Here is a 57671-nt window from a genome sequence, read left to right as displayed (position 1 = left end):
GCCGTTATTTTATCCGCACTCATTGCAAGTGTTCGATTCGATAAGACTGAGCAAAAGATTGATGGTCGGCGTTTTTTAACGGCTTATGTGATTGGTATTGAAGTGATGGCTTTATTGGGGCAAAGCGTCAATCCACAGCATTATGAAAAAGGTTGGCATACAACCATGACTTTAGGCGGGATTGCTGCGACTGCGGCTATTTGTTATCTCTATGATGAACCTTTTTTATCACAAGCATTAACGTTAGCTGCGACTCAAGCATCGGGAATGCGTTTGTTAATGGGTACGCCGATTAAGTTTCTGCATGCTGGGCTCGCAGCCGAGCATGCCATACAATCGGTTGAATGGTTAAGAGCGGGTATACATGCCGATCAGGATTTTTTAGATGATAAATTAGGTTTTTTGGCTATTTATGGGCAAGGTAATACGCATTTTGATTTAAGTCGTTGGGGCAAAACTTGGAAGATTGTTGATCCCGGATTATGGTTTAAAAATTATTCTTATTGTTCGGCTGCAGCTTATATTGCTGATGCGGGGCAATTGCTTTATCGAAATGCTAACTTTAGTGTTGATAAGATTGAGCGTATTACTATCTTTTTTTCTCCACCACAAAGTGATGCCGCGTTAATTTATCAAACGCCTTTGTTTGCTGAACAAGGGTGTTTTTCGGCTGAGTATGTTTTAGCATTAACCCTTTTAGGATTGCCACTTAGTTTTGAACAGTTTTCTGTAAAACCAATTTCAAATGGCATAAAACAATTGATGCAGAAGATGAAACGTAGCTATCAAATACAACTTATGCCCCATCCACAGGCGTATAATAAACGTTATGTTGTTGTTGAAATTCTTAATCGCACCGGCGAAAAGTTGATCCAACGAATTGATATTCCAAAAGGTTCGCCAAAAAATCCATACAGTCAGCGCGAATTATCATTGAAGCTGGTCAAAGCCGTAGGAGACCAAAAGACAGCGGATAATTTATTGAAAGATATTCGTGCGCTTGCGATCGGTTTAGATTTGCATACATTTTTATTGTCACATCTTTTGACGCTTTAACAATTAAAAATTAATTTTATGGTTAAGTCAGTTTTTAATCGTTAAATTTCAAAATCAATTTCATCAGTCAATTGGCGTAAAAAACGTTGTGTTATTTCATTTTGTGGATTATCAATTATTGATTTTGCAGGCCCTTCTTCAACAATTACGCCATCTGCCATAAAGATAACTCGGTCTGCAACATACTTAGCAAACTCCATTTCGTGGGTCACGATAATCATTGTGATATGTTCTTTGGCTAGCTGTAGCATGACTTGTAGTACTTCGTGTACACGTTCGGGATCGAGTGCGGATGTTGGTTCATCAAATAATAATACTTTGGGTCTGACCGCAAGTGCTCTTGCGATAGCAACACGCTGTTGCTGACCACCAGATAAGGTGATGGGATATTGTGTGGAGTAGGATAACATACCAACGCGTTCTAATAATGCTAGGCCAAGTTGTTCGGCCTCTTTTTTATCTTTCTTTTGTCCAACAATTAATGGATAGGTGATATTTTCTAATGCGGTTTTATTTTTAAATAAGTTGTAGTGTTGAAAGACCATTGCAGATTGCTTGCGTAAATGGGTTTCTTCTTTATTACTATAATGTTTAGCATCTAGTATTGCTGTGCCAATTTGAATGGTACCGTTGTTCGGTTTTTCTAATAAATTTAAGCAACGTAATAAGGTCGATTTACCTGATCCCGAAGGTCCAATAATTGCAACCACCTCACCTTGTTTGATGTTTAGGTTGATCTCTTTTAAGACTTCATTATTAGCAAAGCGTTTAGATAAATGTGATACCGTAATCATAACACTTCTCCTTAACGATGATAGGGTACAGTGAGTTTCTGTTCTAGCTGTTTTTGTATCCAAGAATAGATAACTACAGTCAACCAGTAAACAATGCCTACAGCTAAATAGGTTTCAAAGTAAAGGAATGAGTTAGCGGTTAACATTTTTCCGGCTGCTAATAGTTCTTGCACGCCAACAAAAAAGGCGACAGACGAATCTTTAAGTAATGAGATGAACATATTACCGGTGTTGGGTAAGGCATTAACCATGGCTTGAGGCAGTATAATACCGCGATAAACTTGTATTTTACTTAACCCCACTGTTAGCCCCGCTTCTTTCTGCCCGTGATCAACGGACTCTAGACTTGCTCGGAAAATTTCGGCTAAATAGGATGAATATTTTAAACTAAAGCAGATAATGGCTGCCGTTGTTGCCCCCATTTGTTTTAAAACAGGAAAAATCTGCGGTAATCCGTAATAAATAATAAACAGTAAAACAACGGATGGTATTCCTCGAAACAGAGATATAAATAGTGCAAAAAGAGTATCGATAATGATTATTTTATTGCTACGCAATAATGCAATCGCTAGCCCTAATATAATGGCAAACATAATCGATACGATGGTAATAAAAAGGGTAACCGGCAGATAAGGCAATATCTGCGGAAACACACTTAAAAAATAGTTTACATTAAAATTCATAAGGTAATATCTTCGCCAAAATATTTAATTGCCAGATTTTTCAATATGCCATTAGTGCGTAACTTTTCGATGGCTTGATTGAATTTTTTACGCAGTGCTTGACCTTTTTCATCTTTACTAAATGGAAATGCGACTTGCTCAATAGTAATGGGTTCACCGACTAATTTGAACGGTAGATTTTTACGCTTAATTTCAGCCAGTAATATCGGTTTTGAATTGACATAACCATCAACTCGTTGATACTCCGTGTCATACATTGCGCCATCTCGCGTTTCATAGGTCTTGATGGCAATTTCATTGTTAGGAAAGGCTTTTTTTAGATTGTTTATATGATTTGAGCCTAGCACACCCGCAATAGTTTTGCCTTTAAAATCAGTTAATTGATTGATATCATTGTTATCTTTGTGAGTCACAATTTGGCTACCATAAAAGCTATAGGTGTTCGAAAAATCATATTTGTCTTGACGAGCAGGTGTAATTGCAACCGCATTGGCAATGGTATCTAATCGCCCGGTATCAAATTGTCCCATCAATCCACCAAATTCCGCAATGACCCATTCGACTTTATAGCCTAATTCTTTGGCAATCGCTTCGGTAACCTCAACATCAAATCCGACTAAATTGCCATCTTGTTTATAACCGTTTGGGTAGCTCTGTCCTGTAGAACCCACTTTAATAATATTTTGCTCTATGGCTTGATGGTTGGATTGATTATCGCAACCCATTAAGGTTAGGCTAGTTAATAAAAGTGCGGATAGTAACGAGGTTATTTTTTTCATTGTTTATTACTCCTTTTTTTCCATTCGGTATAGCTTTTATGATTTAAGATTTTTTCAAAATAGAGCGTGGTATGATCGGGTGTTAAATCCGCTTGCCCTATTTTTTTATAACCTTTATTCATATACGTTTGGGCAAGCCATGGATGATTTGCGGCAGTGCCTAACGTGACAGCGGGTAACTTTAGTTGGTTAATTAAAATTTGCTGTTCAACAAAATCCCATAATGCATTACCATAGCCTTGACCTTTATAACGTGGATCGGTTGCAAACCAACCTAAATGGGGTAACCCATAAGGTCCTGGGTTATTGCCCCACGGAAAGCGAATGCTTAAGGTTGATAGTAGCTCATCATCTTTTTCAAATAGATACACGGCATTCGATGCAATATGCTCAGCAATCTGCGGTTGCATGACTGTCGCTGCGGCAAAATGAATGCCTAATTCAGTTGTGGCTTGATAAGCACTATGCAGTAGTGCCTGATAAGCTGGAATATCTTTATCAGTCATTAAGCGAAAGCTCATGCTAATACTCCACACTGTTGAGCATATTGAATGACTTGTGCTACTTTTTCAGGAGCAGAGCCAAGATAGTTAATTGGATCTAACCAAGTATCAAGTTCCGATTCGGTCAATATTTGGTTCAAGCTTGGATCTTCTAATAATATCTCTTTAAATGGTCGATTTTGTTCAAACGCTTTCATGGCGCTTTGGTAAACTAGCTGATGAGCGGTTTGTTTGCCTAATCGCTTACCGATTTCGAACATCACTTTTTCTGATAACAGCAAGCCATTTTGCAGTGATAAATTGGCCAACATCCGATCAGCATTGACTTTAAGACCTTTAAGCACGGCAAGGGCTGTTTGCAATTGCGCTGAAATGTAAAGGTTAATTTCGGGTAGTGCGATCCATTCGGCACGCCAACTCATGGCATCGCGTTCATGTTCAACTTTCATTGATTCGTGAATTAACGCGACGCTTTTTAAAAGTGGAGCCGTCAAACTGGCTAAACCTTCTAATGCTGCTGGGTTGCGTTTATGTGGCATGGTGGTTGAGCCAATTTTTCCTGCCGAGAAAGGTTCTTCGACTTCGTTAATCTCAGTACGCATCAAGTTATAAAATTCATTACCTATTTTGCCTAATGTGCCACTGATTAGTGCGATGACTGATGCATATTCAGAAAAACGATCACGAGCTGCTTGCCAACCAATATTAGGGGTATTTAGTCCGAGTAACATTAACGCTCGCGATTCTACTTGTGGTCCTAGCTTGCCCATTGATGCATAAGTACAAATTGCGCCACTAATATTCCCAACTAATACCCGTTGTTTGATTTCGCTTAAACGTTGTAAGTGCCGAATAAATTCATCTAACCATACCGCAAGTTTAAAACCAAAGGTTGTGGGAAGTGCTTGCATGCCATGTGTACGCCCAACCATGGGTAAATATTGATACTGTTTGGCTAAACGTTTTAGTTCGAGTGCCACTTGTTTACTATCGCGTTCAATGACTGCAAATGATTGTTTTAATTGTAAAACAGTTGCGGTATCGACAATATCTTGTGTGGTTGCTCCGTAATGAATATATTGACCGGCATCACCGACTTGTTTTTGTAGTGCGTTAATGGTCGACATTAACGAGTGTTTGGCTTTTGCCGCTTCTTCGGCAATGTGTTCAATTGATAGTTTAGATGCATCGGCTTTGGCTATGATTGCATTGGCTGCTTCGGTTGGAATAACGCCTAGCTCGCCTTCTGCTTTAGCTAAAGCGACTTCGACCTCTACTTGTTTTTGCAAGCGATTTTGCTCTGACCAGATCGATCTCATTTCGCTTGTACCAAAGTTATTGCCTAAAATTAAAAAATCTAAAATATGTGACGCCACCAAACTATCCTCAATCATGGTTATTATCCTGTTAAATAATTATTCGTAATTATTGAGGGATCGTCTAATAATCTGTTTGTCTATGGATATAACTAATTGGAATAAAAGATTAATGGAAATGGGCAATTTTGGTGATTTGAGTCATAATCAGGATACTTTTTGAGTCGTGAGGATGGGGTGCGCTAAACAAATTTATCTTTTTGTAAAACACTATAAAACAATTGATTTTGTTTTGTTCGCTTCATATTGTTAACTATCGTTTTAATAATAGTTAAAAATAAAAGTAAAAAATTAGGATAAGCTAAGAAAAAATAACCAAAATAAAAACTTTTATTTTTTGTTTTTTGAATCGCTAATTATTTGCCAATTATGCTACATCGCCATTAAGGTACGTATCACGCTCGCGACTTACCCATTTATTTTAGGGCTGGCAACTTTGGTAAATTGTTAATTGAGGCGATAACGATCACCCGTTTTTATAAATGAGATGCTGAAAATTTTCAATTCATCACGAAACGGTATAGAATCCTGAATATTTTTTACAAAAAATATAACCTAAAATGTGAACAATTTTATAAATACCGCATAGTAAGCACACAACTCACCTAGAAAATAATGCTAACTATTTTCGTGTTTTATATTTAATGATCGTCATGTTATTTAATGTTTAATCAGGTTTTTCGGTGCGATAAATGGTTGGACGACTAGACTGACCTTAAAGCGGTTAGTCAAATCGGTAACGGTGATTTTTGTTTATGATGTAGGCGCCATACTGTTTATCTGGGATATGGCGTTATTTCTATGTATTACAGTTTTTTCAAATTACGGTAAAAAATGAGAGTAATTCTTATAGTTTATCATTTATATAAACAAGCGATTTGAAAAAATATTAATAGTAAAAAATTAAATAGAATCAATGTTTTTTTTGAATGTGTTTTAATGATCAAAATTATCTCAAATTTATAAGAGCAAAGAGAAACACTCAGGTTATTTGAGGGTTTCTCTTGTGACTTAAACAATAGCTTTAACCATGTTTTAATATTGGATTATCAAAATTTTTATAGCACTTCAACAATCGATTCGCAAAGTCTGGACATGTTATCTAATGTCATACCTGCCACATTGATACGCCCTGAATTAACAATATAGATACCATAATCATGGCGTAATTTGAGCACCTGTTCTTCGTTCAAACCACTGAACGAGAACATACCGTTTTGTTTGGCGATGAAGCTAAAATCTTGATTAGCTCCTTTATCTTGTAATGTTTTTACAAATAGTTGTCGCATGCGGTGAATGCGTTGCCGCATACCAGTTAATTCATCGATCCACTCTTCTTTTAATTCTTCATTATTTAAAATATAAGAGACAATTTTAGCACCATGGGCAGGTGGATTAGAGTAATTAGCTCGAATAATTGTTTTGACTTGACTAAAGGCGCGATCGGCAATTTCAGCATTTGCAGCAATTAACGTGAATGCGCCTACGCGTTCGTTATAGAGGCCAAAATTTTTTGAATATGAGCTCGCAATCAGTAATTCAGGGTGGTTTTGCGCAAATAATCTTAATCCGTAAACGTCTTCTTCGACACCTGTCCCAAAGCCTTGATAAGCTAAATCAAATAGTGGTAACCAGCCATTTTTTAAGGCTAAATCCGAAATTGCTTGCCATTGTTCTGGGGTTGGATCGATACCTGATGGGTTATGACAGCAGCCATGGAACAATACCGCTTCGCCAGCGACAACTTGGTTTAAGCTACTGATCATGGCATCAAAATCAAGAGAGTGGGTTTGTGCACTATAATAATGGTATTCACGGACTTCAAGGCCAGCAGTTTGAAATACACTACGGTGATTTGGCCAAGTTGGATTACTTACCCAAACACGTTTTACTTTGGTCCGGCGAGCTAAAAAATCCGCCATGATGCGTAAAGCCCCTGTCCCGCCAGGTGCTTGTGCGGTTCTTGCTCGTTCATTTTCTCGACCAAAAAGCAGAATTTGTGTTGCAAGATTGAAAGCGTTGACGCCATCAATAGCTAAGTAACTTTTGGTTGTTTCGTCATTTAATAAAAAATGTTCTGCTTTTTTCACACTTTCTAAAATAGGTGTTTTGGTGGTTTCATCTTTGTAAATACCAACACTTAAATTAATTTTATTGGTGCGTTCATCCTTATTATAAAGATCGGCTAACCCTAAAATGGGATCGGCTGGAGCTGCTGTTAAATATTCAAACATAATTCACCTATCTGATCTAATGACGTTCAACGCATTATATACACATTATTTTGTAAGATACAATTTTGATAATCGTTACTTTTGCAAAAGGTGTATACAAGTATTGTATTATTGCTAAACGGCTATTGTTTAACATGTAACAATTAGCTTATTTAAAAAAGTGGTTAAATCGTGCGCTAGGATGGTTAATTCACCCGTAATCAAATCCTCTTTTACAATTTCGCCTGTTAAGTTATTGATGGCAATTATTTCGGTACTTTCATTCGTCGATGCGATAAAAATGGTTGGTATGCGTTTTAATTTTTTTTGTTGAGATAAATGAGCAATTATATTTTGTTCTAACGTTGCAAAATCATCATCATTCCATGCTTGAATTAAGGTTAAATGGGTATTGGCAAATTGAGCTGTCATATTGCCAGCATATTGTGTGCCATAAAAAAAATGAGCGCAGGCGTGTAATGTGATGCCAATGACTTGTTCAGCAATTGTGAGATCTCTTGGTGGCTCCAATAAAAATGGTTGCCAATATACCGTAAGTTGCTGAGTTTTTAAAATGCAAGGCGAGGGGATAGCATGTAATTCTTCGCTTGATGGTGCGAAGTTGAATTGGTTAATCCAACGAGTAGTAAAATTAAGTAAAGCGATTTTGTCTGTAGAGCTCATAAACAAATATATCTCATATTCAAATTATCATGTTATTTAATCGTCATTATACTGATTAAATTTTGCTATGCATAATCGCATCAACGTTTTATTTTTGTGAATTGGATAATTTGTAAGAAAGCTTGTAAAGCTGTTTTAGGTAAATAGACGTTTTAGTATAAAAATTTAAGCAAATCAATTAAGTTGTTTATTATGTGGTCGCAACAGTTGAAAATGAGAAAAATGACCGCTTAACTGTTTGTAAAATAGCCAGTTTAATTTGCTTGCTATCCTTGGCTGAAACGTTAATAATAGAGAGGGATAATTTTATCCTTGTAATGCAGCAATGGCGTTAGACATTACAGTTTGTCAAAATAAAATAGCGTAAGTAGAATCATTATAATTAGATAATATGTTTATTTTAAACAATTACATAAAGATTTAGTTTGTTTGCCAAAATCGGTAAAATACTGTGGGTTGCAAATTAACCATGTTCATAGCGTCAATAAATTATACAATTAGTTTTTTTGTAAAGTATTTAGTGCTTTTTAATTTAATATTTTGCTTAATGTATTATATTGATGTGGTGTAAGCGGTATCGGATTCACATAAAATAATAACAAAAATAACATAAATAAAATAATGAATGCTGTATACAAATATTTAGTTAAGTACCATTATTCATCATTGTTAAAATAATCACTTATCAATAATAAGATTCTACCTACAGTTAATTAAGATTAATCAAGAGTGTAGAATAATGAAAAGAATGTTAATCAACGCAACCCAGCAAGAAGAGCTGCGCGTTGCGCTTGTTGATGGTCAGCGCTTATATGATTTAGATATCGAAAGCCTTGGTCATGAACAAAAGAAAGCCAATATTTATAAAGGTAAAATTACTAAAATCAATCCAAGCTTAGAAGCAGCGTTTGTTTCTTATGGTGGTGAACGTGATGGATTTTTACCTTTAAAAGAGATTGCTGAAAGCTATTTCCCATCTAATATTTCAGGTCGCCGTAGTATTAAACATCTACAGGAAGGTCAAGAAGTTCTTATCCAAATTGAAAAAGAGATTCGCGGCAAAAAAGGTGCAGCTTTAACGACCTATATCAGCTTAGCTGGTAGTTATTTAGTTTTGATGCCTAATGATCCTCGTGCTGGCGGTGTTTCGCGCCGTATAGAAGGTGAGGAAAGAGCCGATCTTAAACGTATTATTGATGCTATCGAAAAACCTAAAGGTATGGGCGTGATAGCTCGAACCGCAGGGGTGGGTAAAAGCCAAGAAGAGTTGCAACAAGATTTAGACGCATTAGTTAACTATTGGACTGCCATTCAAAATGAGGCAAAAAAGCATCCTGCGCCAAGTTTAATTCATAAAGAAAGCGATATTATTACGCGAGCATTTCGTGATTATTTGCGTGATGATGTCGGCGATATTTTAATTGATAATCCTAAAGTCCTTGAAATGGCTAAAAAACGATTAGCTGACTTAGGGCGTGTTGAGTACGTTAGTCGCTTAAAACTTTATGAAGGGGATGTTCCATTATTTAATCATTTCCAAATTGAAGGTCAAATTGAGTCGGCATTCCAGCGTGAAGTTCGCTTACCCTCTGGTGGTTCAATTGTGATTGATGCGACAGAAGCGCTCACCGCTATTGATATTAACTCAGCTAAATCAATTCGTGGTAGCGATATTGAAGAAACCGCATTTAATACTAACCTTGAAGCAGCCGAAGAAATCGCGCGTCAACTGCGCTTACGCGACTTAGGGGGGTTGATTGTTATCGATTTTATTGATATGACACCAATTCGCAATCAGCGTGAAGTAGAAAATCGCCTTAAAGAAGCGATGAAGACTGATCGTGCGCGTATCCAAACGACTCGTATTTCTCGTTTTGGTTTGCTTGAAATGTCTCGTCAACGTTTAAGCCCGTCATTACGCGAAGCAACTCATCATATTTGCCCGCGTTGTCAAGGAACGGGTACGGTTCGTGATAATAACTCATTGTCTTTATCGATTCTTCGATTAATTCAAGAAGAAGCGATGAAAGATAATACTGTACAAATCGATGTCATCGTTCCAGTACCAATAGCAAGCTATTTACTCAACGAAAAACGTCGCGCTATCACTAATATTGAAAGCATGCATCCTGATGTCAAAATTGTGATTGCTGGTGATGAAGAGATGGAAACACCACTTTATAAAGTGATTCGTAAGCGTAGAGGCGAAGAAACGGATGTACTGAGTTATAATCTTCCAAAACTGATTCGTGAATTTGAAGAAGAGGAAGATGAACAGCAAGCTGTGGAAGTTATTGTTGAACAAGCCGTATTATCAGGCCCTAAAGTTGAAGCATGTGTAGCGCCAAAAGAAAAAGTCGAGCCAAAAACGAAAAAATCAGGCAGTTTGTTTAGCGGATTCTTTGGTAAGCTACGTAAACTGTTTGTGACAGAAAAACCAGAACCTCAACCAGAGGTTAAACCCAAAATGGTAAAAAGACGAGATAATCAACGTTCCAACAATCGACGTCAACGCAATAACAGAAACAATAATGTAGCAGGCAATACTGTAGGCTCTACAGAGGAGATCAAAGAGTCGAGTCGAAATAATCATCGTCGAGCTAGACAAAATAATAATGCAAATACTCATTTGTCAAACTCAGAAAATAATATTAAGGCAGATAGAGTTGCGAGTGAAGTGGTACAACCGAAACAACGTGAAGCGAAAACAAGACGCCAACAACGCGCTTTAACTAAAAGTGTTCGTATCAAAAATGCTGATACTACGATGCAAGTTGAACAAGAAAGAGTCATTATTCCTTCTTTGTTATTACCAATTATTGTCTCTGAACACTCTAAAGACACTATTATTTCGGAATATCAACCGAAGCGTCAGCGGCGTACGTCAAGACATTTACGAATGAATGGTCAACGTAATAATAAACGCCGTGTTCGTAATGTCGACCTAAAACAGTCGCCAATGCCGTTACCATTTGCTGCAGCGTCATTAGAATTAGCTTTAGGTCGAGTTGCTGTTGATTACAGTCAAATAACGAATGACGAACCAAATATTGTGGTACCTGTCATCCCTTCACTTTTACTTCCTGTCATTGTTAAAAATGAAGCGAACCTAAATGACGCTGTTACTGTGGATGATGCATCAAAAAGTTCGTCATTTATTGATGCTAAAGAAGATTTTAAAGATAGTCAGCAAAATAGTCATAATATTGATTTGGTCATTACTAATTCACAATCAATAGGTTATTCTTCTTCAGCAATGACTAAAGCTCCCGCGCCAGAATATGTGACTTCTGCTATTGGCATAAAATCACGCGAAGAGTTAAATTATCGTTTTGAAGGTAAAGGTAATGCCGGTGGCCTAAGTGCTCAAGATCATGCTTATGCCGCAGCAAGTAAACCGGTGATTCCGGATAACCAATAAATAGATTAAAACACGGTGATGTGATTATGTCGCCGTGTTTTATTTACTTATAATATCTATAAAGATAAACAATGATTATCTATATTTTCAAAAAAATAGTCGCGTTTTTGTTTATTATCTGCGTGTTGGCTCAGATTAGCTTTTGTTTAGTCTATTTTACCCCTCATTCAACGTTTAACTTTAACAACCTCAGTTTTATTGATGCCTACAGTGTTTTTTTTAAGCAGTTACTACAAGGCCAATTCAGATTATTAACTGGTGAAACGATCCCGTTTTTTCATACATTATTGGCTACATTTGAACTTTGTATTCTTGCGTTATTTGTTGCTTTACTGATTGGATTACCTTTGGGTATTTTTCTTGGTCTTAGTAATTTTACTTGGTTAAATAGTACGATTCGCTTAGGATCTTTATTATTATATTCTTGTCCTATTGTTATGTTTGTAATTATCGTCATGTATTGGTTATCACCAACTTGGTCGGTATCGATGAATTTCGATATGTCACCAGCAGTTGCGGGTACTTCGTTATTGGATATTTTTGTTTCATCACAGACATTTCAATGGCAGGTATTATTTGAGCAGCTTCACTATTTGCTTTTGCCGATCATGATTTTAGCCATTCAACCAAGCATTATGACTATTCAATTAGTCAGTCAAAATGTAAAAAGTACAGCTAGGCAGAATTTTATCAAAATGGCAATTATTCGGGAAAGATCACCATTTAAAATTTTATGTCGGCACTTATTACCTAATGCTATTCCTGCGACCATTCCACAATTGACGTATAATACGACAACACTGTTGTTTTCAACTATGGTTATTGAAATTTTATTTAATCGAGTAGGACTAGGGCAATGGGTGATGATTGCTTATCACCATCATAATTATTTTATTATTTCTATTGCTATTCTAGCTTGTGGCACTGTTATCAGTTTATTGGCGCTATTAGGTGAAATTTCGGCAGTTGTTATTTATCCTTTGCGTCATAAGGAACATTATGTCTAGGCTAGCTAGGTTAATAAAAGGTCTAAAGTTAAGCTTTAGTCGGTTGCACAGCAATCTTTACTTAATTGTTGGCTTTTATGGCATATTGGCGATTACATTTGTAGCATTATCAACTCAATGGTTTTTTCATGCTCATTTAAACCCTAGTTACCCTGCTTTATTGCCACCTGCTTGGTGGTCTAGTGGTGATATCAATCATATACTCGGTACCAACGCGAAAGGGCAAGATATTTTTAATTATTTGTTAATTGGTTATCGTTCAACTATGACAATGACGTTAAAAGCAGTATTTTATGTGGTTGCCATTGGCGGGATAATTAATTATTTGATGTTTTTTATATCATTTATACGCCCTTTTGTATTGTTCGTTTTTAAATTCTGTATGGTGGTACCGCCGTTACTTGGTGTGATTGTGATTAGCTTATTATTAAAAGATAATATTACTAATATGTTATTGGTGATTGGATTATCTTATTCCCCACGCTTTATTTACAATATCCATCAACGTGTTATCAACGAATGGAATAAAACGTATATTACGGCCTATAGACTTGATGGACTATCTTCGTTTTCAATTTTAAATCATTATATTCTACCTAACATTTTACCTCTTTATCTGACCGAAATTGTTTCATTGTTTGGATCGGTTATTTTGTCAGTTACCACAATAACTTTTTTAGGCTTTGCTAATGATGTTTCCAGACCTGATTTGGGAATGATGATGTTTCAAATGAAAGATATCATTGCTATTAATTATTTGGCCTTTTTATCTCCAGGAATTGCGGTTTCAGCTACAATTATTTTGGTGTATTTATTCAACTTTGGATTATATGGCCGGCGAGCAGGAACTTAATGATGGCATTATTAGATATTCGAAATTTAACCATTGAGTTTATTACGCCAGAGGGTCTTTTGCGCGCAATTGATCGGGTTAATTTGAAGTTGTCAGAAGGTGAAATTCGAGGCTTGGTTGGTGAATCAGGCTCAGGAAAAAGCCTTATCGCTAAAGCTATCTTAGGGGTAACTAATCATAACTGGAAGATTTCAGCCGATCGTATTTATTTTAATGATATTGATTTACTTAAACTCTCTCCTAGACAACGCCGAAAAGTGATTAGTGCCAATATCTCGATGATATTTCAAGAACCACAATCTTGTTTAGATCCCTCTATGAAAGTTGGGCAACAGTTAATCACTGCAATTCCAAGAAGAACATTTAAAGGGCATTGGTGGCAGCGATTATTTTGGCGTAAGCATCGAGCGATTGAGTTATTGCATCGGGTAGGAATTAAGAATCACAAAGAGATATTAAAGTCCTATCCGTTTGAATTAACCGAAGGCGAATGTCAGAAAGTCATGATAGCCATTGCGTTGGCTAATCAGCCAAAGCTACTTATTGCTGATGAACCAACCAATGCAATGGAAGCCACTACCGAAGCACAAATTTTTAGGTTGCTCGCTAGTATGAATCAAAATATGGGGACTACTATCTTGCTTATCAGCCATGATTTGCAAATGGTAACCAGATGGACTGACCGTATCAATGTCCTATATTGTGGACAAACCGTTGAAGTTGCTAATAGCGAAGATTTAATTAAATCACCTTATCATCCTTATACTCAGGCGCTGATTTATGCAATCCCTGATTTTGGTAAAGCAATGCCACATAAAAGTCCGTTAAATACCTTACCCGGTGTGATTCCATCATTGGAGCATTTACCCATAGGCTGTCGATTAGGACCACGATGTCCTTATGCACAAAAAAAATGTATTCAAGCACCCGAATTACTACCGATAAAAGATCGTTCTGTTGCTTGCCATTTTCCGTTAAATATTGATGAGTTACCATAAACAATAGGAATAAAAATGAATCCAATATTAAAAGTACGTAACTTATCAAAGCAGTTTAAAATAGCTAAAGGGCTTTTTGGTCACTTACAAATTAATGCGGTTAATCCAGTATCATTTTCATTAAATGAAGGTAAGACTTTGGCGATTATTGGGCAGAATGGATCCGGAAAATCGACCTTGGCTAAAATGTTAGTTGGTATGATAAAACCCGATAGTGGTGATATCTGGATTGCTGGTAATAAAGTTGAATACGGCGATTATAGTCATCGTTGTCAACTGATTCGAATGATTTTTCAGCATGTTGAAAGTTCATTTGATCCAAGGCTGCGTATTGGACAATTGTTAGAAATTCCACTTAAATATAATACCAATTATGATGCTCATGAGCGTGAAAAGCTAATTAGTAGTGTATTAAAGCAAGTTGGATTATTGCCCGAACATGCCTCTTATTATCCTTCTGTGATGGCAGCAGGTCAAAAGCAACGTGTAGCATTAGCAAGAGCTCTAATTTTAAAGCCTAAGGTCATTATTCTTGATGAGGCTTTGGCCGCGTTAGATATTTCGATGCGCTCGCAAATTGTTAATTTAATGCTATCGTTACAAGCTCAACAAAATATTTCTTATGTCTATGTAACACAAGATATTGGTATGATGAAACATATTAGTGACGATATTTTAGTTATGCACAATGGTGATCTTGTTGAGTCTGGCAATACTGCTGAAGTATTGGCTTCACCATTAAGTGATATTACCCAAAAATTGATAAATAGCTACTTTGGTGAGGCGTTGACTGCTGATACATGGCGGACTGATACGCGCACTTTTTAGCTCATAAACTTAGCTATTATTTGCATTTTAGCGTGTGAGGTAATGATCACTTTCTTTGGATTATGCAGCTGTTTTTAATCTGATTATTATAATGATTTTGTTAATTAAAAAATCTCGACAAATAAACTAAAAGGCACTATATTTAGCTATATGGATTTCTAGACGTCTATTTTGTGTTAAAACTAATTTATCGTTTTTAGGAGCTTTTGTTATGCCTATTTGTATTCCTGACTCATTACCCGCTGTTGATGTGTTACGTAATGAAAATGTATTTGTTATGACCTCATCACGAGCTAATAATCAAGAAATTCGTCCACTAAAGCTTCTTTTTCTAAACCTCATGCCTAAAAAAATAGAGACTGAAAATCAATTTTTACGCTTACTTTCTAATTCATCTTTACAAGTTGATATTCAGTTATTGCGTATTGATCAACGTGAGTCAAAAAATACACCCGTTGAACATTTAAACAGTTTTTATTGTGATTTTGATGATATTCGTGAACAGAATTTTGATGGACTAATTATAACCGGTGCTCCACTAGGAAAAGTGGCTTTTTCGGATGTTGCATATTGGCCTAAATTAACCGAAATTATTGCTTGGGCAAAAGATCATGTCACCTCAACAATGTTTGTTTGCTGGGCGGTTCAAGCTGCATTAAATGTCTTATATGATTTACCTAAATTCACTCGAGCACATAAGTTATCAGGTGTTTATCAGCATCAAATTGTTCAACCTAATGCAATTTTAACGCGTGGTTTTGATGATACCTTTTTAGCACCTCATTCGCGTTATGCTGATTTCCCAATTGATAAAATTAGACATTACACAGATTTATCCATTTTAGCAACGTCTGATATTACAGGACCTTACTTAATGGCAACTCCTGATAAACGTATGGCTTTTGTGACAGGGCATCCTGAATATGATTCATTTACATTAGCTAATGAATATTTTCGTGACTTGAAGGCAGGTATTAATCCAGATATCCCGTATAATTATTTTCCTGATAATAACCCCGATGTTGAGCCAAAAGCAACGTGGCGTAGCCATGCTTATCTATTATTTAGTAATTGGCTTAATTATTATGTTTATCAATTAACACCATATGATTTGACCACCCGTAATTTGACCATTGATGATTAATAAATTAAGATAATTTGTAAGCTAGGCAGCTATGAGGCTTTAAATATTTCATAAGTTATAACATGTATCTAAATGTGTATTTGGTTGTATGATCAAACTTGTAGCCAAAATGTTACAGGACCGTCATTAATCAATGATACTTGCATGTCGGCGGCGAATTCACCCGTTTGAGTGGTTATTTTTTGTTGACATTGCTTGACAAAAAACTGATAAAGTCTTTTTGCTTCATCAGGTTTAGCGCCTTTAGTAAAACTTGGGCGCATCCCTTTTTTGGTATCGGCAGCTAAAGTGAATTGAGACACAACTAATACTTCGCCATTAGCTTGGTTCACATTTAGATTCATTTTTCCGTCATTATCACTGAAAATGCGATAGCCTAATACTTTTTCACATAAACGAATTGCTTTTTGCTCATCATCATCTTGTTCAACACCGAGTAAAATCAGCAACCCCTGATTAATCTGTCCAATAATGTTATTATCTACTGCAACATTTGCTTGTTTTACTCGTTGAATTAAGGCGATCATAAATTAATTACTCCGGTAAAGGGGGATTATCAACAACAGGCTTTTTTCGTCGATTATAGTCAGTTAAGGTTGCTGCAAACTCGGCACCGAACAAAACAATACACCAAGAAAAGTAGATCCAAACTAACATAATGGGGATGGATGATACTACACCGTAAATGATTTGATAAGTAGGGAATGAAGTAACATATAACGCAAATGCTCGTTTACCTAATTCAAATAATATTGCAGCGATAATAGCACCAATCATTGATTCTTTAAAAGGTACAGATTCGGTAGGAATAATGCTATAGAGTAACCAAAATCCAACCACAGAAATAAAAAAAGGTAAACAATTAAGTAGTATATTACCCGTTGCTGCCGTTGATAACCATTGCATTGAAAAGATGTAAGAGCTAATGGCCACACTAGATCCAATTAAAATAGGACCTAAGGTTAGTATCGTCCAATACATGGTTAGATTGTACATGAAAGCCCGTTTTCGTTTGGTTTTCCAGATATGATTAAGTGCTGTATTAATTGAGTTGATAAGCAATAGTGAGGTCACAATCAACCCTATTATGCCAACAAATGTCATTTGTTTAGTATTGGTGATGAATTGCTCTAGATAATTTTGGATAGTATCACTGGCGGTAGGGACAAGATTATTATAAATTAATTGTTTTAATGAATGACTAATTTCATTAAACATTGGAAACGCAGACAATAAAGAAAAAATAACGGTAATGAGTGGTACTAGTGCAAGTATCGTCGTATAAGCAAGTCCTGCAGAAGAGGTTGTTAGACGATCTTGGTTAATACGAGTCCATAACATTTTCGTAAAAAGTTGTATTTGCTGAAGTGCTTTCATTGTCTTTTTTCTAGTTAGAAATAACACAATCATTAATCCCATTACTATTTAATGAGTTTAATACCTTATTTGCTTCTTGTTTACTGCTATATGGCCCTACTGTGACTCGATATAATTGACCTGAAGATATATTGCCACTAAAGCCTGTCATTGCAAGTTTAGCTTTTAGTGTATCAGCATTGGATTTATCCTTAAATGCGCCACATTGTAGTAGCCATTTAGTCATAGTTTGTGATGTGGCATTTGATGACTGATTTTTCGTCGCTGTATTTTCTTGCGAGGAAGGTGTAATTGTACGAGTGCTATTGACAAAGCTATCTAAGATTTGTTGTCTTTCTCTAGCAATTGAACTTGATGTGGAACCATAGTTTGCATTAGGCGTTTCTAATTCTTTAAGATATGTCCAACGCTCTTGGGGTTGTTCGGGTAATGTTATCACTGGAGGCTGAGTTTTTGCTTTTGGTGGTTTAACATTTTTTTTAGGGGCATTATTCACAACAAAATAGAGAATCGCGGAAAATAGAATAATGACAATAATCGCCAAGAATATCATCAAATTAGGCTTGTTTCGTGACTTATTTTTTTTAGGTTGGCTCTTTTTTCTCACATAATCACGCTGAACCACAATAGACTCTCTTCTATTATTTTATTAACATTGCATAAACGGTTAGTATACAAATAAAAAAAGTGGCTTACACCACTTTTTGTCATTTTCTTTAACTATGATAGTTAACAGATAAAACTATTAAGCTAATGCTTTAATGTGTTTAATTAAATTCGCTTTATGACGTGCTGCTTTATTTTTGTGGATTAAGCCACGAGCCGCTTGACGGTCAACAACTGCTTGCATGTCTTTGAATGCTACTTCAGCTGTTTGTTTATCACCAGCTGCAACAGCGGCGTAAACTTTTTTAATATAAGTACGCATCATTGAACGGTTACTAGCATTATGTTTACGACGTTTTTCGGATTGAACCGCACGTTTCTTAGCTGATTTGATATTAGCCAAAGTCAACTCCCAAGTTTATATAAAAATTACATATTAATAAGGTGGCAAAATATGCCTGATTTTCTCTCTTTTGTCAATGCTGTTGCATAAAAAATATGATCGGTAATTTTTATCTCTATAATAAATGTTTACTATTCGACCAATAAAGCCTATAACCTAAAAAGAAATTTTATGTTAGAATATCGAAAGTTTTATTTTTATTCTATTTTATAAGAGGAAGTATCATGTCTATTATTAGAATGCAAGATCTTGATCTAAAAGGAAAACGTTTATTCATTCGCTCAGATCTTAATGTACCGGTCAAAAATGGTAAGGTCACTTCCGATGCGCGTATCAAAGCATCATTACCTACTATTGAAGATGCCATCAAAAAAGGTGCTAAGGTAATGGTTACCTCTCATATCGGTCGACCAACAGAAGGAGAATATAACCCAGATTTCTCTTTACAACCTGTTGTTGATTATTTAAAAGAACATGTGTCATTCCCTGTTCGTTTAGTAAAAGATTACCTAGATGGTGTTGATGTTAAAGAAGGTGAATTAGTTGTTCTTGAAAACGTCCGTTTTAATGTTGGCGAAAGCAAAGATGATGAAACTTTATCTAAAAAATATGCTGCTCTTTGTGATATTTATGTGATGGATGCATTTGGTACTGCTCACCGTGCCCAGGCATCTACTCATGGTGCGGGTAAATTTGCTCCAGTTGCTTGTGCTGGCCCATTACTAGCGGCAGAACTTGATGCTTTAGGTAAAGCCCTTGACAATCCTGCTCGCCCAATGGTTGCGATTGTTGCTGGTTCAAAAGTATCAACTAAATTAACTGTGCTTGATTCGCTATCAAAAATTGCTGACCAAATTATTGTGGGTGGTGGTATTGCGAACACCTTTATTGCCGCAGAAGGTTATAATGTAGGTAAATCTCTTTATGAAGCAGACTTAATCCCAGAAGCTAAAAAATTAATGGCTAATTGTGAAATCCCAGTTCCAACCGATGTGCGTGTTGCAACTGAATTTAGTGAAACAGCAGTAGCTACTGAAAAATTAGTCCAAGATGTTAAAGAAAATGAACAAATTCTTGATTTAGGCGATAAATCAGCAGAGGTATTAGCAAATATCATCAAAAATGCAAAAACCATTTTATGGAATGGCCCTGTCGGTGTTTTTGAATTTGCTAACTTCCGTCGTGGAACAGAGATTGTTGCCAAAGCGATTGCTGATAGCGAAGGATTTTCAATCGCGGGTGGTGGTGATACATTAGCTGCAATTGATCTATTTGGTATTGAAAACAAGATTTCTTATATTTCAACTGGTGGCGGTGCTTTCCTTGAGTTTGTTGAAGGTAAAAAGCTACCTGCTGTTGCAATGTTGGAAGCGAGAGCGAAAGCGTAGTATTTAAGTTCAGTAAAAGGATGAGTCAATTACTCATCCTTTAATTTTTTTAAATAAATTTATAGGTAATAAAATGGCTACTAAGATTTCTGATGTTGTTAAACCTGGTGTTGTGACTGGTGATGATGTTCAAAAAGTGTTTCAAATCGCTCGCGATAATAACTTTGCATTACCTGCGGTTAACTGTGTTGATACAAATACAATCAATGCGGTTATTGAAACTGCTGCTAAAGTTGGATCACCAGTTATTGTTCAATTTTCAAATGGTGGCGCTCAGTTTATTGCAGGTAAAGGTCTAAAACTTGAAGGACAAGAATGTGCAGTCTTAGGTGCGATTTCTGGTGCAAAACATGTTCACCTTATGGCTGAAAAGTATGGTGTACCGGTTATTGTACATACTGATCATTGTGCTAAAAAATTACTACCATGGGTGGATGGATTGCTTGACGCTGGTGAAACGCACTTTGCAAAAACAGGTAAACCACTGTTTTCTTCCCATATGATTGATCTTTCAGAAGAGTCACTAAAAGATAACATTGATATTTGTTGTCAATATCTTGCTCGTATGTCTGCAATGAAAATGACATTGGAGTTAGAATTAGGATGTACTGGCGGCGAAGAAGATGGTGTTGATAATAGTCATATGGATAGCTCAGCGCTTTATACTCAACCAGAAGATGTGGCTTATGCTTATGAGCGTTTAAGTGCCATTAGTCCTCGTTTTACTATTGCTGCGTCATTTGGTAATGTGCATGGTGTTTATAAACCAGGTAATGTTAAATTAACACCAAAAATTCTAGATAACTCACAAAAATATGTATCAGAAAAGTTTAATTTACCTGCAAAATCATTGAATTTTGTTTTCCATGGCGGTTCAGGTTCAACGCCAGAAGAAATTGCTGAAGCAGTCAGTTATGGTGTAATCAAAATGAATATTGACACAGATACCCAATGGGCTAACTGGGCAGGTGTTTTAGATTACTACAAAGCAAATGAGGCATATTTACAAGGTCAATTAGGCAATCCAGAAGGCATTGATGCTCCAAATAAAAAATACTACGATCCGCGTGTATGGCTACGCAAAGGTCAAGATTCTTTAATTGCTCGTTTAGAACTTGCATTCAAAGAGCTTAACGCAGTTAACGTTCTTTAATATTATTGGTATTAAGACTAAAAGCAAGGTATTTGCCTTGCTTTTAATTTATCCGTTCTTAAATAAATCTTGCTTTTTTATTTGGGTTATAGGATAATCTCGCCCTCATTTAACTTAGGGGAGCTGTCTATTTATTAATAGTTATTATTAATAGAGGCGTTTGCACCCGAGCAAAGGAAACTAAAAATGGCAAAAAAAGTACAAGCTTACATCAAGTTGCAAGTTGCAGCTGGTGCAGCGAATCCTAGTCCACCAGTTGGTCCAGCTCTTGGTCAACACGGTGTTAATATCATGGAATTCTGTAAAGCGTTTAATGCAAAAACAGAAAGCATGGAAAAAGGATTACCAATTCCTGTTGTAATTACAGTATATTCAGACCGTTCATTTACATTCGTAACTAAAACGCCTCCGGCTGCAGTTTTATTAAAGAAAGCTGCTAAAATCAAGTCTGGTTCAGGCGAACCTAATAAGAAAAAGGTAGGTAAAGTGACAAGTGCACAAATTCGCGAAATCGCTGAATTAAAAGCTGCAGATATGAATGGTGCTACTATTGAAACGATGATGCGTTCTATTGAAGGAACAGCTCGTTCAATGGGTTTGGAAGTGGAGGGTTAATCAATGGCTAAATTATCTAAGAAAGCTAAACTTATCCGCGAAAAAGTGAATGCGACTAAGCAATATGAAATCAACGAAGCGATAGCTTTATTAAAAGAATTAGCTACGGCTAAATTTACTGAAAGCGTCGATGTTGCGGTTAATTTAGGTATTGATTCACGCAAATCAGACCAAAATGTTCGTGGTGCAATTGTACTGCCGCATGGTACTGGACGCAGTGTGCGCGTTGCTGTATTTACTCAAGGCGCAAATGCAGAAGCAGCTAAAGAAGCGGGTGCTGAATTAGTAGGTATGGACGATCTTGCTGATCAAATCAAAAAAGGCGAAATGGATTTTGATGTTGTTATTGCATCACCTGACGCTATGCGTGTTGTTGGTCAATTAGGTCAAATTTTAGGGCCGCGCGGTTTAATGCCAAATCCTAAAGTTGGGACTGTTACCCCTAATGTTGCTGAAGCTGTAAAAAACGCTAAGGCAGGTCAGATTCGTTACCGTAATGATAAAAATGGTATTATCCATACAACTATCGGTAAAGCTGATTTTGATGCAGATAAGCTTAAAGAAAATTTAGAAGCATTACTTGTTGCGTTAAAACGTGCAAAACCAGCATCTTCTAAAGGTGTATTTGTTAAGAAAGTGAGTCTTTCAACGACAATGGGCGCTGGAGTTGCTATTGATCAAGCAACATTAAATGCAACTGTTTAATCATTTTTATTGTTAAACAAAGAAATCGGTTGGTGTCTGGCCTTAACCAGACCCCGTCCAAGACCGTAGGTGTAGTTGAAGTTTAACTACTTAATTTTCCTACGTAGACGGTGACAGAACCTGATAAGATATATATAGAAGGATTCTGCTCATCGTGGTTGTGCTAGTTACATTTGTAGCTAGTGAAAAATTAGTCTAGGCTTTTGCCTAGTATAATCCAGGAGCAATACCAATGGCACTAAATCTTCAAAATAAACAAGAAATTGTTGCTGAAGTTAATGAAATCGCCAAAGGTGCGCTATCTGCAGTTGTCGCTGATTCTCGTGGCGTGACTGTAGAAAAAATGACTGCATTACGTAAATCTGCTCGTGAAGCGGGTGTCTATATGCGTGTTGTTCGTAATACGCTATTGCGCCGTATCGTTGAGGGTACTCAATACGAGTGTTTAAAAGATACGTTTGTTGGTCCAACTCTAATTGCATTTTCAAATGAGCACCCAGGTGCTGCAGCGCGTCTTTTTAAGGCGTTTGCGAAAGAAAATGACAAATTTGAGATTAAAGCCGCAGCCTTTGAAGGTGAGTTAATTACTGCAGCGAACATTGATCGCTTAGCAACATTACCTACTTATGAAGAAGCATTAGCTCGCTTGATGTCAACCATGAAAGAAGCCGCAGCTGGCAAATTGGTTCGCACTCTTGCGGCGGTTCGTGATCAAAAAGAAGCTGCTTAATTGTCAGTTTGATTATGAATATTATCAATTAAAAAATGTAAATTTAGGAAACTATATTATGTCTATCACTAAAGAACAAATTTTAGATGCAGTTGCTGAAATGTCTGTTATGGACGTTGTTGAACTTGTATCAATGATGGAAGAAAAATTTGGCGTTTCTGCCGCTGCCGCGGTTGCAGTTGCAGCAGCAGGTCCAGCTGAAGCAGCAGAAGAAAAAACTGAATTTGATGTAATCTTAAAAGATGTTGGTGCTAATAAAGTAGCTGTTATCAAAGCTGTTCGTGGTGCAACAGGTTTAGGCTTAAAAGAAGCTAAAGATCTTGTTGAATCAGCTCCAGCAACAGTTAAAGAAGGCGTTAGCAAAGCTGATGCAGATGAACTTAAAAAGGCACTTGAAGAATCTGGTGCAGTTGTCGAACTTAAATAAGTTTATCGATAATACGATAAATGGCTGGGGGTTTTATACCTCCAGCCTTTTTGCGCTATAATAAGTTAAAGAATTTTATTTGAAGATTATCAATAAAAGTAATATAAAAATAGTATATTTATTAAGCCTAATCAATTGATATTTATAGATATTTTCGATGAGGTGTCAGGTGCCATCAGTTAGCGATAGTACGCCTGATGAATATTTAATCATGCTAGAATAGCAGATAAGCAAGTTGAGGAACTAATGGTTTACTCTTATACCGAGAAAAAACGAATTCGTAAGAATTTTGGTAAGCGTCCACAAGTCTTGGATATACCGTATCTTCTTTCTATTCAACTTGATTCGTTCCAGAAATTTATTGAGCAAGATCCAGAGGGTCAATATGGCTTAGAAGCTGCGTTCCGTTCAATATTTCCGATAAAAAGTTATAGTGGTAACGCTGAGTTGCAATACGTGAGCTTTAAGATGGGCGAGCCTGTGTTTGATGTTAAAGAATGTCAAATTAGAGGGATCACTTACTCAGCACCGTTGCGCGTAAAATTACGTTTAGTTATTTATGATAAAGATGCGCCAGAAGGAACAGTTAAAGATATTAAAGAGCAAGATGTCTACATGGGTGAAATCCCTTTAATGACGGATAATGGTACATTTGTGATTAACGGTACAGAGCGTGTAATCGTATCACAATTACATCGTAGTCCTGGTGTGTTCTTTGATAGTGATAAAGGTAAAACACACTCTTCTGGTAAAGTTTTATATAATGCTCGAATTATTCCTTATCGTGGCTCTTGGCTTGATTTTGAATTTGATCCAAAAGATAATCTTTTTGCTCGTATTGACCGTCGTCGTAAACTTCCAGCAACAATTATTTTGCGTGCGTTAGGTTATGAAACAGAAGAAATTTTAGATATTTTCTTTGAAAAAACTATTTTTGAAGTTAGCAAATCTAAGTTAAAGATGGATCTTGTTCCAGAGCGTTTACGTGGTGATACAGCGCTATTTGATATTGAATCAAAAGGTAAAATTTATGCTGAAAAAGGCCGACGTATTACAGCTCGTCACATTCGTGAATTAGAAAAAGACAAAGTTAGCAAAATTGATGTACCAGTTGAATATATCGTTAATAAAGTTCTGGCTAAAAATTATATTGACGAAGAAACTGGCGAGGTAATTGCTTTTGCTAATACACCGATCTCATTAGAGCTATTACTTCAATTAACCAATGCTGGATATAAAAAAATAGAAACCTTATTCACTAATGATTTAGATCATGGTGCATTTATTTCTGAAACATTAAATGTGGATTCAACCCGTGATCGACTAGGTGCGTTAGTTGAAATTTATCGCATGATGCGTCCGGGCGAACCTCCAACAAAAGAAGCCGCTGAAGGGCTATTTGATAATTTATTCTTCTCTGATGAACGTTATGATTTATCCGCTGTTGGGCGTATGAAGTTCAACCGTTCTTTAGGGCGTGATGATATTGAAGGCGAAAGCGTATTAACGAAAGATGATATCGTTGACGTAATGAAGAAATTAATCGCTATTCGTAACGGTCACGGTGAAGTCGATGATATTGACCATTTAGGTAATCGTCGTATTCGTAGTGTTGGCGAAATGGCAGAAAACCAATTCCGTATTGGTTTAGTTCGTGTTGAGCGAGCAGTGAAAGAGCGCTTATCTTTAGGTGATCTTGATTCACTAATGCCACAAGATATGATTAATGCTAAGCCAATTTCAGCAGCGATTCGTGAATTTTTTGGCTCAAGTCAGCTATCTCAATTTATGGATCAAAACAATCCATTATCTGAAATTACGCATAAACGTCGTATTTCAGCATTAGGTCCAGGTGGTTTAACGCGTGAACGAGCAGGGTTCGAAGTACGTGACGTACATCCAACGCATTATGGTCGTGTATGTCCAATCGAAACGCCTGAAGGTCCAAATATCGGTTTAATTAACTCATTAGCGGTTTATGCTCGTACCAATGAGTATGGATTTTTAGAAACACCATACCGTCGAGTGATTGATGGTGTCGTAACTGACGAAATTAATTATTTATCAGCGATTGATGAAAGTGAATTTGTAATCGCTCAGGCAAACTCAAACCTTGATGAAAATGGCCGTTTTAAAGAAGACTTAGTAACTTGTCGTTTAAATGGTGAATCAGGCTTGTATAGTCCAGAACAAATTCATTATATGGACGTATCAACCCAGCAAATCGTATCAGTTGGTGCATCATTAATTCCGTTTCTTGAACATGATGATGCGAACCGTGCCTTAATGGGTGCGAACATGCAACGTCAGGCAGTACCAACGTTGAAAGCGGAAAAGCCGTTTGTTGGAACGGGAATGGAACGTGCAGTGGCTGTTGACTCAGGGGTAACGGCTGTTGCTCGCCGTGGTGGTACAGTTCAATATGTTGATGCTTCACGTATTGTGGTTAATGTTAACGCTGATGAAATATATGCGGGTGAAACCGGTATTGATATTTATAATTTAACTAAATATACCCGTTCTAACCAGAACACTTGTATTAATCAAATTCCATGTGTGGAATTAGGCGAAAAAGTTGAACGTGGCGATGTGCTTGCCGATGGTCCATCAACTGACTTAGGTGAATTGGCATTAGGTCAAAACATGCGAGTGGCTTTCATGCCATGGAATGGTTACAACTTTGAGGATTCTATTTTAGTTTCTGAAAAAGTGGTACAAGATGACCGATTTACATCAATTCATATTCAAGAATTATCTTGTATTTCTCGTGATACTAAGTTAGGCGCAGAGGAGATTACCGCGGATATTCCAAATGTTGGTGAAGCCGCATTATCTAAACTTGATGAATCAGGTATTGTTTATATCGGTGCTGAAGTTCAAGGTGGCGATATTCTGGTCGGTAAAGTAACTCCTAAAGGTGAAACACAATTAACGCCAGAAGAAAAATTGCTGCGTGCAATTTTTGGTGAAAAAGCATCTGATGTTAAAGATACTTCATTGCGCGTACCGAATGGTGTTTCAGGTACAGTTATTGATGTTCAAGTGTTTACTCGTGATGGTGTACAAAAAGATAAACGTGCGCTTGAAATCGAAGAGATGCAACTTAAACAGGCAAGAAAAGATTTAACTGAAGAACTTAAAATCTTAGAAGCTGCATTGTTTGCTCGTATTCGTGATGTACTAATTTCGGGTGGAATCAAAGCTGATAAATTAGATGCTTTACCACGTGAAAAATGGTTAACAATCGGTATTGCAAATGAAGATAAACAAGCTCAATTAGAACAGCTTGCTGAACAACACGAAGAAATTAAAGCTGAATTTAATAAAAAACTTGAAGCTAAACGCATGAAGATCACTCAAGGTGATGATTTACAACCGGGTGTGCTCAAAATTGTGAAAGTTTACTTAGCGGTTAAACGTCAAATTCAGCCAGGTGATAAGATGGCTGGTCGTCATGGTAACAAAGGGGTTATCTCTAAAATTAACCCAATTGAAGATATGCCATATGATGACAAAGGTCGTCCTGTTGATATCGTATTAAACCCACTAGGTGTTCCGTCTCGTATGAATATTGGACAGATCCTAGAAACTCACTTGGGTATGGCTGCTAAAGGTATTGGTCAGAAGATTGATGCGATGTTAAAAGAACAGCAAGAGTTAGCTAAATTACGTGAGTTTATTCAAAAAGCGTATGATCTTGGCTTAGGGGCTGCACAAAAAGTTAATGTAGCAGAATTTACTGATCAAGAAGTCATGAATTTAGCACAAAACTTGCGTAATGGTATGCCACTAGCAACACCTGTGTTTGATGGTGCCAAAGAGCAAGAAATTAAAGCCTTACTAGAGCTGGGTGATTTGCCGACTTCTGGTCAAATTACATTGTATGATGGTCGTACAGGTGAACAATTTGAACGTCCAGTTACTGTAGGTTATATGTACATGCTTAAATTGAATCACTTAGTTGATGATAAAATGCATGCCCGCTCTACTGGTTCATATAGTCTGGTTACTCAACAACCATTGGGTGGTAAAGCTCAATTTGGTGGTCAACGTTTTGGTGAGATGGAAGTATGGGCACTTGAAGCATATGGTGCAGCTTATACCTTACAAGAAATGTTAACCGTTAAATCAGATGACGTAAACGGCCGTACTAAGATGTATAAAAATATTGTAGATGGTGATCATCGTATGGAGCCTGCGATCCCAGAATCATTTAATGTACTATTAAAAGAGATCCGTTCGTTAGGTATTAATATCGAGTTAGATGAAGAATAATTTTTGCTAACTTAAATGATTTCTATTTATAGGGATAACTTATTAGCAATAATAAGTTATCTAATTGGTTTAACTCCATAGGAGTCAATTGTGAAAGACTTACTAAAGTTTCTAAAAGCACAAACAAAAACAGAAGATTTTGATGCTATCAAGATAGGCCTTGCTTCTCCTGATATGATTCGTTCATGGTCTTTTGGTGAAGTTAAAAAACCTGAAACAATTAATTATCGTACGTTCAAACCTGAGCGCGATGGATTGTTTTGTGCGCGTATTTTTGGACCAGTAAAAGATTATGAATGTTTATGTGGAAAATATAAACGTTTAAAACACCGTGGTGTAATTTGTGAAAAATGTGGAGTTGAAGTAACTCAAGCTAAAGTACGTCGTGAACGTATGGGGCACATTGAACTAGCATCACCAACTGCTCATATCTGGTTTTTAAAATCATTACCATCTCGTATCGGTTTATTACTTGATATGCCTCTTCGCGATATTGAGCGAGTGCTTTATTTTGAATCATTTATGGTTCTTGATGGTGGTATGACGAATCTTGAACGTGGTCAGATTTTAACAGAAGAACAATATTTAGATGCGTTAGAAGAGTTTGGTGACGAATTTGATGCTCGCATGGGGGCAGAAGCTATCCAAGAGTTATTACGTAATATTGATGTGCAAGCAGAATGTGAAGCACTACGAGATGAACTCGCTACCACTAATTCTGAAACTAAGCGTAAAAAGCTGACCAAACGTATTAAGATTATTGAAGCATTTATTCAATCAGAAAACAAACCTGAATGGATGATTCTGAACGTATTACCTGTGTTGCCGCCAGATTTACGCCCTTTGGTTCCACTTGATGGCGGGCGTTTTGCAACATCAGATCTTAACGATCTTTATCGTCGAGTTATTAATCGTAATAACCGTTTAAAACGTTTATTAGACTTGGCTGCACCGGATATCATTGTACGTAATGAAAAACGGATGTTACAAGAATCGGTCGATGCGTTATTAGATAATGGTCGTCGTGGCCGTGCGATTACTGGTTCAAACAAACGTCCATTGAAGTCACTTGCTGATATGATTAAAGGTAAGCAAGGTCGTTTCCGTCAAAACTTGTTAGGTAAACGTGTTGACTATTCTGGTCGTTCTGTAATTACTGTAGGTCCATACTTACATTTGCATCAGTGTGGTTTACCGAAGAAAATGGCCCTTGAATTATTCAAACCATTTATTTACGGTAAATTAGAGCGTCGCGGTTATGCAACAACCATTAAAGCAGCGAAGAAAATGGTTGAGCGTGAAGATGCAATTGTATGGGATATCTTAGATGAAGTTATCCGTGAACATCCAGTATTACTAAACCGTGCCCCAACATTGCATAGATTAGGTATTCAAGCATTTGAACCGATTCTAATTGAAGGTAAAGCCATTCAATTACACCCATTAGTTTGTGCGGCGTTTAATGCTGACTTCGATGGTGACCAGATGGCGGTTCACGTTCCATTAACGTTAGAAGCACAATTAGAAGCTCGTGCGTTAATGATGTCAACCAACAATATTCTTTCACCGGCAAGTGGTGAGCCTATCATCGTTCCTTCACAGGACGTGGTTTTAGGTCTTTACTATATGACTCGTGATAAAGTCAATGCCAAAGGTGAAGGCATGATATTAACCGGCCCTAAAGAAGCTGAAAAGCTATATCGTTTAGGTCTAGTTGAATTACATGCCAAGGTTAAAGTTCGTATTACTGAAAGCCAACGTAACAGTGTAGGCGAGTGGGAAGATACCACCTCGGTTGTTGATACAACTGTTGGTCGTGCAATTTTATGGTTAATTATGCCAAAAGGGATGAGCTTCTCTGTTATCAATCAACCTTTGGGTAAAAAAGCGATCTCTAAAATTTTAAATATCTGTTATCGCCAGTTAGGCATGAAAGATACGGTTATTTTAGCTGACCAAATCATGTACACTGGATTTGCTTATGCGGCGCGTTCAGGTGTATCAGTTGGTATTGATGATATGGAAATTCCAGCGAAGAAATCACAAATCATCAACGAAGCTGAAATCGAAGTTGCTGAAATTCAAGAGCAATTCCAATCTGGTTTAGTAACTGCAGGTGAACGTTATAACAAAGTTATCGATATTTGGGCTGCCGCTAATGAGCGCGTTGCTAAAGCGATGATGGATAACTTATCAACTGAAAAAGTAATTAACCGTGAAGGCGAAGAAGAAGTTCAATCTTCTTTCAATAGCATTTACATGATGGCCGACTCTGGTGCGCGTGGTTCTGCAGCACAGATTCGTCAGCTTGCTGGTATGCGCGGCTTGATGGCAAAACCAGATGGTTCGATTATTGAAACACCTATCACTGCGAACTTCCGTGAAGGATTAAACGTACTTCAGTACTTTATCTCTACGCATGGTGCGCGTAAAGGTCTTGCGGATACCGCATTAAAAACAGCGAACTCAGGTTATTTAACTCGACGTTTAGTTGATGTAGCGCAAGATTTAGTGGTGATTGAAGATGACTGTGGCACCTTAGAAGGTGTAGTGATGACACCTGTGATTGAAGGCGGTGATGTTAAAGAGCCACTTCGTGAACGAGTATTAGGTCGAGTCACGGCTGAAGATGTATTAAAACCTGGTAGTGCAGATATCTTAATCCCACGTAACACATTACTTGATGAAAGTAAATGTGACTTACTTGAAGCAGAATCTGTTGATAGCGTTAAAGTGCGTTCAGTGGTTTCGTGTGATACTGATTTTGGTGTGTGTGCAAAATGTTATGGTCGTGACTTAGCACGTGGTCACTTGGTCAATAAAGGTGAAGCAATCGGTGTCATTGCGGCGCAATCAATCGGTGAGCCAGGTACACAGCTAACCATGCGTACGTTCCACATTGGTGGTGCGGCATCGCGAGCGGCTGCCGAATCAAGTGTTCAAGTTAAAAACAAAGGTAGTATTAAATTAACTAACGCTAAATTTGTAACTAACCCAGACAAGAAACTGGTAATTACTTCACGTAATGCTGAATTAACCATTATTGATGACTTAGGTCGAATGAAAGAAACCTACAAAGTGCCTTATGGTTCGATTTTAAGTAAAGGTAATGGTGTTGCGGTTGATGCGGGTGAAACAGTGGCTAACTGGGATCCACATACGATGCCAGTTATCTCTGAAACTAAAGGTTTTGTTCGTTTTGTGGATATGGTTGATGGTCAAACTATTACTCGTCAAACTGATGAATTAACTGGTTTATCATCTATTGCAATATTAGATGTAGCAGAACGTACAGGTGTAGGAAAAGATTTACGTCCAGCCATCAAAATTGTTGATGCTAAAGGTGATGATATCTATCTTGCTGGTACAGAAATGCTTGCGCAATACTTTTTACCTGGTAAAGCTCTAGTACAGTTAGAAGATGGTGCTGAAATCAATATTGGTGACACACTCGCTCGTATTCCACAAGCATCTGTTGGTACCAAAGATATCACAGGTGGTTTACCACGTGTTGCTGATTTATTTGAAGCACGTAAACCAAAAGAACCAGCAATCTTAGCTGAAATTGACGGTATCATTTCATTCGGTAAAGAAACAAAAGGTAAACGTCGCCTAATTATCACGCCATTAGATGGTAGTGAACCATATGAAGAGATGATTCCAAAATGGCGTCAACTTAACGTGTTTGAAGGCGAACAAGTTGGTCGTGGTGATGTGATTTCTGATGGCCCTGAATCAGCGCATGATATTTTACGTCTACGTGGCGTTAATGCGGTAACGCGTTATATTGTTAACGAAGTTCAAGAAGTTTATCGGCTACAAGGTGTAAAAATTAATGATAAACACATTGAAGTTATCGTACGTCAAATGTTACGTAAAGCAACGGTTATTCATCCGGGTGGCTCACGCCTACTTGAAGGTGAACAGCTTGAAGTTTCACGTTTGAAGATTATCAACCGTGAACTTGAAGCGCAAGGTAAAGAACCAATTGTTTACTTACACGATTTACTTGGTATTACTAAAGCATCCCTAACGACTGAATCGTTTATTTCTGCGGCTTCGTTCCAAGAAACAACTCGTGTCTTAACTGAAGCAGCAGTGGCTGGTAAAAATGATGAATTACGTGGCTTAAAAGAAAACGTAATTGTAGGTCGATTAATTCCAGCTGGTACGGGTTATGCTTATCATAAAGAACGTTTACGTAAACGCGCAATGCCATCACACGATGAGATTCAAACAACAATTTCAGCAGAAGAAGCAACAGCTAATTTAGCTGAATTACTAAACTCTGCCGAAGAGAATCAATAGTCTCATTAGGTTTAATTTACAAATAGCACGCATGGCGTGCTATTTTTTTATGTCATGCTTAAAACTATGAAAGGAGATTGGTATGTATATTGTAATGAACCGTTTTAAAATTAAACGCGGTAGTGAAGATACATTTATTGACATGTGGCGAAAGCGTGATAGCCATCTGAACGAAATGCAAGGGTTTAATCGTTTTTACTTTTTACAAGGAAAAACAGAAGAAAATTATACACTATTTTCTTCATTTACTGAGTGGGAATCTAAAGCTGATTTTGAAGATTGGGTTAATTCTGAACACTTTAAGCATACCCACCGTAATACGAATAACCGGCCAAATAGCAGTGATATTTACTTAGAACCGGCACAATTAGAGTGTTTCAAAGTCGTACTTTGATCAATGTGATATTAAGTATGATGAACATGCAAAAAGCTAATTTCAGCTATTCGTCATTCAATAAATCCAAGCTTTGCAAGCAACAAAAAATTTAGTTAGACATAAATAGTATATAATAATAAAAATACAAAGCGTCCAAAATCTGACTACATTAAAAAAGTAATTGTCATATAATGGGTTGATTTTATTTAAAATACAAAAAATAAAAAATTTAATAAAATCAATTGTTTTTCTGATGGTTTTTTAGAGATAAATGTATAAATCTTAGTTGCTATTGAAAACAATAACAAAGCAATAATGAGTCTCAACAGCCTTACTAATTGGAAAATGGACTGATTAGATTAAATTTCAGATCCTATGTTATTTTTGAATAGACATTGTCCATTTTCTAGCGACATGTTTTAGCATCAATAATGAGAATGCATCTAGCTTATTTTGATTGAATTATTTATTCTATATATTAATAAAATAGTAATATCATACCTCTCTCTGCTCGATAATCAATTTTAAGGGAAAATAAAACTACTATTTTTTATGATCTAACTCACAAAATTGAAAGTATTATGATTTGAGTTATTTTCATATGGTATGCGACAACTCTTAATTGATACAGTCTTTAACTTTTCTTATAACAAATTTCCTCTTGCTGATGGAAAAATTCTCTATCCACATTACCTCTTGTTTGATTTACGCTTAAAACATCTAATTCAAAAACAATAAGAGATAAGTATTCGCTATGACTCAAATAAAATTTCGAATGATTGAAGATAATCTTGAACCAGAATTAGTCACAAAACAAACCATTAACCTTATCAATAGCTGGTTAGCACAGCATCAAATTACACAAAATGAGGTTCAAAAAGCGATGCTGTTTTCACATGTAAAAGCGATGGTTGAGCGGGCAAAAACATTAGAAAAATTACCTCAAATCGATCCTGCATTATTTGATGAGCTTTCAGAAGAATCTTTAGCGCTCGCACGCAAAACAGTGAATTTATTTGATAATTTATCGATAGAGGAATCCTATTTATTGGCAGTTCATTATGAAGTTGCTAAAGCAAATTAAAAGTTTATTAGACAAGTAAAAAACAATAATTAACAGGAGAAATATTATGGCTGAAGTAGTCATTGTTATTGGCGATAGAATGGGAAAAGGGCAAAAAATAGCAGAAGGCATTAATTCTGTAGAGGGCTGTCGTGCAATTGTCATTTCCGGTATGGCAGCAGATATGAAGCTAGGCGATGTAATGAATAGCGAAAATGCTGATTTAGGGCTTTCTTTTTGCGGTAGTGGTGGAGCTGGTGCTATTACGGCACAAAATAAATATGGTTATTCACAACGCCATGGTATGCGCTCAATTGAAGAGGGTGAAACAGCCATCAATGATGGGTGTAAAGTTCTCGGTTTTGGCTTTATGGACACAGAAGAGCTAGGGCAACGTGTTGCAAAAGCATTTCTGAAAAAATATCCACGCTCATAAGCGGAAAATCAGCATGAAAAAAAAAGAGCAGATACTTGTAAGAGTAAGAGGTCATGGTGATGTTAAGCAGCAAGCATTTGCTATTGCATTAAGTCAGGTTCAAAAAGAGGTATTTAAAAATACCAATAATATTATGTTGCGAATTGAACCGATTGATATTCAAGTTGTATCGGCAATAGAAAAGACAATCATAGAACGTTTTTTGTTTGTTTTTTTACCAAGAAAAAAGACTTTGTATGAAATCACACTTGATGTGTCTGTTAATGTAACTTTTGTTGATTTAAGTGATATTAAATTTCTCACTGAATAATATAACGTGAAAGGGAAGTTATGGAAATTTTAATTATTGCATTTAAGTCTATTATCATCGGTGGACTTTGTGGTTTTGGGGTTGGTGCAGGAGCTGCTCGAATGTTTCATGCGCCAACATATCAAGGTATGGGGGCGTTTCGTACATTAGGTGAGCTTAACGCATGTGAAGGGGATCCTGCGGCGCACTTTTCATTTGGTTTAGGGTTCTTTTTTAATGCATGGGCTTCATCAGTTGCTGCCGGTTCTTTCACCCAAGATGTCGATCATCGAATTATTCCAAACTGGGGGGCCGCTTTATTGATGATAAAAAATCGTCATCTTGCTGAAACTTTGTATGATCCTAAAAAAATGGCATTTTCTTGCGCATTTATTGGCGTGATTGTTGTATTGTTTTTAAATACAACTACGTCAGTGATTCCCGATTCGCTAAAAATTACTGCAACTAAGGTACTTGTTCCTGCGGCAAACTTGCTGGTTGCAACTGTGATGCCTGTTATTTTCTGGTTAGCTGCATTAGATGCAGGGCGTCGTAGTGGCTTTTGGGGCACGTTATTTGGTGGGCTTGCACAGTTGATTATGGGCAATGCGGTGCCTGGATTAGTGTTAGGTATATTGATTGGAAAAGGCGTAGATGACAGTGGCTGGAACCGTATGATGAAAATCATGTTAGTGGCCGTCATTATTCTTTTTGTGATAAGTGGATATTTCCGTGGTTTTGATATGAAGATGATTAACTCATTTAGGGATGGTCTATCTTATTGGTTTAAATAAATAGGAAACACATTATGAATACACAAGCAACAATCAATAAAAGTTTTTGGTATGCCGATTGGTCATTCCCTATTATTTGTGGACTGTTATCTGCCGGTATTTTTGCAGGAACGCATACTTTTTATGTGTATGGTATTGGCGCATTTAACGAAATCGCATTCGTTGCCATGCTTAAATCAGGTATGACGACTGGTGATTATGGTGCTGTTGCGGCCTTTGGTGCTAGCTTTTTATTTGCCCGCGTTATTGAAGGTTCATTAGTTGGTATATTGGATATTGGTGGTGCACTACAAACCGGTATTGGACTAGGCGTCCCTGCATTATTACTCGCTGGTGGCTATACATTACCTGTTGAAAACTTTTTTGCTGCATTAATTACAGGTTCAGTATTGGGAGTGCTAATTGGTTTAATGATTATTTTGATCCGTAAATTTACAGTTAATAGCGGTACCTGTTCAACTTTTGGTGCAGATGTTATGATGGGCGCAGGCAATGCTTCAGGACGATTCCTTGGTCCAATGATTATTTTATCTGCTATGGTTGCTTCAATTCCTATTGGTATCGGTTCGTTATTGGGAGCATTACTTTTTTATGTATGGAAAAAGCCAATCACAGGTGGGGCTGTTTTAGGCGCTATGATTTTTGGTGGTTTGTTCCCAATTCTATAATATTAATTACCCTATGTAATTTAATAAATTACATAGGAAGTGGAATAAATTATGTATGATTTAATTATAAAAAATGCCAAACTCATTGATGAATCAGTCACCGATATTGCTATTGAGCAAGGCAAGCTTATTGCGATTGCTAATACTATTACGGGTCAATCTCGACGTGTTTTGGATCTACAAACTAAACATTATGTCAGTTCAGGATGGATTGATTCTCATACGCATTGTTTTGCTCATTCGCCCATTTATCATGATGAACCAGATTTGATTGGGGTTAAAGCTGGTGTCACCGTTGTTGTGGATGCCGGTAGCGTTGGGGCTATTGATGCTGATGAGTTTTATCAATTAGCTCAGCAAGCTAATACGCATGTTTATTCTTTTTTAAATATTTCTAAAATCGGACTATTAAGACAAAACGAGCTTGCTGACATACAAAATATTGATGTGCCTTTATTTGATACAACACTAGCTAAGTATCCCGATTTTATTATTGGCATCAAAGTGCGAATGAGCCGTAGTGTGGTGGGTGACAATGGCATCGAACCATTAGTGAAAGCTAAAGAAATACAAAAAAAGAGTGGTTTACCTTTGATGATTCATGTTGGTAATAATCCCCCAGATCTTGATGAAATTGCCGATTTGTTAACTAAAGGTGACATTATTACACATTGTTTTAATGGTAAACCTAATCAGATCTTTGATAAAGAGAATAATCTGCGAGAATCAATCAAACGCGCAATCGAGCGAGGGGTAATTTTGGATATTGGTCATGGCGGTGAAAGTTTCAGTTTTGCCGTGGCAGAGCGCGCTAAATGTTTAGGTGTTTATCCTAACACGATCAGTTCTGATATCTATTCTAAAAATCGACTACAAGGTCCTGTTTTTAGTTTGGCCAATGTGATGACAAAGTTTATCTGCCTTGGTTATAGTCGAAAAAGAATTATTGATAGCGTAACACACAATGCGGCACAGATTTTGCATCTTAAAAATAAAGGTGTTTTATCGGTTGGTTATGATGCGGATTTGACTATTTTTGATGTTAAGCAGCAGGCTATTTCGTTATTAGATTCAGAAGGTGAAATTAGGCAAAGTGATGAGCAGTTTATCCCTTTGGCATCGATTGTGGCTGATGCTGCAAAACATTCAATACGCATTGAAATAACAGAAGAAGGTAGTAAAAATGGGCTCAGAATCTCAAACTGAAAAAGATGTTTACAGTAAATATAACTTAAAAAGGGTAATTAATGCGTCAGGGCGAATGACAATTTTAGGTGTCTCAACGCCAAGATCAGAAGTGATTGACACAGTATTACATGGGCTAAATGAATATTTTGAAATTAAAGATTTGGTGGATAAAACGGGGCAATATATTGCTAAATTACTCAAAGTCGAAAATGCAGTAGTAGTATCGTGTGCTTCTGCTGGCATTGTACAAGCGGTTGCAGGTTTAATTATCAAAGATGATCGTGAACTGTTATTTAATTTACATTCATCAGACAAATATGTTCCTCGTGAAATTATTGTTCCTAAAGGTCATAACGTTAATTTTGGTGCACCGATTGGTACAATGGTTGCTTTAGGTGGTGGAATTATGGTTGAAGCTGGATATGCCAATGAGTGTAAACCTGAGCATATTGAATCACTAATTAATCCAGATACTGCCGCAATTTTATATGTTAAGTCACATCATTGTGTACAAAAAAGTATGTTATCAGTCGCACAAACGGCTGTAATTGCCAAAAAATATAATATTCCATTGATTGTTGATGCAGCAGCGGAAGAAGATTTACAAATTTATTATCAACAAGGTGCTGATTTAGTTATTTATAGTGGTGCTAAAGCCATTGAAGGACCAACTAGTGGTGTTGTCATTGGTCGTCATCAAGCGGTAGAGTGGTTAAAACTACAATCACAAGGTATAGGCCGCCCCATGAAAGTTGGTAAAGAAGGCATTTTAGGATTAACTCAAGCTATTGAGCTTTATGTTCGCGATCCAAAACCTGAAACAGGACAACAGATGGTGACTAAAATGACACCATTTATTGAAAGTCTAAATACCCTTGATGGCATATCGGCCAAAGTCGTTTGGGATGGAGCAGGACGTGATATTGCACGCGCAGAAATAGTGTTTGATGCAAGCGTGATAGGTAAAACCGCCATTGAAATGATTGATCTGATGAAACAAGGCGAAATTGCAGTGTACTTTAGAGAATATAAAGCCAATGAAGGCAAAGTCGATGCCGATGTGCGTAGTGTGACATCAGCACAACTTGATATTATTTACAACAAAATTAAAAATATTATTCAAGGAGCAAAATAATGCAACTGAGTCCAAATTATTATAATGAGCGTGTTTGTTTAAATGTACTAGCGAATTCAATCGACAATGCAAAAGCAATTTATGAAGCTGCGCAAACCCATGTGGTTGTGGGTATTTTATCTAAAAACTATTTTGATAATGAAGCAGCGATTGCTGATATGAAAAGATATGCAGCAGCTATTGATAATGCTATCTCTGTGGGGCTTGGTGCGGGTGATCCTAATCAATCAACAATGGTTTCTGAGATATCAGCCGTGCTTCAGCCACAACATGTTAATCAAGTGTTTACTGGAGTTGCGGCAAGTCGCGCATTATTAGGTCAAAAAGAAACTATCATTAATGGATTAGTTTCACCAACGGGGGAAGTAGGTTTAGTGAATATTGCAACTGGTTCTATAAGTTCAAAGTTACCAGCAGCTATCGTTCCTGTTGAAACCGCTATTGCTTTATTGAAAGATATGGGAGGAAGTTCAATAAAATATTTCCCTATGAGCGGTTTAAAGCATAAAGATGAATTTGAGTATGTGGCTAAATGTTGTGCTGAGCATGATTTCTATCTTGAACCAACAGGCGGTATTGACTTAGACAATTATGAGGCAATCTTAAAAATTGCTTTAGATGCAGGTGTGAAGAGAATTATTCCACATATCTATAGTTCTATCATTGATAAAGCAACAGGTGCAACACGTATCAGTGATGTCAAACAACTGTTAGCTATTACACAAAAACTAGTGGATAAATAATGGCATCTAAAGTGCTTTTTTATTATCAGCGATTAGCGTATTTATTTGATACCATAAAAAACGAAACACTACCTCAACGAGAGCTAGCGAATCGTTTTTCAGTTTCTACTCGCACAATTCGTACCGATATTTCAGCGCTTAACGATATTTTAGGTGATTATGGTGCCCAAGTTGATTATACCAAAAATATTGGTTATCAACTTGTGGTAACCGATCCTATTCGTTATGCCACATTACCTATCACTCAAGTGATTGAACAAGTTCCACGAACCAGTAAAGAAAGAGTTTTGGCTTTATTGATCGCTTTTTTAACTCAATCCAATTTTGTAAAGTTGGATGATATAGCCGGAGAATGGTTTTTAAGCCGTAGTACATTGCAAAATGATATTATTGAAGTTAAAAAATATTTAGATAAATATAATTTATTTCTCGAAAATCGACCTTATTATGGCATGCGGCTAATTGGCGAAGAGTCGTCTATACGCGCATGTTTAACCGATATTTTATGGCAACGCTATATGACTGAAGATCTCATTACAGTTAATAGATTGTGCAAAACGATTTTAAATGATATTGATTTAGAGTATCTTGAAAAAATTCTTCAAAATCAACTGGAACGTTTTGAATTAAAATTGAGTGCAGAAGGGCGAGGGTATTTACTTTATAGTTGTGCTGTTTCAATTATACGAATTACCCAAGGGCATGAGTTACTTGAGTATCAAGTTGAAAAAATTAATACCATTGTTATCAGCGCAGTGAGTGAAATATCTGAAGATATTTCCTATTTTTTAGGTGGTGTGCTTTCTGATGCGGAGTTTAATTATTTATGTGCTCAGATTTATTCCCGCACTATTATAGATTCGCCAAATCAGTCAAAAAGCTTGGCATTGATTAATCATATATTATCTTATATTAATAATACTTATCATTATAATTTATGGGAAGATAAAAAGTTACGTCAAGATATATTAATTCATATTTCATCAATGTTATCGCGAATTAAATATCAAATCCGCACAACTAATCCTTTATTACGGGAGATAAAACAATATTATCCTTTTGCTTATGATATTACGTTATCTGCGCTTACTAACACTGAACAGTATACTGAATCCAAAGTAACGGAAGACGAAATTAGTTATTTAGCTGTACATATTGGTGTAGCCTTAGAGCGTAATTATAGTGCAGGACATGAAAGATATGCACAAATTTTACTTGTAAGTGAACTTGGTAATGCAGCTTTGCGTATGATTGAATCAAAAATTAAACGGGATTTTCCACATATTGAAATAAATCGAATTCTTTCTTATCGAGAATACGAGCAGCTGGCAAATATTAAAGAAGATTTTGTTGTTTCAACCATTCGTTTAACAGAAAAAAATAAGCAAATAGTTAAAATTTCACCATTTCCGACACCTCATCAGCTTGAACAATTGGGGCGGTTAGCAATGATTGATAGAACAATGCCTTATATTATTGAGCATTTTTTTAATGAAAAGTTTTTTTTCATTATTGAACAATCAATGACACAAAAAGACCTTTTAAAAAATGTTTGTAAAAAACTTAAGCAAGCGGGGTATGTAGATGTAGATTTCTATCCGTCAGTCATTGAACGAGAGTCAATAGTGTCCACACTATTAGGTGAAAATATTGCTATTCCCCACTCAGTCGGGTTGCTGGCTAAAAAAACTATAGTAACGACTATATTAGCTCCACAAGGTATCGTATGGGATAAGAATAAAATCGCTCATGTTATTTTTTTATTGGCAATCAGTAAAGATGAATATGAAAATGCAATGCGCATTTATAATTTATTTGTAAACTTTGTCAAAGAAAGATCAACTAAGCGTTTATTAGATAGTAAAACGTTTGATGATTTTTGTGCAATCGTTAAAGATAGCTTTGGTCGACTGCCATAATTGTTGGATAAGCATATTTATTGTTTTTAGACGTAAATCTTATTTTTACCGAAACTTTTTTACAAAAGTAAAAAAATATTCAGAATGAATATTAAGGTAATAATCAATGAGTAAAACGAATTATCTTGTTTGTGCCCATTGACGAAATCATGATTTAAAGGTAATATGCGCGCCTTACGGCATTGTGTAGTTTTTAGCTACACTACATAAAATAAATTTTTAAGGTAGCATGCATATTTTATGCAAAATAAATTGCCATTAACAATTGATCCAATTAAAGCGGCACAAAAAAGGCTTGATTATATTGGATATTATCCAGCTAAAAGTGTAACTAGGGTTGAAAGTCCGCAAAGCGATCTAGAGTGTAGCTTGTCTTTTGAATTTGATGAGCAACGACTTTGCGTTATTACAATTGATGCAAAAATGACGTTAGAACAAGTTTGTCAGCGTTGTTTTAAACCTTTTATCACAGAAGTTTATGTGATGAATAAATTTAGTCCTGTTAAGAGCGATGCTCAAGCAGAGGCACTACCGGAACATTATGAACCCGTTTTAATCAACGAGTTTGGCGAAGTAGATATATTGGCGTTACTTGAGGACGAAATTATTCTTTCGTTGCCAATTGCGCCGGTACATGATAGTAAACACTGCGAAGTGTCAGAGGCTGATATGGTATTTGGTGACATTCCAAATGAGAATGAAAAACCGAATCCATTTGCAATTTTAGTTAGTTTAAAGAATAAGGGGTAAATCCATGGCTGTTCAACAGAATCGTAAAACTCGTGCAAAACGTGGTATGCGTCGTTCTCATGATGCATTAACTGTTGCTAATATCTCAGTTGATGAATCAGGTAAAACACATTTACGTCATCATGTAACCGCAGATGGTTATTATCGTGGTCGTAAAGTGATTTCTAAATAATTATTACCTAATTAGAAATCCTCAGGTGAAATTTTGGATAATCTAACCATTGCGTTAGATGCTATGAGCGGGGACTTCGGTCCTCGTGTTGTTGTTCCTGCTACAATACAAGCGCTAAATTGTTATCCAAACCTTTCTATTTTTCTGGTGGGCGATCCAGCGGAAATTAGTCTTTTTTTGTCAAAAGAAAATGTAAAACTTGTCTCTCAATATCAGCAAAAGGGGCGGTTAATTTTGACCGAATCGACTACCGTGATAGCTAATGATATGAAGCCTGCTTATGCGATTCGCCATAGTCAAGGATCATCAATGAGAATAGCGCTTGAACTGGTTAAAGATAACAAGGCTCAAGCCTGTGTAAGTGCTGGCAATACTGGCGCATTGATGGGATTGTCTAAACTTTTATTGCACTCTTTAACTGGCATTGATCGCCCTGCCTTAGTTGCCACTATTCCTGCATTAAATAATCAAAGTACAGTGGTGTTGGATTTAGGTGCTAATGCTGAATGTGATAGTGATATGCTAGTACAATTTGCCATAATGGGTGAAATATTAGCTAAAACAGTACTAAAAATTGAAACTCCTCGGGTTGCCTTACTTAATATAGGTGAAGAAGACATCAAAGGATTGGATAAAATACGTGCTGCTGCTTCTATTTTAAAATCAAATGATCAGATTAATTATATCGGCTATTTAGAAGGTAATGAGCTTCTAACCGGCAAAACAGATGTATTAGTATGTGATGGTTTTGTTGGCAATGTGACGTTAAAAACAGTCGAAGGCTTAGTTAAAATTTTTATGTCTTCCTTTAAGTTGTCCCTTGGTCATAATTCATTATTAATTAAACTATTAAGTAAATGGTTACAGAGAAAGTTCTCAAAAAATTTTGGTTATTTGGAACCTGGACGATATAATGGTGCTTGTTTGCTTGGACTTCGAAGTATTGTGATCAAAAGTCATGGTAGTGCCAACCAAAAATCATTTTTTGCAGCAATTGAACAAGCTATTTTGGCTATACAAACAAATATACCTGAGAAGATAGCAATGAGCCTTTCTTCCGCACTACCCAAGAGCGAATAATTAGATGTATACAAAGATATTAGGAACTGGAAGTTACCTTCCAAAACAGATAAGAACTAATGCAGATCTTGAAAAAATGGTCGATACTAGTGATGAATGGATCACAACACGTACTGGTATCAAAGAAAGACGGATTGCAGAGCCAAATGAAACGGTAACGAGTATGGCTTATGAAGCTGCTATAAATGCAATTGAAATGGCCAATATCGCTAAAGAAGAAATTGGTATGATTATTGTTGCAACGGCAACTTCGGTCAATGCATTTCCAAGTTCAGCAACAGAATTACAAGCGAAATTAGGTATTAGTGATGTTGTTGCATTCGATGTATCTGCTGCTTGCTCAGGATTTGTTTATGCGCTTGATATTGCCGATAAATATATTAAAAGTGGGGCAATTAAGAATGCCTTAGTTGTTGGTTCAGACATGTTAACTCGTGGTGTTGATCCAAATGACCGAGGGACTATTATCATTTTTGGTGATGGTGCAGGAGCGGTTGTTGTTGGTGCATCAGAAGAGCCGGGTATTATTGCTTCACATCTTCATGCTGATGGTCGTTATGGTGACTTATTAAAATATCCATATGTTGATCGCCGTGATATAAATAATCCAGTTTACATGACCATGCATGGCAATGAAGTGTTTAAAGTGGCTGTTAAAGAGCTTTCAAATTTGGTTGATGAACTTTTAACTGAGAATGCGTTTAACAAAGCTGATTTAGATTGGTTAGTACCACATCAAGCTAATTTAAGAATTATTTCAGCAACTGCAAAACGCCTAGATATGGATATGAGTAAAGTCATTGTCACATTGGATAAGCAGGGTAACACCTCTGCCGCTTCTGTGCCTTGTGCTTTAGATGCTGGCGTGCGAGATGGACGAATTCAACGAGGTCACCTAATTTTATTAGAAGCCTTTGGAGGTGGATTCGTTTGGGGTTCTGCGCTAGTTAGATTTTAGTTTACGATGTATTTTTAATGATCAAGGATTTAAATAATGACCAAATTTGCAATGGTATTTCCAGGACAAGGTTCACAAGCTGTCGGCATGTTAAAAGATCTTGCTGATGATTTCTCGATTGTGAAACCCACATTTGATGAAGCTTCTGAAATGCTTGGTTATGATTTGTGGGATTTAGTACAAAAAGGTCCAACAGAAGAGTTAAATAAAACTTGGCAAACGCAACCTGTGCTACTTGCTTCATCTGTTGCAATATTTAGAGTGTGGCAAAGTGTTAATGGTGCTCAACCTGATTTTATGGCAGGTCATAGTTTGGGTGAATATTCAGCATTAGTTTGCGCTAGTGTGATTGATTTCAAAGATGCAATTAAATTGGTTGAATTACGTGGAAAGCTGATGCAAGAAGCAGTACCAAGTGGTACGGGGGCAATGTATGCCATTATTGGATTGGATAACGCATCCATTAGCAAAGCATGTGAACAAGCAGCACAAGATCAAATTGTTGCTCCTGTAAATTTTAATTCACCGGGTCAAGTTGTTATTGCAGGTAATAAAGAAGCCGTTGAACGTGCTGGCGCATTATGTAAAGAAGCTGGTGCAAAACGTGCATTACCACTTGCTGTCAGTGTGCCATCACACTGCGCATTGATGAAACCAGCCGCTGATAAATTAGCAACGACGTTAAACGAGATAGCATTTAGCACGCCAAAGTTTGCGGTTATTAATAATGTCGATGTTAAAGTTGAAACATCAGCAGAAAAAATCAAAACAGCATTGATTTCTCAGCTTTATAGCCCTGTACGTTGGACAGAAACTGTGGAATACATAGCAAAACAAGATGTAACACTTTTAGTTGAAATGGGGCCAGGTAAGGTGTTAACAGGCTTAACTAAACGTATTGTAGATACACTTTCAGGTCTTGCGGTTAATGATAAATCATCGTTAGAAATGGCATTAGAAAACACAAAGTAAAGGATAAAAAGAGGTAGTTATGAATCTATCAGGAAAAATTGCTTTAGTTACCGGTGCAAGTCGAGGAATTGGTAAAGCAATAGCAGAAAAATTAGTTGCATGTGGTGCAACGGTTATAGGTACAGCCACAACAGAAAAAGGTGCTGAAGCGATTGGCCAATACTTAGGAAAAAATGGAAAAGGCCTTACTTTAAATGTAACAGATGAAACATCAATTGAATCTGTGATTAGTGCAATAAAAGCTGAATTTGGTGATATTGACATTCTAGTCAATAATGCAGGTATTACGCGTGATAATTTATTAATGCGAATGAAAGAAGATGAATGGCAAGATATTTTAGATACTAATTTAACATCCGTTTTTCGTTTATCTAAAGCATTAATGCGTGCAATGATGAAAAAACGCTATGGCAGAATTGTTACTATTGGTTCAGTAGTTGCTACAATGGGGAATGCCGGTCAAGCTAACTATGCGGCTGCGAAAGCAGGATTAATTGGTTTTAGTAAATCATTAGCTCGCGAAGTGGCATCTCGTGGTATTACGGTTAATGTTGTTGCACCTGGTTTTATTGCAACTGATATGACTGATGCATTGACTGAGGAACAAAAAGCGTTAACATTGTCACAAGTTCCCGCAGGGCGTCTAGGTGAGCCAACAGAAATTGCTAATGCGGTTGCCTTTTTGGTTTCTGATGAAGCATCTTACATTACTGGTGAAACTTTACATGTCAATGGTGGCATGTATATGGTGTAATTGGTTAGAATAGTGTAAAATGAGCCAACACTTTGATGTTTTGAATAAGAAATAAGCAATTGGGTTGAAAAATGATTGGCATCTTTTTCAACATTTTATAAACTTACATTCACCGCCACTTTCGGCGATTTTTATAGGAAAAAAAAGAGTATGAGCACTATTGAAGAGCGAGTTAAGAAAATTATTGTTGAGCAACTTGGTGTAAAAGAGGAAGAAGTTAAAAACGAATCTTCTTTCATTGAAGATCTTGGCGCTGACTCTCTTGATACGGTTGAATTAGTTATGGCTTTAGAAGAAGAATTTGATACTGAAATTCCTGATGAAGAAGCTGAAAAAATTACAACTGTTCAATCAGCAATCGATTATATTACTGCAAATCAATAAGGTTAGCAGAGTTTTCATAATAGGCGGTCAAATGATCGCCTAGTTTGTATTTGTGTTTATAATTTTTAAACTAAAGAAAACTTGATATAAATTCTTAGAAAACTCGAAATAAAATTTTCAATGATTCAAATTTCATTTCAATCCTTTCCTGGAGGACAATGTGTCTAAACGCAGAGTTGTTGTTACTGGAATGGGCATGATATCTCCTGTAGGTAATACAGTTGAATCCACTTGGCAGGCTTTATTAGCTGGACAAAGTGGCGTTGAACTCATAGAGCACTTTGATACTGCCCCTTTCGCAACGCGCTTCGCAGCGATGGTTAAAAACTTTAATGGCGAAGATTATAATATTTCACGCAAAGATGCGCGTAAAATGGATTATTTTATCCAATATGGTATCGCTGCGGGTATGCAAGCAATGCAAGATGCTGGCATTGAGATCACGGAAGAAAACGCAAAACGTGTTGGCTGTGCTATAGGTTCAGGTATTGGTGGACTTGGGTTGATTGAAGAAAACCACAGTGCATTAGTCAATGGTGGACCGCGTAAAATCAGTCCTTTTTTTGTACCATCAACAATTGTTAATATGATTGCTGGTCATTTATCCATTATTTATGGATTAAAAGGGCCAAGTATTACTATCGCAACAGCATGTTCTTCTGGGGTGCACAATATTGGTCATGCTGCACGTATGATTGCTTATGGTGATGCAGATGCGATGTTAGCTGGTGGGGGAGAAAAAGCAAGTACTCCACTTGGTATTGGTGGTTTTGGTGCTGCTCGTGCATTATCGACCAATAATGGTGATCCTAAAGGTGCAAGTCGTCCTTGGGATAAAGATCGTGATGGTTTTGTGCTTGGTGATGGTGCTGGTATTATGTTCTTAGAAGAATATGAACACGCCAAAAAGAGAGGAGCTAAAATCTATGCTGAACTGGTTGGATTTGGTATGAGTGGTGATGCTTATCATATGACTTCACCTCCAGCTGATGGCAGTGGTGCGGCTTTAGCAATGCAATGTGCACTGCGTGATGCAAGCATTAACCATGAGCAGGTTGGCTATATCAATGCTCATGGTACATCGACACCAGCTGGTGATAAAGCTGAAACTGAAGCCGTAAAAAGTATTTTTAAAGAAAATGCCAACAAAGTTATGGTTAGTTCAACTAAATCAATGATAGGTCATTTATTGGGTGCTGCTGGAGCGGTTGAATCTATTTTCACTGTACTTGCACTGCGTGATCAAGCTGTGCCACCAACAATTAACCTTGATAATCCTGATGAGGGCTGTGATCTTGATTATGTTCCGCATACAGCACGTCAAGTTAAGAATTTAGAATACGCACTTTGTAATTCTTTTGGTTTTGGTGGAACCAATGGTTCAGTATTATTTAAGAAAATCTAATTTCTTGTTATCCGCCGATAATATCTATTGGCGGAATATCTTTAATAAATGATTTTTCACTTATAAATCTTATAATGAAAAGGACCTTTATCTTTTCTCAGTTTCAAGTAACAATTTAAGAGAATAAGAATATTCCTCTTGCTTGTGTTATAATCTCATAATAACTTTATAGCTTCACTTCTGGTAATTATGGCGGAACCTAAATTTATTCATCTTCATTTGCATAGTGATTTCTCGATGGTTGATGGAATTGCGAAAGTTGGCACATTAGTAAATGAAGTGAGCAAGTTACAGATGCCGGCTTTTGCGATCACAGATTTTACTAATCTTTGTGGATTGGTTAAGTTCTATGGTTCAGCAATGTCAAAAGGTATTAAACCGATCATTGGTGCAGATATTGCTATTAGAAGTTCTCAAATGCCTGATGATATTTATCGTTTAACTCTTTTAGCGGCTAATAATCAAGGATATCAAAATCTTACATTGTTGATTTCTAAAGCTTATCAGCGAGGGTATATCGGTGATTTGCCAGTTGTTGATAATGACTGGCTAATTGAGCACCGAGCCGGATTAATTGTATTAGCAGGGCGAGAAAGTGATATTGGGATCGGTATTGTTCGTAATAATCAAATAATCGTTGATAATGCTATTAATTTTTATCTTGAAAATTTTAGTGAGCATTTTTATTTTGAATTAGTACGCACTAAACGAACCAATGAAGAGCTATTTATTCATCGAGCTGTGAATTTGGCTGAACAATATTTGTTACCCGTTGTTGCAACTAATGATGTTCGATTTTTGAAATCTTCTGATTTTGATGCTCACGAGATTCGTGTCGCTATTCATGATGGTAATACGCTAGAAGATCCTTCCAGACCTAAAAACTATTCGGCAGAGCAATATCTACGCTCAGAACAGGAAATGTGCGAACTATTTTCTGATATTCCTGAAGCACTGGAAAATAGTGTTGAAATAGCTAAACGCTGTAATGTTTCTATCCGATTAGGCGAATATTTTTTACCTAAATTTCCAACCGGTGATATGTCTACTGAAGACTTTTTAGTGCATAAATCACGCGAAGGATTAGAAAAAAGGTTAGCGTTTTTATTTCCTGATCCAGCAATTAGAAAGCAAAGACGACCAGAATATGACGAGCGCTTAGAAACCGAATTAACAGTAATTAACCAAATGGGGTTTCCTGGTTACTTTCTGATTGTTATGGAGTTTATACAATGGTCAAAAGATAATGATATTCCAGTAGGACCAGGGCGAGGATCTGGTGCTGGCTCGCTAGTTGCGTATGCTTTGAAAATTACCGATTTGGATCCACTTGAGTTTGATTTACTTTTTGAACGTTTTTTAAATCCAGAACGTGTTTCAATGCCAGACTTTGATGTTGATTTCTGTATGGAAAAACGCGATCTGGTTATTGATCATGTCGCTGATATGTATGGACGAGATGCGGTTTCTCAAATTATAACCTTTGGTACCATGGCAGCTAAAGCAGTCATCCGAGATGTTGGAAGAGTACTTGGGCATCCTTATGGGTTTGTCGATCGTATTTCAAAATTAATACCTTTAGATCCAGGTATGACACTAGCCAAAGCTTTTGAAATTGAGCCTCAGTTACAAGAGTTATATGATAATAATGAAGAAGTCAAATCATTAATCGACATCGCCCGGCAATTGGAAGGTGTAACCCGAAATGCTGGTAAGCATGCTGGTGGTGTTGTGATCTCACCAACTAAAATTACTGATTTTTCGCCAATTTATTGTGATCCAGAAGGCCATCATCCAGTTACTCAATTTGATAAAAATGATGTGGAATATGCAGGTCTTGTGAAATTTGACTTTCTAGGCTTACGGACATTAACCATTATTGATTGGGCAATCAAAATGATTAATGAACGCCAGCTACGAGAGGGTAAAGGAAAAGTCGATATTACTCGAATTCCTTTAGATGATGAAAAATCTTTCGAATTATTATTAAAAGCTGAAACTACAGCGGTGTTCCAACTCGAATCCCGTGGTATGAAAGATTTAATAAGACGTCTAAAGCCTGACTGTTTTGAGGATATGATAGCTTTAGTCGCATTATTCCGTCCAGGTCCCCTACAATCAGGTATGGTCGACAATTTTATTGACCGAAAACACGGAAGAGAAGAGGTTTCTTACCCTGATATTAAGTATCAACACGACTCATTAAAACCTATTTTAGAACCCACTTATGGTATTATTTTATATCAAGAACAAGTTATGCAAATCGCACAAACTCTTTCAGGTTATACATTGGGCGGTGCTGATTTATTGCGCCGAGCTATGGGTAAGAAAAAACCTGAAGAGATGGCAAAGCAACGTTCTGTTTTTAAAGAAGGCGCTGAAAAACAAGGTATTGATGGTGAGCTGTCGATGCGAATATTTGATTTGGTTGAAAAATTTGCAGGATATGGTTTTAATAAATCTCACTCGGCTGCTTATGCGCTTGTTTCTTATCAAACTTTGTGGCTGAAAACGCACTATCCTGCCGAATTTATGGCTGCGGTTATGACTGCCGATATGGATAATACCGATAAAATTGTTGGTTTAGTTGATGAATGTTTGCGGATGGGGTTAAAAGTCAATCCTCCTGATATCAATAGTGGCCTGTATCACTTTCATGTAAATGATAAAGGTGAGATTGTTTATGGTATCGGGGCTATAAAAGGTGTCGGTGAAGGGCCTATTGAGGCCATTGTTGAAGCACGTAACAGTGGGGGATATTTCAAAAATATTTTCGAACTTTGTGCTCGAACAGATATGAAGAAGATCAATCGCCGAGTACTTGAAAAACTCACTATGGCAGGAGCTTTTGATAAATTAGGACCTCATCGAGCGGCTATATTGCATAGCATTAATGATGCAATGCAAGCGGCAGAGCAATATGCTAAAGCGCAAGATATTGGTCAAGAAGATATGTTTGGTGTTTTGGCGGAAGAGCCTGAACAAGTTGAGCATGCTTATGCTGCCGTTCCTGAATTACCCGATCAAGTTTTGCTTGATGGTGAACGTGAAGCGTTAGGACTTTATTTAACGGGGCATCCAGTAACACAATATTTAAAAGAATTAAATCGTTATACTGGCGGACTGAGAATTAGTGAGGCCTCTCCAACAGGTTGGGGTAAGACGGTTACTTTTGCTGGTATTGTTACTGATGCTCGGGTTCGCATTACTAAAAAAGGTAAAAAAATCGGTTTGTTCACCTTGGACGATCGTTCTGGGCGTATTGACGGTATGCTTTTTGCGGAGTCTTTAGATAATTTCGGACATTTACTTGTAAAAGATAAGATCTTAATTGTTACAGGTCAAGTCAGTAATGACGATTTTAATGGTGGTTTTAAAATATCAGTACGCGATATTGCTGATCTAAAAGATGCGCGAGCTAAATATGTAAAAGGATTGTCGATTACCTTAACTGAAAGCGAAACAAATCAAGCAATATTGCAGCGGTTACAACAATTGTTTGAACCTTATCGGCATGGCAGTGTGCCAGTTAACTTATATTATCATCGAGATGATTTAGTTGTTAGGATTCAATTTGGCACGACATGGAGGATAATTCCTGAAGATGCTTTGATAGTTGAGTTAAAGACATTACTTGGTATTGACCGTATTGAATTTGATTTTGAATAATTTAAATAAACTTATGAATAGCAGTTTGATTATTAACATTGGTGAATAAAAAAGCTGCTTCTATTAAGTTTATGTAGCTAAATTTTGGAAAAGTTGAAGCCTATTAATATAAATATAGGTGACTTCAATGAGTATTACATAGTAGAATTGGTTTAATTTTATCTTCAGAATTAGTCAGTATATTATTGAATAGTGTATTTTTAAAGTACCGAATGAATTAAGAGGCAATTACAAACGTTATGAACAATTTTTTGGAATTTGAAAAGCCGATCGCGGAATTAGAAGCAAAAATTAATTCCTTAAGGAATATTGATTCACAACAAGTTGAATTAGATATTAATTTAGATAAAGAGATTAAGCAATTACATAAAAAAAGCCGTGAATTAACAAAAAAAATATTTGCTAATTTAACCCCTTGGGAAATTGCACAACTAGCTAGACATCCAAATCGTCCTTATACATTGGATTATATAAAAGAAATTTTTACTGATTTTGATGAATTAGCTGGTGATAGGGCTTATGCTGATGATAAAGCAATTATTGGTGGCATTGCACGTATTGATGGGCGGACAGTGGTAGTTATTGGACATCAAAAAGGTCGTGAAACTAAACAGAAGATTTATCGAAACTTTGGTATGCCAGCCCCAGAGGGTTATCGTAAAGCTTTACGATTAATGCAATTAGCCGAACGTTTTAAATTACCAATTATCACTTTTATTGATACTCCTGGGGCGTATCCTGGTATTGGTGCTGAAGAACGGGGGCAAGCAGAAGCTATTGCACGTAATTTAAGAGAAATGTCACGCCTTAAAGTGCCCACCATTTGTACAGTCATTGGTGAAGGTGGATCTGGGGGAGCACTAGCGATTGGCGTAGCAGATAAAGTAAACATGCTTCAATATAGTACTTATTCTGTTATCTCACCAGAAGGCTGTGCTTCTATTTTATGGAAAAGTGCTGATAAAGCACCAGTTGCAGCTGAAGCCATGAATATGACAGCAGATAATTTATTAAAATTAAATTTGATTGATTCAATCGTGCCCGAGCCACTTGGTGGGGCTCACCGAGATTATACCGCTATATCTGTTTCACTCAAAAGCCAGCTACTTAGTGATCTTGATGAACTTGAAAGTATGGATTTATCTGTATTACTGGAAAGAAGATTTCAACGTTTGATGAACTATGGTTATGTAAGGTAGTCTAAATCAGGAACATTATAATGAAAAAATCGACAGGATTACTTCGTATCTTTAATGCGACAAAATACTCTTTAAAAGGTTTAAAATCAGCGATCAAACATGAAGCTGCATTTCGTCAAGAGCTAATTTTATTGGGTTTGGCTTATATCATTGTAATGCTGGTTGATTTTTCTATTTATGAACGCATCTTATTACTTGGATCGATCGGTGTTGTGATGATTACCGAGTTAATTAATAGTGCAATTGAGAGTGTTGTTGATCGTATCGGTCATGAAAGACATGAGCTATCTGGCCGAGCGAAGGATTATGGTTCAGCAGCTGTATTTTTATCGTTATTATTGACGGTAATCTTATGGATTTATCTATTTTCTTGTCACTTTTTTCCGTGATTTTTTATTGAAACGTATACTTTTCTGAAAGTTTTTGACAATAGATAACTAATAAAAAACTATTCAGAAACGAGTTTTTTAATAACAAAATTTCCAGTTTTTTCACTATCTAATGTTGTTTTTAGCCATGGCATAACTATATTCATTTGTTCATGTAATTTCCATGGCGGGTTAATTACTATCATTCCTGATGCAGTCATGCCTTTTTGATTATTATCTGGTTTTATTGCTAGTTCAAACTGTGAAATTCGCTTGATACCTAAGTTAACAATACCATCAATCATTTTTTGAGTTTGTGTACGAGATACCACAGGATACCAAATTAAGTAGATACCTGTAGCAAATCGTTTGTATGCTTCAAATAATGCTGCAGGAATTTTTTGATAATCATCCTTAATTTCATAGGAGGGATCAATTAATATAATTCCACGACGTGATTGCGGGGGTAACTTCGATTTTAATTGAGAAAAGCCATCTTCACGTAATACTCTTGTTCGTTTATCTTTATTAAATTCTTGCTTTAATAAAGGATAATCGGTTGGATGTAATTCAGTGAGATTGAGCTTGTCTTGTTCACGTAATAATTGCTTAGCAATTAATGGTGAGCCAGGATAATATTTTAATTCATCAAAAGGATTATAACGTCTTAGTATTGATATATAGGTCTTGAGCAATCCTGGAATATTAGATTGTTGCCATAGTAAATTAATTCCTGATAAATATTCACCGGTTTTTTCAGCATGCTCACTTTTTAGTAGGTATCGCCCCGCCCCAGAGTGTGTATCTAAATATAAAAAAGGTTTTTCTTTTTCTTTTAATGATTCAATACAGAATGTTAAAACAATATGTTTTAATACATCCGCATGATTACCAGCATGATAACTATGACGATAGCTTAACATTATAAATTCTCCTTTTTTTGTTCATTTTTTTGCATATAAAAGGTTGTTAAAGCTAAACAAAGAAGGCAGGGGATCTCCATTAATTCTTCTATTAAATCTTTTCGATCCCTTGTTATAACTAATAATTCATGGCCAATACGGCGGTGCTCTGCAATATCAGCTATACCCAAGAATAAAAAAGCTAAAAATATATGCCAAACTGGAATTTTTTCAAATTTGTAGCGACGAACAATTTCTCGGCGGATTGTGGGTAAAAATATACTTAGTATTGGAATTGCTATTAAAATACTAGCAATAATTTTATAATAAAAACGTGGCACTTCAGGAAAAAAATCACGTCCCCAACTAATTCCCCGACCAAAAAGCATAAACCACCAAAATATTGTCCAAATCCAAAATTTGTATAATTCCGAATGTTTAGCCACACGTTTCGCATAGTAGTAGGTATAACAACACATAAATAATAAAAAAAGTGATTGAAAATGTTCAATAAGAGTAACGGTAAGTCCATTGTATAAAGGTATAAAAAAATTACCTATAATGTAAAGAATAATACCAAGAATAATAATCGATAAGGAACTTTTGTAAAAATGAAAATCTAATTTAAACATACAATATCTTAATATTTATTAGCGCTTTTAAGTTTGAGTATAGTACCGCATTTACGACATAAATAACTAGCTTTATCGTTTTTAATTTTATTGTGTCTTATTGAGGTTAAATGATGTTGTTGACAACTACAGTAGTATAAATAAGTATTGCGTTGTATCGTAAAATGATGGGTGGTAGTTGGGATTTTGCCTAATATTTCTGACATAATATATTGCCATTGTTTACCGTGTGGTTTTACTTTACCAAACTCTTTAAAAACAATGAGATGTGCTAATTCATGGGGCACAACCTCTTCAATAAAATGTTTACCATTTTCTAGCAACATCATTGAATTAAGTTGAATTTCCCAACGTGTTAAAAAGGCACTACCTGCAATGCTACCTTTAGGCTTATAGACAATTTTAGGTTCTTTATATTGAGTATGTAGAAGTTGATTGGCTTGTATTAAGTGAGTTCTTAAACAAGCCATTACCTGATTATGTAAATAAATTGGGATGCGTTTATAGTCCTGCTGCATCGCGAAGTAGTGCTGCTTTATCGGTTTTTTCCCAAGGGAAGATATCTCGCCCAAAATGACCATAACTTGCAGTTTGTTGGTAAATTGGCTGAATAAGATCAAGCATCTGAATCAATCCATAAGGTCTTAAGTCAAAAAATTCTTTGATAAGTGAAACAATTTTATGGTGATCGATTTTCTCTGTGCCAAAAGTATTAACATAAATTGATGTAGGATTGGCAATACCAATTGCGTAAGATATCTGTAATTCACATCTCTCAGCAAGTCCAGCCGCAACAATATTTTTGGCAACATAGCGTGCAGCATAAGCTGCTGAACGGTCAACTTTTGACGGATCTTTTCCTGAAAAAGCACCACCTCCATGACGTGCGGCTCCGCCATAAGTATCTACAATAATTTTGCGGCCAGTTAACCCACAATCTCCCATTGGACCACCAATAACGAAGCGTCCAGTTGGATTAATAAAGTATTTTGTCCTTGAAGTTAACCATTCGGTTGGTAATGTAGGTTTAATGATTTCTTCCATAACAGCTTCATGTAATGCTTTTTGTTCAATGGCTTCTGAATGCTGTGTAGATAAAACTATAGTATCAACCCCTTTTATTTGACCGTTTTGGTAAATTAATGTAACTTGGCTTTTTGCATCAGGCCTTAACCAAGGGAGTGTGCCATTTTTTCTGACTTCTGCTTGGCGGCGCATTAAGTCATGAGCATAGCTTATAGCAGCAGGCATTAAATTTGGCATTTCATTGGTCGCATAACCAAACATAATGCCTTGGTCACCAGCTCCTTGTTCTAGCGGATCTTTTCGATCGACACCTTGATTGATGTCAGGAGATTGCTTGCCAATAGCATTAAGCACCGCACATGAATTAGCATCAAATCCCATCTCAGAACTGGTATAACCAATATCATTAATAGTTTTTCGAGTTAATTCCTCAATATCTACCCAAGCTGAAGTCGTGATTTCACCACCAACTAAAGCCATACCCGTTTTTACATATGTTTCACAAGCAACACGCGCTTTTGGGTCTTGCTCTAATATTGCATCAAGTACTGCATCAGATATTTGATCGGCAATTTTATCTGGATGACCTTCTGAAACAGATTCTGAAGTAAATAAAAATTCTGACATGGAATACTTTCCTAACTTAATTTTGCATAATGATTGAAATATAAAATTCAACTTTAATGTATTTATTTTAGCAGTTTTACCATCTAGACGTCTAGCTTATAATTTATCGAACAGAATGCAACATTGTGGTTTGGCTAAAATTACTTGCTTTAATTTTTAATCAATTTACGATATTGCGCGTTTCTAATTTATTATTTAATAATCTATAGCTAAAAATGAGCATCACAAAACAATTTCCTTCAGTGTTAGTATTTGATTCAGGTATCGGTGGTTTATCTGTTTATAATAAAATCTATAATAAAATACCTAATGTACACTATATTTATGCATTTGATAATGAAATGTTTCCTTATGGAGATAAATCGTCAGAATTGTTAATTAATAGGGTCAATTCGGTCATTGAAGTTGTTACTCAATTTTACTCAATTGATTTAGCGGTCATTGCCTGTAATACTGCAAGCACTATCTGTTTGCCTAGTTTGCGTTCTAAATTTTCTTTTCCTATCATTGGTGTTGTACCTGCGATTAAACCAGCTAGTTTGCTTACAAAAAATAAATGTATAGGGTTATTAGCAACCAAAGCTACAATTGAAAGAACGTATATAACAGATTTAATCCGGCAATTTGCAACGCATTGTACTGTTCAGTTGTTAGGGCTTTCAGAATTAGCACTTATAGCCGAAAATAAATTACAAGGTAGTACTGTAGATATGCAACAACTAAAAAAATTAATGCAACCTTGGCTTGAATTACAGACAATTCCCGATACAATAGTACTTGGTTGTACTCATTATCCTTTTATTAAAAAAGAATTACAGATGATTTTTCCTCAAGCTACCTTTATAGATTCAGGCAATGCGATTGCAACAAGGGTTTATAATTTGTTAAATGATAAATACGTTCTGAATCAAAAACCTTTATCTGCATCTGAAAATATTGTACTGAGTACCAACTATAATCAGTCTGTAGAAAAATTGATTAAAAAATTATCTGATTATAATCTTAATAAATATCATGCAATTAAAGTTTGTGATGTTTGAATATTACGCTAACGAATAAATATTTAATCTTTTTTGCTTGCTAAAAAAAAAGAAGCCCCTATAATGCGCATCCACTGACACGCAGTCAGCGACAAGCAGGCGGTGAGTGAGTTAAAAATAAGATCGAAAATTTGAAAAAAAGATCTTGACGAATGAAAAAGTGTAGCGTAGTATACGCAGCCCTTGAGACAGCAAACTAAATCAACAAAAAGTTGTTTGGGAATAGAAGCTGTCAGCTCTTTAAAAAGAAGAAACAGACAATCTGTGTGGGCACTTGCGAGACGAAGAATGAAAAGTCTACGGACTTAAAAATTAAGTCTTGATAAGTGACACTGAAGATTCATTTGAATATGTCAGAGACAGTTATTGAGCATCAAACTTTAAATTGAAGAGTTTGATCATGGCTCAGATTGAACGCTGGCGGCAGGCTTAACACATGCAAGTCGAACGGTAACATGAGTGCTTGCACTTGATGACGAGTGGCGGACGGGTGAGTAAAGTATGGGGATCTGCCGAATGGAAGGGGACAACAGTTGGAAACGACTGCTAATACCGTATAAAGTTGAGAGACCAAAGCATGGGACTTTCGGGCCATGCGCCATTTGATGAACCCATATGGGATTAGCTAGTAGGTGAGGTAATGGCTCACCTAGGCGACGATCTCTAGCTGGTCTGAGAGGATGACCAGCCACACTGGAACTGAGACACGGTCCAGACTCCTACGGGAGGCAGCAGTGGGGAATATTGCACAATGGGGGGAACCCTGATGCAGCCATGCCGCGTGTATGAAGAAGGC

At 36.5% G+C, this 57671-nt stretch carries 52 protein-coding genes and 1 rRNA gene (1 of these 53 running past the window's edge); 38 read left to right on the top strand and 15 right to left on the bottom strand.

Features of this window, described 5'->3' with window-relative positions; translation table 11 throughout:
* Window positions 1-1056: the 3' portion of an MmgE/PrpD family protein gene (locus A9G24_RS10630; RefSeq protein ID WP_065638990.1), read on the top strand. It extends 303 nt beyond the left edge of the window; only the last 1056 of its 1359 coding nucleotides appear in the window; its start codon lies off the left edge, out of view; its stop codon occupies window positions 1054-1056.
* A gap of 41 nt (window positions 1057-1097) precedes the next feature.
* On the opposite strand, the gene A9G24_RS10625 is transcribed toward A9G24_RS10630, so the two are convergent.
* From A9G24_RS10625 to syd, 7 genes are all read right to left on the bottom strand, one after another.
* Window positions 1098-1850, bottom strand: coding sequence for an amino acid ABC transporter ATP-binding protein (locus A9G24_RS10625; protein ID WP_065638989.1), 753 nt, complete (start codon window positions 1848-1850; stop codon window positions 1098-1100).
* An 11-nt stretch (window positions 1851-1861) separates the two neighbouring features.
* Window positions 1862-2533: an amino acid ABC transporter permease gene (locus tag A9G24_RS10620; RefSeq protein WP_065638988.1), complete on the bottom strand. Its 672-nt coding sequence runs from the start codon at window positions 2531-2533 to the stop codon at window positions 1862-1864.
* The gene (locus A9G24_RS10615) at window positions 2530-3312 is read right to left on the bottom strand and encodes an amino acid ABC transporter substrate-binding protein (RefSeq protein WP_065638987.1); all 783 of its coding nucleotides are present in this window, start codon (window positions 3310-3312) and stop codon (window positions 2530-2532) included. The genes A9G24_RS10620 and A9G24_RS10615 overlap by 4 nt, the downstream gene beginning before the upstream one ends.
* Window positions 3309-3833, bottom strand: coding sequence for a GNAT family N-acetyltransferase (locus A9G24_RS10610; RefSeq protein ID WP_141673147.1), 525 nt, complete (start codon window positions 3831-3833; stop codon window positions 3309-3311). Before A9G24_RS10610 ends, A9G24_RS10615 begins: the two co-directional genes overlap by 4 nt.
* Window positions 3830-5191: an adenylosuccinate lyase gene (purB, locus tag A9G24_RS10605; protein ID WP_065639022.1), complete on the bottom strand. Its 1362-nt coding sequence runs from the start codon at window positions 5189-5191 to the stop codon at window positions 3830-3832. Before purB ends, A9G24_RS10610 begins: the two co-directional genes overlap by 4 nt.
* A 1058-nt stretch (window positions 5192-6249) precedes the next feature.
* On the bottom strand, window positions 6250-7425 hold the full coding sequence (locus A9G24_RS10600) for an amino acid aminotransferase (RefSeq protein WP_065638986.1): 1176 nt from the start codon (window positions 7423-7425) through the stop codon (window positions 6250-6252).
* A 129-nt stretch (window positions 7426-7554) separates the two neighbouring features.
* Window positions 7555-8088 (bottom strand): SecY-interacting protein, encoded by a 534-nt coding sequence (gene syd / locus A9G24_RS10595; RefSeq protein WP_065638985.1) that lies wholly within the window; start codon window positions 8086-8088, stop codon window positions 7555-7557.
* 739 nt (window positions 8089-8827) lie between these two features.
* On the opposite strand from syd, the gene rne reads away from it, so the two are divergent.
* The 6 genes from rne (at window position 8828) to metA (ending at window position 16339) form a co-directional block, all read left to right on the top strand.
* The gene (gene rne, locus A9G24_RS10590) at window positions 8828-11509 is read left to right on the top strand and encodes a ribonuclease E (RefSeq protein WP_081303171.1); all 2682 of its coding nucleotides are present in this window, start codon (window positions 8828-8830) and stop codon (window positions 11507-11509) included.
* A 71-nt stretch (window positions 11510-11580) separates the two neighbouring features.
* Window positions 11581-12516 carry an ABC transporter permease subunit gene (locus A9G24_RS10585; RefSeq protein ID WP_065638983.1) on the top strand — a complete coding sequence of 312 codons (936 nt, stop codon included), beginning with the start codon at window positions 11581-11583 and terminating at the stop codon, window positions 12514-12516.
* Window positions 12509-13369 carry an ABC transporter permease subunit gene (locus A9G24_RS10580; protein WP_065638982.1) on the top strand — a complete coding sequence of 287 codons (861 nt, stop codon included), beginning with the start codon at window positions 12509-12511 and terminating at the stop codon, window positions 13367-13369. The genes A9G24_RS10585 and A9G24_RS10580 overlap by 8 nt, the downstream gene beginning before the upstream one ends.
* 2 nt (window positions 13370-13371) lie before the next feature.
* Entirely contained in the window at window positions 13372-14367 is a 996-nt protein-coding gene (locus A9G24_RS10575; protein ID WP_065638981.1) for a peptide ABC transporter ATP-binding protein, read from the top strand.
* A gap of 15 nt (window positions 14368-14382) precedes the next feature.
* Complete coding sequence (locus tag A9G24_RS10570) at window positions 14383-15195, top strand: peptide ABC transporter ATP-binding protein (protein ID WP_065638980.1); 813 nt, start codon at window positions 14383-14385, stop codon at window positions 15193-15195.
* 211 nt (window positions 15196-15406) lie between these two features.
* Window positions 15407-16339, top strand: a complete 933-nt coding sequence (metA, locus tag A9G24_RS10565) for a homoserine O-acetyltransferase MetA (RefSeq protein ID WP_065638979.1) — start codon at window positions 15407-15409, stop codon at window positions 16337-16339.
* Between the two features lie 92 nt (window positions 16340-16431).
* Here metA and dtd read toward each other — a convergent pair whose 3' ends face one another.
* From dtd to rpsT, 4 genes are all read right to left on the bottom strand, one after another.
* Window positions 16432-16866 carry a D-aminoacyl-tRNA deacylase gene (gene dtd, locus A9G24_RS10560; RefSeq protein WP_065583070.1) on the bottom strand — a complete coding sequence of 145 codons (435 nt, stop codon included), beginning with the start codon at window positions 16864-16866 and terminating at the stop codon, window positions 16432-16434.
* Window positions 16867-16873: 7 nt separating this feature from the next.
* Complete coding sequence (locus tag A9G24_RS10555; protein ID WP_065639021.1) at window positions 16874-17716, bottom strand: virulence factor BrkB family protein; 843 nt, start codon at window positions 17714-17716, stop codon at window positions 16874-16876.
* A gap of 10 nt (window positions 17717-17726) precedes the next feature.
* Entirely contained in the window at window positions 17727-18341 is a 615-nt protein-coding gene (locus tag A9G24_RS10550) for an SPOR domain-containing protein (protein ID WP_065638978.1), read from the bottom strand.
* 120 nt (window positions 18342-18461) lie between these two features.
* Window positions 18462-18725 (bottom strand): 30S ribosomal protein S20, encoded by a 264-nt coding sequence (gene rpsT / locus A9G24_RS10545; RefSeq protein WP_065638977.1) that lies wholly within the window; start codon window positions 18723-18725, stop codon window positions 18462-18464.
* 224 nt (window positions 18726-18949) lie between these two features.
* On the opposite strand from rpsT, the gene pgk reads away from it, so the two are divergent.
* The 29 genes from pgk (at window position 18950) to A9G24_RS10400 (ending at window position 52669) form a co-directional block, all read left to right on the top strand.
* Window positions 18950-20113, top strand: a complete 1164-nt coding sequence (gene pgk, locus A9G24_RS10540; protein WP_065638976.1) for a phosphoglycerate kinase — start codon at window positions 18950-18952, stop codon at window positions 20111-20113.
* A gap of 73 nt (window positions 20114-20186) precedes the next feature.
* The gene (gene fbaA, locus A9G24_RS10535) at window positions 20187-21266 is read left to right on the top strand and encodes a class II fructose-bisphosphate aldolase (RefSeq protein ID WP_065638975.1); all 1080 of its coding nucleotides are present in this window, start codon (window positions 20187-20189) and stop codon (window positions 21264-21266) included.
* Window positions 21267-21452: 186 nt separating this feature from the next.
* Window positions 21453-21881: a 50S ribosomal protein L11 gene (gene rplK / locus A9G24_RS10530; RefSeq protein WP_034884321.1), complete on the top strand. Its 429-nt coding sequence runs from the start codon at window positions 21453-21455 to the stop codon at window positions 21879-21881.
* A 3-nt stretch (window positions 21882-21884) separates the two neighbouring features.
* Entirely contained in the window at window positions 21885-22586 is a 702-nt protein-coding gene (gene rplA / locus A9G24_RS10525) for a 50S ribosomal protein L1 (protein ID WP_065638974.1), read from the top strand.
* A 232-nt stretch (window positions 22587-22818) separates the two neighbouring features.
* A complete protein-coding gene (rplJ, locus tag A9G24_RS10520; protein WP_065638973.1) occupies window positions 22819-23316 on the top strand; it encodes a 50S ribosomal protein L10 in 498 nt (165 codons plus the stop codon).
* 58 nt (window positions 23317-23374) lie between these two features.
* Window positions 23375-23743: a 50S ribosomal protein L7/L12 gene (gene rplL, locus A9G24_RS10515; RefSeq protein WP_034884317.1), complete on the top strand. Its 369-nt coding sequence runs from the start codon at window positions 23375-23377 to the stop codon at window positions 23741-23743.
* Window positions 23744-23989: 246 nt separating this feature from the next.
* Complete coding sequence (rpoB, locus tag A9G24_RS10510) at window positions 23990-28018, top strand: DNA-directed RNA polymerase subunit beta (RefSeq protein WP_065638972.1); 4029 nt, start codon at window positions 23990-23992, stop codon at window positions 28016-28018.
* Window positions 28019-28108: 90 nt separating this feature from the next.
* Window positions 28109-32326, top strand: a complete 4218-nt coding sequence (gene rpoC / locus A9G24_RS10505) for a DNA-directed RNA polymerase subunit beta' (protein WP_065638971.1) — start codon at window positions 28109-28111, stop codon at window positions 32324-32326.
* Between the two features lie 82 nt (window positions 32327-32408).
* The gene (locus A9G24_RS10500) at window positions 32409-32720 is read left to right on the top strand and encodes an antibiotic biosynthesis monooxygenase family protein (RefSeq protein WP_065638970.1); all 312 of its coding nucleotides are present in this window, start codon (window positions 32409-32411) and stop codon (window positions 32718-32720) included.
* Between the two features lie 736 nt (window positions 32721-33456).
* Complete coding sequence (locus tag A9G24_RS10495) at window positions 33457-33786, top strand: hypothetical protein (protein ID WP_065638969.1); 330 nt, start codon at window positions 33457-33459, stop codon at window positions 33784-33786.
* Between the two features lie 46 nt (window positions 33787-33832).
* Complete coding sequence (locus tag A9G24_RS10490; RefSeq protein WP_065638968.1) at window positions 33833-34201, top strand: SFCGS family glycine-rich protein; 369 nt, start codon at window positions 33833-33835, stop codon at window positions 34199-34201.
* A gap of 13 nt (window positions 34202-34214) precedes the next feature.
* On the top strand, window positions 34215-34511 hold the full coding sequence (locus A9G24_RS10485; protein ID WP_065638967.1) for a DUF4312 family protein: 297 nt from the start codon (window positions 34215-34217) through the stop codon (window positions 34509-34511).
* A 20-nt stretch (window positions 34512-34531) separates the two neighbouring features.
* On the top strand, window positions 34532-35284 hold the full coding sequence (locus tag A9G24_RS10480; protein ID WP_065638966.1) for a DUF4311 domain-containing protein: 753 nt from the start codon (window positions 34532-34534) through the stop codon (window positions 35282-35284).
* A 14-nt stretch (window positions 35285-35298) separates the two neighbouring features.
* Complete coding sequence (locus A9G24_RS10475; RefSeq protein WP_065638965.1) at window positions 35299-35952, top strand: DUF4310 family protein; 654 nt, start codon at window positions 35299-35301, stop codon at window positions 35950-35952.
* Between the two features lie 51 nt (window positions 35953-36003).
* Entirely contained in the window at window positions 36004-37158 is a 1155-nt protein-coding gene (locus A9G24_RS10470; RefSeq protein WP_065638964.1) for an amidohydrolase/deacetylase family metallohydrolase, read from the top strand.
* Window positions 37136-38275 (top strand): DgaE family pyridoxal phosphate-dependent ammonia lyase, encoded by a 1140-nt coding sequence (locus A9G24_RS10465; protein ID WP_065638963.1) that lies wholly within the window; start codon window positions 37136-37138, stop codon window positions 38273-38275. The genes A9G24_RS10470 and A9G24_RS10465 overlap by 23 nt, the downstream gene beginning before the upstream one ends.
* On the top strand, window positions 38275-39018 hold the full coding sequence (dagF, locus tag A9G24_RS10460) for a 2-dehydro-3-deoxy-phosphogluconate aldolase (RefSeq protein WP_065638962.1): 744 nt from the start codon (window positions 38275-38277) through the stop codon (window positions 39016-39018). The genes A9G24_RS10465 and dagF overlap by 1 nt, the downstream gene beginning before the upstream one ends.
* Entirely contained in the window at window positions 39018-40937 is a 1920-nt protein-coding gene (locus A9G24_RS10455; protein ID WP_065638961.1) for a BglG family transcription antiterminator, read from the top strand. Before dagF ends, A9G24_RS10455 begins: the two co-directional genes overlap by 1 nt.
* A gap of 240 nt (window positions 40938-41177) precedes the next feature.
* Window positions 41178-41687, top strand: a complete 510-nt coding sequence (yceD, locus tag A9G24_RS10450) for a 23S rRNA accumulation protein YceD (protein ID WP_065638960.1) — start codon at window positions 41178-41180, stop codon at window positions 41685-41687.
* A 4-nt stretch (window positions 41688-41691) separates the two neighbouring features.
* A complete protein-coding gene (gene rpmF, locus A9G24_RS10445) occupies window positions 41692-41859 on the top strand; it encodes a 50S ribosomal protein L32 (RefSeq protein WP_025316508.1) in 168 nt (55 codons plus the stop codon).
* A gap of 33 nt (window positions 41860-41892) precedes the next feature.
* Window positions 41893-42939: a phosphate acyltransferase PlsX gene (gene plsX / locus A9G24_RS10440; RefSeq protein WP_081303170.1), complete on the top strand. Its 1047-nt coding sequence runs from the start codon at window positions 41893-41895 to the stop codon at window positions 42937-42939.
* 4 nt (window positions 42940-42943) lie between these two features.
* Entirely contained in the window at window positions 42944-43897 is a 954-nt protein-coding gene (locus A9G24_RS10435; protein WP_065638959.1) for a beta-ketoacyl-ACP synthase III, read from the top strand.
* A gap of 36 nt (window positions 43898-43933) precedes the next feature.
* Window positions 43934-44869 (top strand): ACP S-malonyltransferase, encoded by a 936-nt coding sequence (fabD, locus tag A9G24_RS10430; RefSeq protein ID WP_065638958.1) that lies wholly within the window; start codon window positions 43934-43936, stop codon window positions 44867-44869.
* Between the two features lie 19 nt (window positions 44870-44888).
* Window positions 44889-45623 carry a 3-oxoacyl-ACP reductase FabG gene (gene fabG, locus A9G24_RS10425; RefSeq protein WP_065638957.1) on the top strand — a complete coding sequence of 245 codons (735 nt, stop codon included), beginning with the start codon at window positions 44889-44891 and terminating at the stop codon, window positions 45621-45623.
* 150 nt (window positions 45624-45773) lie between these two features.
* Window positions 45774-46007: an acyl carrier protein gene (acpP, locus tag A9G24_RS10420; RefSeq protein WP_034910452.1), complete on the top strand. Its 234-nt coding sequence runs from the start codon at window positions 45774-45776 to the stop codon at window positions 46005-46007.
* A gap of 160 nt (window positions 46008-46167) precedes the next feature.
* A complete protein-coding gene (gene fabF, locus A9G24_RS10415) occupies window positions 46168-47412 on the top strand; it encodes a beta-ketoacyl-ACP synthase II (protein ID WP_065638956.1) in 1245 nt (414 codons plus the stop codon).
* A 189-nt stretch (window positions 47413-47601) separates the two neighbouring features.
* A complete protein-coding gene (gene dnaE / locus A9G24_RS10410; protein ID WP_065638955.1) occupies window positions 47602-51081 on the top strand; it encodes a DNA polymerase III subunit alpha in 3480 nt (1159 codons plus the stop codon).
* Between the two features lie 239 nt (window positions 51082-51320).
* Entirely contained in the window at window positions 51321-52280 is a 960-nt protein-coding gene (accA, locus tag A9G24_RS10405) for an acetyl-CoA carboxylase carboxyl transferase subunit alpha (RefSeq protein WP_065638954.1), read from the top strand.
* 20 nt (window positions 52281-52300) lie between these two features.
* Entirely contained in the window at window positions 52301-52669 is a 369-nt protein-coding gene (locus A9G24_RS10400) for a diacylglycerol kinase (RefSeq protein WP_065638953.1), read from the top strand.
* A gap of 59 nt (window positions 52670-52728) precedes the next feature.
* Here the strand turns inward: A9G24_RS10400 and A9G24_RS10395 are convergent, their stop codons facing one another.
* From A9G24_RS10395 to metK, 4 genes are read right to left on the bottom strand one after another with little or no spacing between them, the layout of a single operon-like run.
* Entirely contained in the window at window positions 52729-53571 is an 843-nt protein-coding gene (locus tag A9G24_RS10395; RefSeq protein ID WP_065638952.1) for a 23S rRNA (adenine(2030)-N(6))-methyltransferase RlmJ, read from the bottom strand.
* Window positions 53571-54182 carry a hypothetical protein gene (locus A9G24_RS10390; protein ID WP_065638951.1) on the bottom strand — a complete coding sequence of 204 codons (612 nt, stop codon included), beginning with the start codon at window positions 54180-54182 and terminating at the stop codon, window positions 53571-53573. The genes A9G24_RS10395 and A9G24_RS10390 overlap by 1 nt, the downstream gene beginning before the upstream one ends.
* An 8-nt stretch (window positions 54183-54190) precedes the next feature.
* Window positions 54191-54700, bottom strand: coding sequence for a SprT family zinc-dependent metalloprotease (locus A9G24_RS10385; protein WP_065638950.1), 510 nt, complete (start codon window positions 54698-54700; stop codon window positions 54191-54193).
* Window positions 54684-55835: a methionine adenosyltransferase gene (metK, locus tag A9G24_RS10380; protein WP_065638949.1), complete on the bottom strand. Its 1152-nt coding sequence runs from the start codon at window positions 55833-55835 to the stop codon at window positions 54684-54686. Before metK ends, A9G24_RS10385 begins: the two co-directional genes overlap by 17 nt.
* Window positions 55836-56050: 215 nt before the next feature.
* On the opposite strand from metK, the gene murI reads away from it, so the two are divergent.
* Window positions 56051-56875 carry a glutamate racemase gene (gene murI / locus A9G24_RS10375; protein WP_065638948.1) on the top strand — a complete coding sequence of 275 codons (825 nt, stop codon included), beginning with the start codon at window positions 56051-56053 and terminating at the stop codon, window positions 56873-56875.
* Between the two features lie 382 nt (window positions 56876-57257).
* A 16S ribosomal RNA gene (locus A9G24_RS10370) occupies window positions 57258-57671 on the top strand; the annotation flags it as partial.

Origin of the sequence: Gilliamella sp. App6-5 (genome assembly GCF_001690525.1) — a bacterium.
Taxonomy (GTDB): Bacteria; Pseudomonadota; Gammaproteobacteria; order Enterobacterales; family Orbaceae; genus Gilliamella; species Gilliamella apicola_H.
This window is presented reverse-complemented; position numbering and strand designations above follow the sequence as displayed.

Coding starts and splice junctions, on each gene's coding strand:
- A9G24_RS10475 (WP_065638965.1), top strand. CDS start 35,299: ATGAATACACAAGCAACAATCAATAAAAGTTTTTGGTATGCCGATTGG.
- A9G24_RS10555 (WP_065639021.1), bottom strand. CDS start 17,716: ATGAAAGCACTTCAGCAAATACAACTTTTTACGAAAATGTTATGGACT.
- syd (WP_065638985.1), bottom strand. CDS start 8,088: ATGAGCTCTACAGACAAAATCGCTTTACTTAATTTTACTACTCGTTGG.
- rpmF (WP_025316508.1), top strand. CDS start 41,692: ATGGCTGTTCAACAGAATCGTAAAACTCGTGCAAAACGTGGTATGCGT.
- A9G24_RS10615 (WP_065638987.1), bottom strand. CDS start 3,312: ATGAAAAAAATAACCTCGTTACTATCCGCACTTTTATTAACTAGCCTA.
- rplL (WP_034884317.1), top strand. CDS start 23,375: ATGTCTATCACTAAAGAACAAATTTTAGATGCAGTTGCTGAAATGTCT.
- pgk (WP_065638976.1), top strand. CDS start 18,950: ATGTCTATTATTAGAATGCAAGATCTTGATCTAAAAGGAAAACGTTTA.
- acpP (WP_034910452.1), top strand. CDS start 45,774: ATGAGCACTATTGAAGAGCGAGTTAAGAAAATTATTGTTGAGCAACTT.
- rplA (WP_065638974.1), top strand. CDS start 21,885: ATGGCTAAATTATCTAAGAAAGCTAAACTTATCCGCGAAAAAGTGAAT.
- A9G24_RS10620 (WP_065638988.1), bottom strand. CDS start 2,533: ATGAATTTTAATGTAAACTATTTTTTAAGTGTGTTTCCGCAGATATTG.
- rplJ (WP_065638973.1), top strand. CDS start 22,819: ATGGCACTAAATCTTCAAAATAAACAAGAAATTGTTGCTGAAGTTAAT.
- A9G24_RS10570 (WP_065638980.1), top strand. CDS start 14,383: ATGAATCCAATATTAAAAGTACGTAACTTATCAAAGCAGTTTAAAATA.
- metA (WP_065638979.1), top strand. CDS start 15,407: ATGCCTATTTGTATTCCTGACTCATTACCCGCTGTTGATGTGTTACGT.
- A9G24_RS10500 (WP_065638970.1), top strand. CDS start 32,409: ATGTATATTGTAATGAACCGTTTTAAAATTAAACGCGGTAGTGAAGAT.
- A9G24_RS10455 (WP_065638961.1), top strand. CDS start 39,018: ATGGCATCTAAAGTGCTTTTTTATTATCAGCGATTAGCGTATTTATTT.
- dagF (WP_065638962.1), top strand. CDS start 38,275: ATGCAACTGAGTCCAAATTATTATAATGAGCGTGTTTGTTTAAATGTA.
- A9G24_RS10465 (WP_065638963.1), top strand. CDS start 37,136: ATGGGCTCAGAATCTCAAACTGAAAAAGATGTTTACAGTAAATATAAC.
- dnaE (WP_065638955.1), top strand. CDS start 47,602: ATGGCGGAACCTAAATTTATTCATCTTCATTTGCATAGTGATTTCTCG.
- A9G24_RS10585 (WP_065638983.1), top strand. CDS start 11,581: ATGATTATCTATATTTTCAAAAAAATAGTCGCGTTTTTGTTTATTATC.
- A9G24_RS10575 (WP_065638981.1), top strand. CDS start 13,372: ATGGCATTATTAGATATTCGAAATTTAACCATTGAGTTTATTACGCCA.
- A9G24_RS10470 (WP_065638964.1), top strand. CDS start 36,004: ATGTATGATTTAATTATAAAAAATGCCAAACTCATTGATGAATCAGTC.
- fabD (WP_065638958.1), top strand. CDS start 43,934: ATGACCAAATTTGCAATGGTATTTCCAGGACAAGGTTCACAAGCTGTC.
- accA (WP_065638954.1), top strand. CDS start 51,321: ATGAACAATTTTTTGGAATTTGAAAAGCCGATCGCGGAATTAGAAGCA.
- A9G24_RS10610 (WP_141673147.1), bottom strand. CDS start 3,833: ATGAGCTTTCGCTTAATGACTGATAAAGATATTCCAGCTTATCAGGCA.
- metK (WP_065638949.1), bottom strand. CDS start 55,835: ATGTCAGAATTTTTATTTACTTCAGAATCTGTTTCAGAAGGTCATCCA.
- A9G24_RS10395 (WP_065638952.1), bottom strand. CDS start 53,571: ATGTTAAGCTATCGTCATAGTTATCATGCTGGTAATCATGCGGATGTA.
- A9G24_RS10600 (WP_065638986.1), bottom strand. CDS start 7,425: ATGTTTGAATATTTAACAGCAGCTCCAGCCGATCCCATTTTAGGGTTA.
- fabG (WP_065638957.1), top strand. CDS start 44,889: ATGAATCTATCAGGAAAAATTGCTTTAGTTACCGGTGCAAGTCGAGGA.
- murI (WP_065638948.1), top strand. CDS start 56,051: ATGAGCATCACAAAACAATTTCCTTCAGTGTTAGTATTTGATTCAGGT.
- A9G24_RS10485 (WP_065638967.1), top strand. CDS start 34,215: ATGAAAAAAAAAGAGCAGATACTTGTAAGAGTAAGAGGTCATGGTGAT.
- A9G24_RS10400 (WP_065638953.1), top strand. CDS start 52,301: ATGAAAAAATCGACAGGATTACTTCGTATCTTTAATGCGACAAAATAC.
- A9G24_RS10390 (WP_065638951.1), bottom strand. CDS start 54,182: ATGTTTAAATTAGATTTTCATTTTTACAAAAGTTCCTTATCGATTATT.
- rne (WP_081303171.1), top strand. CDS start 8,828: ATGAAAAGAATGTTAATCAACGCAACCCAGCAAGAAGAGCTGCGCGTT.
- rplK (WP_034884321.1), top strand. CDS start 21,453: ATGGCAAAAAAAGTACAAGCTTACATCAAGTTGCAAGTTGCAGCTGGT.
- dtd (WP_065583070.1), bottom strand. CDS start 16,866: ATGATCGCCTTAATTCAACGAGTAAAACAAGCAAATGTTGCAGTAGAT.
- A9G24_RS10495 (WP_065638969.1), top strand. CDS start 33,457: ATGACTCAAATAAAATTTCGAATGATTGAAGATAATCTTGAACCAGAA.
- fbaA (WP_065638975.1), top strand. CDS start 20,187: ATGGCTACTAAGATTTCTGATGTTGTTAAACCTGGTGTTGTGACTGGT.
- A9G24_RS10435 (WP_065638959.1), top strand. CDS start 42,944: ATGTATACAAAGATATTAGGAACTGGAAGTTACCTTCCAAAACAGATA.
- A9G24_RS10625 (WP_065638989.1), bottom strand. CDS start 1,850: ATGATTACGGTATCACATTTATCTAAACGCTTTGCTAATAATGAAGTC.
- A9G24_RS10480 (WP_065638966.1), top strand. CDS start 34,532: ATGGAAATTTTAATTATTGCATTTAAGTCTATTATCATCGGTGGACTT.
- rpoB (WP_065638972.1), top strand. CDS start 23,990: ATGGTTTACTCTTATACCGAGAAAAAACGAATTCGTAAGAATTTTGGT.
- A9G24_RS10385 (WP_065638950.1), bottom strand. CDS start 54,700: ATGCAGCAGGACTATAAACGCATCCCAATTTATTTACATAATCAGGTA.
- yceD (WP_065638960.1), top strand. CDS start 41,178: ATGCAAAATAAATTGCCATTAACAATTGATCCAATTAAAGCGGCACAA.
- A9G24_RS10490 (WP_065638968.1), top strand. CDS start 33,833: ATGGCTGAAGTAGTCATTGTTATTGGCGATAGAATGGGAAAAGGGCAA.
- A9G24_RS10580 (WP_065638982.1), top strand. CDS start 12,509: ATGTCTAGGCTAGCTAGGTTAATAAAAGGTCTAAAGTTAAGCTTTAGT.